General features: G+C 57.7%; 39 protein-coding genes, 1 pseudogene and 1 riboswitch (1 of these 41 only partly in view). Of the genes and pseudogenes, 32 read left to right on the top strand and 8 right to left on the bottom strand.

What is annotated here, in order from left to right:
- Together RCH91_RS15610 and RCH91_RS15605 are read right to left on the bottom strand one after the other, a co-directional pair.
- On the bottom strand, nt 1-353 hold a 353-nt coding region (locus RCH91_RS15610; RefSeq protein ID WP_306535909.1), incomplete at its 3' end, for an enoyl-CoA hydratase-related protein.
- A gap of 140 nt (nt 354-493) precedes the next feature.
- Nucleotides 494-658, bottom strand: a pseudogene (locus RCH91_RS15605) (MOSC domain-containing protein); the annotation flags it as partial.
- Between the two features lie 279 nt (nt 659-937).
- Between RCH91_RS15605 and RCH91_RS15600 the strand changes: the two are divergent.
- Together RCH91_RS15600 and RCH91_RS15595 are read left to right on the top strand one after the other, a co-directional pair.
- The gene (locus RCH91_RS15600; protein WP_306535908.1) at nt 938-1,384 is read left to right on the top strand and encodes a GNAT family N-acetyltransferase; all 447 of its coding nucleotides are present in this window, start codon (nt 938-940) and stop codon (nt 1,382-1,384) included.
- A 92-nt stretch (nt 1,385-1,476) separates the two neighbouring features.
- On the top strand, nt 1,477-1,908 hold the full coding sequence (locus RCH91_RS15595) for an Rrf2 family transcriptional regulator (RefSeq protein ID WP_306535907.1): 432 nt from the start codon (nt 1,477-1,479) through the stop codon (nt 1,906-1,908).
- A 232-nt stretch (nt 1,909-2,140) separates the two neighbouring features.
- On the opposite strand, the gene RCH91_RS15590 is transcribed toward RCH91_RS15595, so the two are convergent.
- The 4 genes from RCH91_RS15590 to RCH91_RS15575 all read right to left on the bottom strand — a co-directional run bounded on the left by RCH91_RS15590 (nt 2,141) and on the right by RCH91_RS15575 (nt 8,926).
- Entirely contained in the window at nt 2,141-3,046 is a 906-nt protein-coding gene (locus RCH91_RS15590; protein ID WP_306535906.1) for a bifunctional enoyl-CoA hydratase/phosphate acetyltransferase, read from the bottom strand.
- A 418-nt stretch (nt 3,047-3,464) separates the two neighbouring features.
- Nucleotides 3,465-5,189 carry a sigma-54-dependent Fis family transcriptional regulator gene (locus RCH91_RS15585; RefSeq protein WP_306535905.1) on the bottom strand — a complete coding sequence of 575 codons (1,725 nt, stop codon included), beginning with the start codon at nt 5,187-5,189 and terminating at the stop codon, nt 3,465-3,467.
- Nucleotides 5,186-7,168 (bottom strand): PAS domain S-box protein, encoded by a 1,983-nt coding sequence (locus tag RCH91_RS15580; protein ID WP_306535904.1) that lies wholly within the window; start codon nt 7,166-7,168, stop codon nt 5,186-5,188. The genes RCH91_RS15585 and RCH91_RS15580 overlap by 4 nt, the downstream gene beginning before the upstream one ends.
- Before the next feature lie 18 nt (nt 7,169-7,186).
- Nucleotides 7,187-8,926 carry a sigma-54-dependent Fis family transcriptional regulator gene (locus tag RCH91_RS15575; RefSeq protein WP_306535903.1) on the bottom strand — a complete coding sequence of 580 codons (1,740 nt, stop codon included), beginning with the start codon at nt 8,924-8,926 and terminating at the stop codon, nt 7,187-7,189.
- A 657-nt stretch (nt 8,927-9,583) separates the two neighbouring features.
- On the opposite strand from RCH91_RS15575, the gene RCH91_RS15570 reads away from it, so the two are divergent.
- The 26 genes from RCH91_RS15570 to mocA all read left to right on the top strand — a co-directional run bounded on the left by RCH91_RS15570 (nt 9,584) and on the right by mocA (nt 33,427).
- Nucleotides 9,584-10,729 (top strand): hypothetical protein, encoded by a 1,146-nt coding sequence (locus tag RCH91_RS15570; protein WP_306535902.1) that lies wholly within the window; start codon nt 9,584-9,586, stop codon nt 10,727-10,729.
- 117 nt (nt 10,730-10,846) lie between these two features.
- Nucleotides 10,847-12,697, top strand: a complete 1,851-nt coding sequence (locus RCH91_RS15565) for an FAD-dependent oxidoreductase (RefSeq protein ID WP_306535901.1) — start codon at nt 10,847-10,849, stop codon at nt 12,695-12,697.
- A gap of 33 nt (nt 12,698-12,730) precedes the next feature.
- Complete coding sequence (locus tag RCH91_RS15560) at nt 12,731-13,474, top strand: cytochrome b N-terminal domain-containing protein (protein WP_306535900.1); 744 nt, start codon at nt 12,731-12,733, stop codon at nt 13,472-13,474.
- 41 nt (nt 13,475-13,515) lie between these two features.
- Nucleotides 13,516-14,037 (top strand): menaquinol oxidoreductase, encoded by a 522-nt coding sequence (locus RCH91_RS15555; RefSeq protein WP_306535899.1) that lies wholly within the window; start codon nt 13,516-13,518, stop codon nt 14,035-14,037.
- A 35-nt stretch (nt 14,038-14,072) separates the two neighbouring features.
- The gene (locus tag RCH91_RS15550; protein ID WP_306535898.1) at nt 14,073-14,591 is read left to right on the top strand and encodes a ubiquinol-cytochrome c reductase iron-sulfur subunit; all 519 of its coding nucleotides are present in this window, start codon (nt 14,073-14,075) and stop codon (nt 14,589-14,591) included.
- 41 nt (nt 14,592-14,632) lie between these two features.
- Complete coding sequence (locus RCH91_RS15545; RefSeq protein WP_306535897.1) at nt 14,633-15,562, top strand: cytochrome c; 930 nt, start codon at nt 14,633-14,635, stop codon at nt 15,560-15,562.
- A gap of 53 nt (nt 15,563-15,615) precedes the next feature.
- The gene (locus tag RCH91_RS15540; RefSeq protein ID WP_306535896.1) at nt 15,616-16,002 is read left to right on the top strand and encodes a cytochrome c; all 387 of its coding nucleotides are present in this window, start codon (nt 15,616-15,618) and stop codon (nt 16,000-16,002) included.
- A complete protein-coding gene (locus RCH91_RS15535; protein WP_306535895.1) occupies nt 15,999-16,418 on the top strand; it encodes a twin-arginine translocation pathway signal protein in 420 nt (139 codons plus the stop codon). Before RCH91_RS15540 ends, RCH91_RS15535 begins: the two co-directional genes overlap by 4 nt.
- Before the next feature lie 15 nt (nt 16,419-16,433).
- Complete coding sequence (locus tag RCH91_RS15530) at nt 16,434-18,029, top strand: FAD-binding oxidoreductase (protein WP_306535894.1); 1,596 nt, start codon at nt 16,434-16,436, stop codon at nt 18,027-18,029.
- Nucleotides 18,030-18,053: 24 nt separating this feature from the next.
- Nucleotides 18,054-19,616 (top strand): FAD-binding oxidoreductase, encoded by a 1,563-nt coding sequence (locus RCH91_RS15525; RefSeq protein WP_306535893.1) that lies wholly within the window; start codon nt 18,054-18,056, stop codon nt 19,614-19,616.
- Between the two features lie 12 nt (nt 19,617-19,628).
- Nucleotides 19,629-20,552: a transporter gene (locus RCH91_RS15520; RefSeq protein WP_306535892.1), complete on the top strand. Its 924-nt coding sequence runs from the start codon at nt 19,629-19,631 to the stop codon at nt 20,550-20,552.
- 40 nt (nt 20,553-20,592) lie between these two features.
- Nucleotides 20,593-21,681: a butyrate kinase gene (gene buk, locus RCH91_RS15515; RefSeq protein ID WP_306535891.1), complete on the top strand. Its 1,089-nt coding sequence runs from the start codon at nt 20,593-20,595 to the stop codon at nt 21,679-21,681.
- A 57-nt stretch (nt 21,682-21,738) separates the two neighbouring features.
- A complete protein-coding gene (locus tag RCH91_RS15510) occupies nt 21,739-22,506 on the top strand; it encodes an SDR family NAD(P)-dependent oxidoreductase (RefSeq protein WP_306535890.1) in 768 nt (255 codons plus the stop codon).
- Between the two features lie 14 nt (nt 22,507-22,520).
- Nucleotides 22,521-22,922, top strand: a complete 402-nt coding sequence (locus RCH91_RS15505; protein WP_306535889.1) for a pyridoxamine 5'-phosphate oxidase family protein — start codon at nt 22,521-22,523, stop codon at nt 22,920-22,922.
- 27 nt (nt 22,923-22,949) lie between these two features.
- A riboswitch (molybdenum cofactor riboswitch) is annotated at nt 22,950-23,068 on the top strand.
- Between the two features lie 19 nt (nt 23,069-23,087).
- Complete coding sequence (locus tag RCH91_RS15500) at nt 23,088-24,818, top strand: aldehyde ferredoxin oxidoreductase C-terminal domain-containing protein (RefSeq protein ID WP_306535888.1); 1,731 nt, start codon at nt 23,088-23,090, stop codon at nt 24,816-24,818.
- Nucleotides 24,819-24,842: 24 nt separating this feature from the next.
- Nucleotides 24,843-25,067, top strand: a complete 225-nt coding sequence (locus tag RCH91_RS15495; RefSeq protein WP_306535887.1) for a MoaD/ThiS family protein — start codon at nt 24,843-24,845, stop codon at nt 25,065-25,067.
- Between the two features lies 1 nt (nt 25,068).
- Nucleotides 25,069-25,914, top strand: a complete 846-nt coding sequence (locus RCH91_RS15490) for a HesA/MoeB/ThiF family protein (protein ID WP_306535886.1) — start codon at nt 25,069-25,071, stop codon at nt 25,912-25,914.
- A 74-nt stretch (nt 25,915-25,988) separates the two neighbouring features.
- Complete coding sequence (gene tatA / locus RCH91_RS15485) at nt 25,989-26,186, top strand: twin-arginine translocase TatA/TatE family subunit (protein WP_306535885.1); 198 nt, start codon at nt 25,989-25,991, stop codon at nt 26,184-26,186.
- Nucleotides 26,187-26,258: 72 nt separating this feature from the next.
- Nucleotides 26,259-26,672, top strand: a complete 414-nt coding sequence (locus RCH91_RS15480) for a MarR family winged helix-turn-helix transcriptional regulator (protein ID WP_306535884.1) — start codon at nt 26,259-26,261, stop codon at nt 26,670-26,672.
- A gap of 51 nt (nt 26,673-26,723) precedes the next feature.
- Entirely contained in the window at nt 26,724-27,593 is an 870-nt protein-coding gene (locus RCH91_RS15475; protein WP_306535883.1) for a xanthine dehydrogenase family protein subunit M, read from the top strand.
- Between the two features lie 11 nt (nt 27,594-27,604).
- Nucleotides 27,605-28,120, top strand: coding sequence for a (2Fe-2S)-binding protein (locus RCH91_RS15470; RefSeq protein ID WP_306535882.1), 516 nt, complete (start codon nt 27,605-27,607; stop codon nt 28,118-28,120).
- A gap of 11 nt (nt 28,121-28,131) precedes the next feature.
- Nucleotides 28,132-30,438, top strand: coding sequence for a 4-hydroxybenzoyl-CoA reductase subunit alpha (gene hcrA, locus RCH91_RS15465; protein WP_306535881.1), 2,307 nt, complete (start codon nt 28,132-28,134; stop codon nt 30,436-30,438).
- A gap of 21 nt (nt 30,439-30,459) precedes the next feature.
- On the top strand, nt 30,460-31,221 hold the full coding sequence (locus tag RCH91_RS15460; protein WP_306535880.1) for an XdhC family protein: 762 nt from the start codon (nt 30,460-30,462) through the stop codon (nt 31,219-31,221).
- Nucleotides 31,222-31,225: 4 nt separating this feature from the next.
- Nucleotides 31,226-32,032, top strand: a complete 807-nt coding sequence (gene yqeB, locus RCH91_RS15455; protein ID WP_306535879.1) for a selenium-dependent molybdenum cofactor biosynthesis protein YqeB — start codon at nt 31,226-31,228, stop codon at nt 32,030-32,032.
- Nucleotides 32,033-32,036: 4 nt separating this feature from the next.
- Complete coding sequence (gene yqeC / locus RCH91_RS15450) at nt 32,037-32,822, top strand: selenium cofactor biosynthesis protein YqeC (RefSeq protein WP_306535878.1); 786 nt, start codon at nt 32,037-32,039, stop codon at nt 32,820-32,822.
- The gene (mocA, locus tag RCH91_RS15445) at nt 32,819-33,427 is read left to right on the top strand and encodes a molybdenum cofactor cytidylyltransferase (protein ID WP_306535877.1); all 609 of its coding nucleotides are present in this window, start codon (nt 32,819-32,821) and stop codon (nt 33,425-33,427) included. The genes yqeC and mocA overlap by 4 nt, the downstream gene beginning before the upstream one ends.
- A 39-nt stretch (nt 33,428-33,466) precedes the next feature.
- Here mocA and RCH91_RS15440 read toward each other — a convergent pair whose 3' ends face one another.
- Nucleotides 33,467-35,365, bottom strand: a complete 1,899-nt coding sequence (locus RCH91_RS15440; protein WP_306535876.1) for a bifunctional acetyl-CoA hydrolase/transferase family protein/GNAT family N-acetyltransferase — start codon at nt 35,363-35,365, stop codon at nt 33,467-33,469.
- Nucleotides 35,366-35,656: 291 nt separating this feature from the next.
- Here RCH91_RS15440 and RCH91_RS15435 point away from each other — a divergent pair, with 291 nt between their 5' ends.
- A complete protein-coding gene (locus RCH91_RS15435; protein WP_306535875.1) occupies nt 35,657-37,228 on the top strand; it encodes a benzoate-CoA ligase family protein in 1,572 nt (523 codons plus the stop codon).
- A 19-nt stretch (nt 37,229-37,247) separates the two neighbouring features.
- On the opposite strand, the gene RCH91_RS15430 is transcribed toward RCH91_RS15435, so the two are convergent.
- Nucleotides 37,248-38,351, bottom strand: a complete 1,104-nt coding sequence (locus RCH91_RS15430) for an MBL fold metallo-hydrolase (RefSeq protein ID WP_306535874.1) — start codon at nt 38,349-38,351, stop codon at nt 37,248-37,250.
- 598 nt (nt 38,352-38,949) lie between these two features.
- Here RCH91_RS15430 and RCH91_RS15425 point away from each other — a divergent pair.
- The 3 genes from RCH91_RS15425 to RCH91_RS15415 all read left to right on the top strand — a co-directional run.
- On the top strand, nt 38,950-39,270 hold the full coding sequence (locus tag RCH91_RS15425) for a DUF485 domain-containing protein (RefSeq protein ID WP_306535873.1): 321 nt from the start codon (nt 38,950-38,952) through the stop codon (nt 39,268-39,270).
- The gene (locus RCH91_RS15420) at nt 39,270-41,225 is read left to right on the top strand and encodes a cation acetate symporter (protein ID WP_306535910.1); all 1,956 of its coding nucleotides are present in this window, start codon (nt 39,270-39,272) and stop codon (nt 41,223-41,225) included. The genes RCH91_RS15425 and RCH91_RS15420 overlap by 1 nt, the downstream gene beginning before the upstream one ends.
- A gap of 166 nt (nt 41,226-41,391) precedes the next feature.
- A protein-coding gene (locus tag RCH91_RS15415) for a sigma 54-interacting transcriptional regulator (protein WP_306535872.1) crosses the window boundary here: on the top strand, nt 41,392-42,506 show its 5' portion. The gene runs 892 nt beyond the window's last position; 1,115 of the gene's 2,007 nt are visible here — the first part of the coding sequence; it begins with the start codon at nt 41,392-41,394; the stop codon falls past the right edge of the window.

The raw sequence follows: 42,506 nt of genomic DNA, 5'->3' as shown, positions 1-42,506 counted from the left end.
TTGCCGGCGTAGTACTCTGCGTATTCCTTGGTGTTGCCGCCGGTACAGAACGCCTTGTCGCCCACGCCGGTGAACACCACGGCGTTCACCTCGCGATCGACGGAGGCCCGCCGGAACGCAAGGATGGTGGCCTTGACCATGTCGGTCGTGTAGGAGTTGTACTGCTTGGGATTGTTGAAAATGATCCAGGCGTTGTAGAGTCCCTCTGCCACTGAGCCGTCACGGCGCTTGGCCGGCCGCTTCTCGTAGCGGACCATGCCGTCGCACAGGCTCTCCACCTCACGGTCGATCAGATTGTGGTCAATCAAATGATTCGGTGCGGTCCTTGTAATTATCTCGTCTGTTCTGGCCATTGTTTTTCCTCCCTGCTTGATATTTTGGTAACAAACCACTATTCAGAACAACGTTACAAATTTTATTTATGTAATCTAGTACTTCAATACCGTTTTACTGTCAAGGAAAAAATTGCCGCCTAGAAAGAAACCATGACTGGTCAAATTACACTATTCTCGACATCAAGTGGATCCCCCGACTTAATCTCGCCGCCTTTCAAGACCCTTGCGAAGATCCACTCCTGTGGCATCACGCAGTCACCGGCTGATAAATAGATGGCACAGCGCGTATGGCATTCCTTCCCTATCTGGGTGACTTCCATCAACAGCAATTTTGTTACGTATGGAATATAACGACCCACACACAACTTGATATAGCTCAATTTTTTCAACAAGTTACAACCGCAATGAATCAGAGCGGATAATTATACAAAAATTAATGTCAGAAATCTGCTTGAATACCTCAACCTATTACGGTATTATGGTACCACTTTCAAACGAATACTTTTGAGCACAGAAAAATCATTTTGGGGGCAGTTTCGCACAAGCCGGGTCATTGGAACACTGATTCGGTCCACCAAATGCGAATGCCGGCAAGGTCACGAATGAACGATCAATTATCCATCCGTAACGCAAAGCCAAGCGATCTTAACGATATAATCGCCTTGGACACAGTCAGTTCGAAGGCGGAAAAGCCTGATTACTGGCGCGGTATTTTTGACCGTTATATAAACGGCGGTAAGACTGATCGGATTTTTCTCGTGGCAGAAGCAAACGGAAAGGTCCTCGGATTCATTGTCGGCGAAGTCCGGGCCTGGGAGTTCGGGTCACCACCTTGCGGCTGGGTGTTTACCTTTGCCGTTTCGCCGACAGCACGCGAGGGTGGCATCGGAAGACGCATGTTCGACGAAATGTCAGCCCGTTTGAAACAGGCCGGGGTCACGATAGTGCGCACCATGGTTGATCGTGATGACAAACTGGCTTTGTCGTTCTTGCGCAGTATGGGCTTACGGACGGGCAAGTATATTGAGCTGGAAAAACCGCTCGAATAACCGACGGGGTTACTCTATGCCCTTAACGACCATAAGCATACGACATCACTACACTAAAAGCCCGTTTAGTCTGACCCTGGAGAGGGGATACCATGAAGCTCAATAAAGCCAGTCTGTTCGCCCTGTTTGCCGTACTGGAACTGGCCAGCGAACCGGAGCGGCAATTATCGACCGGAGAGATTGCGTCCAAATACGGCGTCTCTCCCCACCATCTCGCAAAAATCATGCGCGACCTGGTCCATGAAGGACTGGTGCAGGCCGTGCGCGGCGTCGGCGGCGGCTATAGGTTTTCGGGGAACGTTCAGCGAACGACATTGCTGGACATTATCCAGATGTTCGAAAATATGGAATCCGAGCTTGATGTGCCCAAAAAAGGCCCAGTAGACATCCCGATACTTGCGGAGTTGAAAAGCATTGCCAACGAAATCAACGACCTCACCAAGGCGATTCTGGACACGATCACCCTGGATACCGCTCTGAAAGGCGCGCGCCAGCGAACCGAACACAGCACACAGAACAGCTGAATCCTGCGCTCATCGAACGGAGTTCCTGGGTACCGTCTCGCCAATCAGTCAGCTCCCCACCTCTTCAGTACAGCAGCATTCTCACCTCGCCACACAGCTCTTTTATGGTGACGGTTGAGCCTCGTGCACCCACCTTTTCCCTCAAGGGAGGAGAAAAGGTGGGTGCACGAGGCTCAGCTTACCCATTCTGCTGACGAGCAGAATGCTTCTGCGCCGAGACATCAAACCATCATCAGGATATGTACGCTGCCAGGGCGATGGTAAGCAACATCGTCTCCGCGGAATCGGAGCGTGACGTGAGCACGATCGGCGCCTTGGCACCCATGACCGCGGTGGCGATCCGCTGCTGGGTGTAATAGACCAGACATTTCCGCAACGGGTTCGCCGAAAGCAGGTTTGGCGCCATGATGATATCCGCCTGGCCGGCCACCTCGCCCTTGATTTTCTTGTATCTGGCCGCTTCCTGGGAGATGGCGTTGTCAAAGGCCAGCGGACCCTCAACCAGGCATCCTTCGATCTGGCCCCGCTCCGCCATTTTGCTCAGGGCCGCGGCTTCGATGGTGTCAGGCATGGCCGGGTTCACCACCTCTACGGCTGAAATCACAGCCACCTTCGGCAGCGAGTTGCCCAGCTTGTGGGCCAGATTGACGGCATTTTCGATGATCTGCTTTTTCTCGTCCAAGGTCGGCTGGACGTTGATGGCGCAATCGGTGAGAAAGCGAAAGCCGCCTCCCGGTGCGTCGACGATCTTTTCGTAGATGGTGATCTCGCTGATCACCCTGTTGTCGTTCAAACCCTTCTGCTTGTCCAGGATTGCCCGCATGAAGGTGGCTGTGGGAAGGTTGCCTTTCATGATGGCGTTGGCGCTCCCCACGACCACCAGCCTGACCGCTTCTTCGGCAGCATCCTTCTGATCCGGAATGTTTATTATGTTAACAAGATGGGAATCGAATCCGGCCTCCGCCGACATGGCCTTTATCTTCTCCTCGTCGCCCACGAGGATGAACTCGGCAAGATTTGCCTCAAGGGCCTGCTTGACCAGCTTCATCACCGTCGTTCCCTCCGGGGCGACGATGGCGATTTTTTTCTTCGGCTTTTCCTGTACGGCGGCGATCAGTTCATCGAATGATTTAATCATGTCTACTCTCCTTTTTATCCAAATTTATTTATTCCGGTTGCTTCGCAATCACCCCATGACACCGACGACAGCAGGCGCTCAGCAACAGTATATAATACCGTTTTGCAAGTTCCGCTCCAGCAGCAAGCAAAACCTAAATGCAACCTTGGCGTATAACTTACTGGAATCGTGACTGTTATTTTTTATGAAAATCAGATTTCATTATGAGGCGAGCAAGTTCGGAAACGTAAAGGAGGGTCTGAAACGGCGGCAGACACGATATTGAAGGGAAAAACCTGAGCAGATACGAGGCTATGCGGCAGTTTTATCATATGGTGAAACGGTCGCACAACCTTGTTTTACAATTCAAAGGAAATTGCTGTCCTTCAGATTTTCACATCACTGCAGGCAGCGGCCGGATCACTCCGCCCGCCCGAAATCAGTCATTGTCAGCTTTTCCCGCCGACCCTTCTTCCTGCAACCGCTTCAGTCGATAGGCCAGTTGCGGGCGGGTCAGCCCGAGCAGCCTGGCTGCCGCGGAGAGATTACCCTGCGCTTTACTTACGGCGGTGTTAATCAGCAAGGCCTCGCACTGGTCCAGCGTCATGGCTCCGGTCAACACCTCCTCGCAGAGATCCTTCCCCGGTTCCTGACGGTCGATACCCAAACCTCCGTTGCTGTCGAGACCAAACTCAAGACCTGCGTCGTTGCCTCCGGCCGAAAACATCTGTTCCAGCTCAATGCGGGTGCCGTTGGGAGCCAGAATGACACCCCGCTCCACCATGTTCATGAATTCACGGATGTTGCCCGGCCATGGGTAGGCCAATATGGCCCGCATTGCCTTATCGGTAAAACCATTGAGCTTCTTGCCGTGGATTGCGGAATACTTTTCGATGAACCGGTTGGCAAGCAGAGGAATATCCTCCCTGCGCTCCCTGAGTGGAGGGATGTTTATCTGGAAGGCATTGAGCCGGTAATAGAGATCCGAGCGGAACTTCCCCTCCTTCACCAGTTGTCTCAGGTCGACGTTGGTCGCCGCCACCAGCCTCACATCGACCTTGCGGACCTTGTGATCGCCCAGGCGCTCGATTTCCCCTTCCTGCAGGACCCGCAGCAGCTTCACCTGCGCCGAGAGCGGCAGATCGCCGATCTCATCGAGAAACAGCGTGCCGCCGTGGGCCCGCTCGAAGCGTCCCGGCCGGGCGTTAAGGGCACCGGTAAAAGCCCCCTTTTCCACCCCGAACAGCTCCGATTCCACCAGATCGTGGGGAATGGCGGCACAGTTGATGGCAATGAAAGACTCGTTGTGGCGGACACCCATTTCGTGCAGTGATCGGGCGAACACCTCCTTGCCAACACCGGTTTCACCTAAAAGCAGCACTGTAATCTGGCTGTTTGCCGCCTGCTTGAGCAGTCCGTAGGCGACACGGAAAGCCGGAGAATTTCCAACTATATCCGCGGGGAGCTTTTCCTTCTCGTTTATGGCCGAACGCAACTGCACGACCTGAGTCTGCAAGTCGATGAGCTGGTCAGCAATGGACTCTTGGTTGAAGATGCGTATGTAGTCGGCCGCGTCCTCCCATTCCTCGATTGGCTTGCCGATGATGCGGCAGTTGTTGTCGCCCTTGCCGATACACTCGATTTCTTTGTACAGAATCGGCCGGCCCATCAAGGCCGTCGTATAGCCACAGGCATAGCCGATCTGGCTCCAACAGACCGGTTCGGAATGGGTACCGTACTGGTGTCGGTGCCACTGCCCCTCCCAGGAGTTTTCCCACAGGAACTCACCGTAGTACCTGCCGGCGGCGCGATCGGCTTCCAGTTTGAGAGTAGTAACTTTGACGATACCTTCAAGGGTATGGAGTTGGGTGCCGACCATGAAAGCTTCGTAATCAGTCGCCCCCTGATCCCGCCTGCTGAAGACTTCGGCATCGTTCATGCCCGATGCAAAGCCCAAGCGGATGAGAAGCCCGCGTGCGCGGTCCATGCCAAGGGTGTCTATCAACTCCTTGCGCATCCCTCCTTGGGCATTGGCATGAACCAGGAGCATGCGGTGCTCGTGCAGCCATATCTGACCAGTTTCGGCACAGAAATGTACCAGGGAGCGCAGATCGCTGTTGGTTGCGTCACAGGTAATTTTTCGGATACCGCGGGACTTGGTCATCGTTGTCTCTCTTCATCATCTGATTGCGCAATTTTGGCAATAATCATCGCGACATCGTCAGAGAGAGGCTTGGCGCCGGTAAATATGGTCAGCCTTTGGAAAATCCCGGCCATGATCTCCCTCGGATGACTGCCCCGGTGTTCGGCAATGGCCTCACAGAGCCGCCCGATGCCAAACAGCTCTCCCTCGGCACTTTCCGCTTCCGTTACGCCATCGGTATAGAGGATGAGGATGTCCCCCGCCGCCACCCGGATGTTTTTTTCCTCGAATCCGACCTCTTTTTTGACCCCCATGATCAGTCCATCAGCATCGAGTTCAACGAAAACCCCTTCCTCTAAACGGTACAAAACAGGATGGTTGTGGCCGGCGTTGGCGTAGGAAAGGGTATGGTTATCGATGTCCAGCCGGATATAGAACATGCTGATCTGAAGCTCGGCCCGTGAGAGATCATCGTGGAGCAGGTCATTCACCACTTCAAGAAGCTTTCCGGGCGACCGTCCGGTGGTGACCTTGGCGTTGAGCACACTTCGGGCCATGGTCATCAACAGGGACGAGCCGACACTATGGCCGGTGACATCGGCGATGACCATATCGATGGCGCCTTCTTCCAGAGCGAAGAAATCGTAGTAATCACCCCCCACATGGGTCGCCGGGAGACAGCAGCAAGCCATAAGCATCCCCGGCAGCGCCGAGGGGCATACCGGCAGGAACGACTGCTGGATCTCCTTGGCTATCTCAAGTTCCCGGTTGATCCGGGCATTGTCCAGGAGGGCGGCCGCGGCCTTTTTCTGTTCGGTGATGTCGCGCCCTATGGTTGACACGGCGACGACTCTTCCCTTGACATCCTTGATGGGAGAAAAGGTCAGGGACATGTGAATCAGTTCCCCATCTTTTCTCCTGCGCACGGTTTCAAAATGGTCGATGTGTTCGCCCCGCCTGATCCTTTCGTGGACCTGGCGCACTTCATCGACATATTCCGCCGGGACGAGCAACGTTACCGGTTTGCCGAGCACCTCACCCTCTTTGTAGAGGAATATCTTTTCCGCCCCCCTGTTCCAGCTGGTGATTATGCCTTCAATGGTCTTGCCGATGATTGCATCATCGGAAGACTCCACTATGGCAGCCAGTCGCAGATTCTTGTCCTCGGCCTGTTTCCGCTTTGTGATGTCGGAGAAGCTTCCCCGGATACCAAGGTATTTTCCATTGTCGTCGAATACGGGCTGACAGACATGGTGAATCCAGCGGATATTCCCATCCCGATGAACGATGCGGAATTCGACCTCGCCCAGAACCTTTGCCTCTCTCACATCGTGCCTGTGGACGGCCACAAGCTGCCGGTCATCCGGATGAACGATATCCCAGATCAAACCCGGGTCAGCATTGAATGCTTCGGCTTCATAGCCGCATACCCTTTCGCAGGAAGGTGACGTGTAAATGACCCTTCCTTCCGGGCTCAGCCAGAATTCCCAGTTGAACGTGTTGTCGGCGACGATCCGGTATTTGACCGCTGCCTCCCGCAGTGCCACTTCCGCACTCCTTCGTTCCGTGATATCGCGCCCCTCCGGGACGATAAGGACGACATTCCCCTTCTCATCTTTCACGGGTTTAAGCGAAAAATCTATGTACGTAAGTCTTCCATCATGGGTCGTATGGGTCGTTTCAAAGCGAATGAACTCTCCCTGGGCAGCAGCCTTGATGGCCTTACGCAGCCGTTCCTGCTCTTCGCGAGAGTGTGCCCACCAGGGGGTGTCCCAGAAGGGCTTGCCAATCACTTCCGATTCCTTGCCTCCGATGGAGCGGTATGCGGTTTTATTGATCTTGATGAGAGTTCCATCCGGTTTCAGGAGCCCCATCAACTGAAACGCTTCGTCAAAGACGACACTCAACAGCGCGTAACTCTGGCGAAATGCCTCATCTTCCAGAAGGGACCTGTTATTTCGGAGCTTATTACGCAAATATTCAGCAACTTTGGTTGGCATGATTGGTTCCGTGCCACCTCACTCTGAGGCGTGTGCCAAGGCAACGTCGGAGTGCGCCGCGCTATTCTCCTGCAGGCGCCTGAGCCGATAGGCGAGTTGTGGCCGGGTCAGGCCAAGCGCTCGTGCCGCTGCCGAAAGATTGCCGTTGGCCGTTTTTACGGCCGATTCGATCAAGGTGGCCTCCACTGTGTCCAGTGTCATGTTGCCTTTAATCACAAACTCGTACAGATCCTCCACGGGCTCCCGAGTATCAACGCCCAGACTGCCGTTGCTGTCGAGGCCGAATTCCATGGCCGGGTCGATGCTGCTGGAGGAGAACATCTGTTCCAGCTCAATTCGGGTACCGTTGGGTGCGAGAATGACACCCCGCTCCACCATGTTCAGCAATTCACGGATGTTGCCCGGCCATGGGTAGGCCAATATGGCCCGCATTGCCTTATCGGTAAAGCCATTGAGTTTCTTGCCGTGGATGGCGGAATACTTTTCGATAAACCGGTTGGCAAGCAGGGGAATATCCTCCTTGCGCTCCCTGAGGGGGGGGATGTTTATCTGGAAGGCATTGAGCCGGTAATAGAGATCCGAGCGAAACTTCCCCTCCTTGACCAGCTGCTTCAGATCAACGTTGGTCGCTGCAACCAGCCTCACATCGATCTTTCTGACCTTGTGATCGCCAAGACGCTCGATTTCACCTTCCTGCAGGACCCGCAGAAGCTTGACCTGGGCCGAGAGCGGCAGATCACCGATCTCATCAAGAAACAGCGTGCCCCCATTAGCCCGCTCGAAGCGTCCCGGCCGGGCGCTTAGCGCGCCGGTGAAGGCGCCCTTCTCCACGCCAAACAGCTCCGATTCCACCAGATCGTGGGGAATGGCGGCACAGTTGATGGCGATGAAAGACTCGTTGCAACGACTGCTGCGATTGTGCAAAGCGCGTGCAAATACCTCCTTGCCAGCACCGGTCTCACCTAATAACAGCACCGTTATCTGGCTTTTAGCCGCCTGCTGCAGCATGTCATAGGCAGTCCGGAATGCCTTGGAATTTCCAATGACGTCAGCGGGAAGTTTCTCTTTTTCGCCTATGGCCGAACGCAGCTGAACCACTTGAGTCTGTAGATCGATCAACTGCTCGGCAATCGATTCTTTGACGAAAAAGCGTGAATATTCCGTTGCGTCATCCCAATCTTCCAGAAGTTTCCCTACGATGCGGCAATGGTTCTCACCCATGCCGGCGCACTGTAACTCCTTGTACAAAATGGGCCGCCCCATGAAGGACGAAGCATAGGCACAGGCATACCCTATCTGGCTCCAGCAGACCGGCTCCGAGTAGGTGCCGTAATAGTGCTTATGCCACTCGCTCTCCCAGGAGTTCTCCCAGATGAACTCTGCGTAGAAACTGCCAGCGTCTCGGTCATACTCCAGGGAGACCGTGGATACCTTGGCAATACCTTCCAGCATGTGCAGTTGCGGACCGGCCATGAACGCTTCCACATCTCCATCACTTCCAGCCCTGGTGCGTGCCAGCTCAAAGTCCCGCATCCCGGCTGCGTACCCCATGCGGGTGAGAAGCCCCCGAGCTCGGTCCATGCCGAGAGTGTCGATCAACTCCCTGCGCAACGAAGCCTGGACCTCGGCGTGGATCAAGAGCATCCGATGCTCGTGCAGCCATATCTGGCCGGATTCGGCGCAGAACCTCAAACGAGAGCGCAGATCGGTGTCGCTCGTGTCGCGGACAGGTCTGGGTTTACCGCTATATTTATACATGGGAAACCTGCTAGTTATTATAGTTTTAGCAATACTAAAACTATGTTATATCATTACACGCATGTTGTCCAGATTAATGGTTAACAAGCCCATCGTACCACTTATTATCCCCATCAAACGCTTATCCACAGAGCCTCACACAGAGTTACAGGTTTCTAACTAACGTTGTTTTATTCAGCTCGAATATCCTGAATTTATTTTAATTTAATGAAAATTGTGCCTCATTCCAGGCTCATAGGGATCCTGCTGCATAATATTCGGCCTCAAGCCCCTGTTGGCAATAGCCCAGGCTACGATCTCTCCCGTTCATTTTCACTCACATTTCACCATTTGATCAATATCCTCCTCCCAATCGACTGCACTTCATCAAATAATTAAACGATGGATTCAGCCAATCCAGGCGAAGCAACCGCCCCACAGGAACCCCCACAAATCCGCAAAGCCGGTTCAGTCGTGCCTTTTCGTCATCACCCAATTACCATGCGGATTTTTACAACAGCGTTTGGCATATGCCATGCTAATAAAATTAACAATCTGCGAGACACGCTTACACAGGTACTACATACATTACCGAATGCAATAACCTCGTTTTTTATTTTCGCTAACTCTAGCAGGGCGCTCAGGAGCAAAGAGGATCTGAAAGGACGGGAGTTGACCATGAACGCAATGAATGATGGGCAGCACGGGGTAACCATGGAAGAACTGGCGCAAAACGAATTGGCTGGCGTTGGTGCTTGCACAACTGCCGCGGTCCCGGGCATCGCTCAACTGGGTCTCTACCTTCTGGTTTTCATGGCGATAAGCTGGGCAATGATGTTTTTCATCCCTACAGCGTTCCTCTTTACCGTGATTCTGCCCGCTTCCTTTTATCTCCTCTACAGCCTGGTTGTTTTCTCTCCCCTGGTTTCCGGAGGATGGCCCTTTGCTCCCCCCCTCGGCAGCTGGCGCCCTGGCCAGAGTTACTGGAAGCCCGGGCTGGCGACAACTGCTCTTCTGGTGGTTGTCAGCTTCGCCGGCCCCCTCTTCACCAGCACTATCTACCCCAGGATTCCCCTTTTCCCCGTCGGATTCTGGTGGGGCATCATCCTCTTTACCGTCACCCTCTGGTATTCCATGGTCTGGAACGGCTGGCCCCTCAACCAGAAATGCTCGCCCGCCGTGCGAGGCATCGGGGGGGGATTGATCATTCTTTTAATCACGGCGCTCCTTTGGCAACTGGTCAATCTGAGCGGCACCCCCGTTGCCGGCGCCACCTATGACCCCGCCGGTCCCTTCCAGGCTGAATGGTTCTTTGGTCTCCTGGTCTGGATCATCGTCTGGATACAGGCCTTCTCCAACGTGCTTACTTTTCAGCAATGGCCGTTCTACAAGCTTGGCCAGCCGTGGGGCCAAGTTGCCAATACGGTTATGTGCATTGTGCTTGGCTGGCTCTGCTGGACCATAAGCCTCAAGTTCATGAGCCCGACATTCTCCTTTGCCGCAGTTGCCGGATCCATCATCGGCATGCAGAACTTCCATGGGGCAATCTTCGGCTACTACCCCTTTCTCAAGTACAAGCAGCCCAAACGGGGCATCTGCAACTTCCTCACGGAAATTGCTCTGGCCTTCGTCTGGATTGCCCTGCTTCGGGTACTGATGCAGCCCATTGCCGCCAAGGTGCAAGCAGCAGGACTTCCGTTCGATATCAACGTTGTTTCCGTTCTCTATACCTTGCACTTCATCGCGCTGCTAACGCTTATCCACAACTTCTATTTCCTGCGGGCCCCCCTCCCCCCATCCGGACCACCGCCTGCTCCGGAGTGAGGCGGTGACTTTGGCGACGAGCAGCAGAACTTCTCTGATAGGTGACCATGACCCTTTGTGACAATCATTTCAGCAGGTGCAGTCGAGCAACAGACGCAACTGACAGAGGAGAAGACGATGAAAAACCTCAAAGGCAAATATCAGGTAAAGATCCTGGAGATCGAGGACTATCAGGCATTGATGGCATGTCAAAGCGCCTGCCCCCTGGGAACGGATACCAAGAGGTACGTAAAAGCCATAACCGACGGGGATTACGAGAAGGCCTTCCTCATCGCCAGACAGACCAACCCCCTGGTTTCCGTTTGCAGCAGGGTCTGCACCGCCCCCTGCGAGAAGTCCTGCCGGAAAAAGGATGAGGGGAGCCCGGTGGACATTCGGGCTCTGAAACGATTTGCCTGCGACCGGCATGGTGTGGCGTCACCCCATGCTGTCGCGAAAAGGCTCGATGAGTTGTCGCAACAGGCTGAGTGGGTGGGCGACCGGACGGGCAACCATATTTTGACCATGTCCAGGCAGTTTCGGAAGGTCAAAGAGGCCAGGGAGAGTTCCCGCAAAGCTGCCGCCCGGGTGGCCATCGTGGGTTCAGGTCCGACCGGCCTGTCGGCCGCTCACGATCTTGCCCTGCTCGGCTACCGGGTGACGATCTTTGAGGCTGCTTCCCTGCCGGGTGGGATGCTGCGGACCGGGATTCCGGGCTTTCGGTTGCCAAAGGAAATACTCCAGCAAGAGATCGACGCCATCCTGGAGCTTGGGGTGGAACTGAAGCTGAACAGCCCCATCGGCAGGGACCAGTCCCTGGCCGACCTCCGTGCGCAGGGCTACGAGGCGGTATTTATCACCATCGGCCTTCAGGATCCCTTGAGAATCCTTGATATGGAAGGCACCGACCTCAAGGGGATATACAGCGGCGTCGATTACGTGCGGGACTATGAAAAGATCTCGCTGGGGAAGCGCTGCCTCGTCATCGGAGGGGGCGGGGTGGCAATCGACTGCGCCCAGCATGCCGTGCGCCAGGGGGCCGGGCAGGTGATGATTGCCTGTCTGGAGTCATGGGAGACGATGCCGGCGAGCCTGTCGGAAAAAGAGGATGCCCAGGAAGAGGGCATCGTGTTTCATCCCTCTCTGGGCCCGAGGCGATTTTTGGGGCACGAGGGGCGCGTAACCAGGGTCGAGTTCCTGAAAGTGAGCTCGGTATTCGATGCCGAGGGGAAGTTCAGCCCCACCTTTGTCCCGAACAGCACCACCATCCTTGAAGTCGATTCGGTGATACTGGCGGTGGGACAAGCCTCCACAGCTCCGTCCCTGTCGGGGCTGGAGGGGCTGGAGATGACTCCAAACGGCCTGATTCGCGCGGCAGAAGACATGTCCACCAACCTTCCCGGAGTCTTTGTCGGCGGCGATGTCCGCTGGCGATTCACCAGGAACGCAACGGACGCCATCGCCGACGGACAAAAGGCGGCCCGCGCCATCCATGGCTATCTTGGCGGCAAGACACTGGAAGTGAGGAAGAAAGGATACATGAGAGCACTGGCGCCGGACTTCGAGAATACCCGTTGCGAGACCATCGCGCCGATAAAGATCCCGAAACGGGCAGCCAGCGAAAGAATCAGGACCAAAGAGGAGATCACCCTTGGTTACGACGAAGCCCAGGCGCGCCAGCAGGCCGCCAGGTGCCGGCAGTGCAGCATCCAGGCCGTATTTGACCGATCGCGGTGCCTTCTTTGCGGAACCTGTGCGGAAACCTGTGTGAATGGTGCCCTGAGGCTGGTCCGGGTGGCGGATATCCAGGGTGACGAGAAGGTCGCCAAGCTGACCGATGCGCTTGAGAAGGCGTCGCCCCGTACCCGTGGGATGACTGCGATCATCAAGGACGAGAGCCGTTGCGTCAGCTGCGGGATGTGTGCCCGACGGTGCCCCGGGGGAGCAATAACCATGGCGGAGTTTTACAGTCAAGAGGAATGGGAATAGCAAACTACCTGAGCATGTACGTGGAGACTAATCATGAGTGAAACAGCCTACAGTTTGAAAGAGTCCATCAGACATCTCCCCAGGAACATCAAGGAATCCATTATCCGGCGGGGAGGAGGAACTGCGGAACAGGAACGGGCCGCGGCCGTTTTCGGCAACATGTTCCTGCATGTTCATCCGGTAAGGGTCCATCTCAACTCCCTGCGCGCGGGGTACACCTTCGGCCTGGGACTGATTTCCTTCTATCTTTTTCTCATTCTGATCGCTTCAGGCCTGCTGCTGATGTTCTATTACACCCCTTCCACCGAACTGGCCTACAGAAACATGAAAGACCTCGAGTATGTCGTCTCTTTCGGCGTGGTACTGCGAAATGTTCACCGTTGGTCAGCCCATGCCATGGTCGCCTTTGCCTTCCTGCATATGTGCCGGGTCTTCTATACCGGCTCCTACAAGGCGCCCAGGGAATTCAACTGGGTCATCGGGGTCAGTCTGCTGCTCGTGACGCTCTTCCTGAGCTTTACCGGATACCTGCTCCCCTGGGACCAGCTGGCCTTCTGGGCCGTCACCGTCGGCTCCAACATCGCCGCCTACATGCCGGGGATCGGCGAGAAGGTGCGCTTTCTCCTGCTCGGAGGCAATGAGGTCGGGCAGATGGCGCTCCTGCGGTTCTACGTACTGCACGTTGCCGTCCTTCCCCTGGTCGCCGTCGTCCTGCTGGGAGTCCATTTCTGGAGAATCCGCAAGGACGGCGGCCTCTCACGGCCCTTGAACGACTGAATCCGGGCACATCCGTAAAAGACGAGCAAGGAGGTTCTGACATGAAAGCAGTGAAAAAAGAAGAAATGTTCCCGAAAGACCCCAACAAAACATACTCCCTGATGGCGATTGTCGACGGCGAAACCTTCAACGTGGAGAAAGGACCCGAAGACACGGTGCAGAGCTGGCCGCACCTCATGGTGCGCGAGCTGGCGCTCTTTCTCCTGGTATTAGCCGTGATTCTCGGCGTTTCCCTCATCTTCAACGCCCCGCTGGAAGAGGCGGCCAATCCGCTGCACTCCACCAACCCGGCCAAGGCCCCCTGGTATTTCGTCGGAATCCAGGAACTGGTGAGCTACTCGGCGTTTCTGGGAGGGATTGCCACTCCCGCCCTCATCGTCCTCACCCTCCTGCTCCTCCCCTACCTGGACAGGAATCCGAAGGGGACGGGGGTCTGGTTCTCCCGCGACCGCCGGGTAGCCACCGCTCTGTTCACGGTGTTCGTGGTCGTCATGGTCGTTCTCATCCTCATCGGACAGTTCCTGCGGGGACCCAACTGGCATCTGTACCTGCCGTGGTCATGATCAAGCCCCATTACCCCGTGGAAAGGAGAAAAGATATGAGTTCCCAAAACAGCACCGGCGCAACGATCCTTCCCTTCAAAAATTCAGATGGGCCGGTCGATGAAGACCGTAGAGACTTCGTGAAAAAAATGGGCGTCGCGGCGTTGGCCGTCGGGGTCGGGGGAGGCGCTCTCCAGTGCGTCCGCTATTTGAAGCCCAATGTACTTTACGAGCCGTCCAAGGTCTTCAAGGTCGGTGCCCTGAGCAACTTCCCCATCGGAAGCCGCATCGTCATTGAAGGCCGCGGGATCGAGGTCGTCAGGGAGCGCGACGGCATGCATGCTATCTCCCTGGTCTGCACCCATCTGGGATGCCTGATAAAGCCGGTGGAAAACGACCCTGACGTCGGATACATGTGCCCCTGCCACGGCTCCACCTTTGCCCACAAGGGTGAGGTTCAGGGGGGGCCCGCCCCGACAGATCTCCCCTGGTACGAGATGTTTATGGACCATACGGGAGCCATCGTGGTCGACACCTCGAAGGTGAACCAGAAGCGCACCAAACTCGTAGTCTGACGGCAGGACCCTTACAGATCCGAACCTAGGAGGATAAGCAGATGGAAAAAGCGGTTCTGCGCAAGCTTACAACATTCTGCATCGTCTGCGGCCTGGCCTGCATCGCCCTGCTGGGGATGACGGTGATTCGCGACGGACAGCGGGAATGGAAGGACTATCAGCAGGAATACAAAGAGATGCTGCTGAAGAAAATCAAGCGGGACGCCAACCCGACGTTCTATGACAGGGTTGCGGCCATGGAGCCTGAGATCAGGCAGGTGGTCATCGGCGAGTTCAAGGAGATCGAGCGCTGCACCACCTGCCACCTGGGGATCGACGACCCCCTTTTCGCGGGCGAAAAGCAGCCGTATACGACCCACCCCAACCCGGAGCTGATGAAGCATCATCCGGTGGAAAAGTTCGGCTGCACCATCTGTCACGGCGGCCAGGGACAGGCGACGACCTTTTACGGCTCATCCCACAGCACCATTCCCAACTGGCCGATAACGCTGGTGTCCAAAGGGTTGATGCAGTCCCGCTGCGGCTACTGCCACAAGGACTACGAAGCCATCGGTGCCGACCGGCTCGTCAAGGGGCGCGAACTCTACAAGGAAATGCACTGCGCCGGCTGCCACAAGATCGATGACCAGGGGGGCGGAGTCGGCCCAGACCTGAGTGCCTTCGCCGACAAGGACCCCGGCGGCTTCGACTACAACTACGTCGAAGGGGGACACTCCAAGCAGGCCTGGGTCATCGAGCACTTCAAAGACCCCAAGAAGGTCAGCCCGGGCTCTCCCATGTCTCGCCCCGCCCTGAGCGACGAACAGATCGAATACCTGGCCACCTATGTGCTGAGCCTGACCCGGCGGGAATTTACGCGGCACTACACCGCCAAGGCAAAAGCGGACTTTGTACCTCCGAAGCTGGACGACGTCGTGCCGGAGCCCGATTTGTCCCCCGCAGCCGGAGATGAGGACAATGCCGGGCGGTGATGCGGCCGGACACCCCCGCGACGCTGAAAACCTTACCTACGAGGAGTGAGAGTATGAACCGGAAAATCTTGTTGATAACGGCGGCAACGCTGGCCTTCGGGATGCTCCTGCCGGGCTCCGGGGCGCGGGCGCAGGATGCACCGCCGAAAATGCCCTACGTCTTCGCCATGTACTGCGTGATGTGCCACAAGGAAGGGGTGCAGATCGGCCCCACAGGCATCTTCGACATGATCTCGAAGAGCGGCAACCCGCTGCACGAACAGTACATCCGCAACAACACGCGCTTCGGCTTCAATGCCATGCCTGCCTTCAGGGTATCGGAAGTGAGCCCGAAGGAACTGAACGCCATCGTCACCTACCTGAAGGAAGTGGCGGCATACCGCAAGACTCATCCCGGCTACAAGCCGGTGCCGGTAAAGGAAGGAGGGGGCAAAAAATGATGGAGACCGGAAGAAGGGGATTTTTCAAGCAGGTTTTCACGGCCGTCGCGGCACTGGCAGCGACAGGAACGGCAGTTGCCACCCCCCGCAAGGCAGAGGCAGCCGTGCCGAGTCAGATCAAAGGCCTTTGCCTCTACGTCCCCAGCCTCGGCAAGGCAAGCGATTTCGTCGAAATGATGAACAATAACGCACCCGGCTCATGGACTGTTCACCCCCTCGCCGGGTCCCTCGGCGACAACTATTTCACTACCAGGACTCTCTACGAGGAAGCGCGGCTGAACGCCAACACCCTTGTCGGCGTCGTGGACCCGGCGACCTTTGCCATCGTTCACGAAGCGATCGTCGATTGCGGCGGCTGCTTCCACTACATCACCTACGAAGACCGGAACCGGGTAACGTTTTCCGTTCAGCTGTAACCGAGGAGGTTTGAAATGAGTCGTTTCATCGCACTTCCCAAAGGAGTGACGGAAGCAACATTCGCACTGGCGATCGCGGAATACCGTGCACTCCTGGGCGAGGACCGGGTACGCACCGACCCGGCTTCCCTGCAGTCCTACATGAAGATCATGATCCCGCAGACCGAGGAGCTCCACAAGCCCTCGGCGGCCATTCTCCCCAGAACGGTCAAAGAGATCCAGGCCATCGTGGCCATAGCCAACAAGTACCGCACGCCCCTCTGGACGGTCAGTACCGGGAAAAACATGGGGTACGGCTCCGCCGCCCCGGCCACCCGGGGGCAGATCGTGCTCGATCTGAAGACCATGAAGAAGATTGTCCATGTGGATGAAGAGCTGGGGTACTGCCTGGTGGAGCCGGGGGTGACCTACTACGACCTGCAGCAGTACTTCAAGAAGCACAATATGAACCTCTGGGTCGACGTCCCCGCCCCTTCGGCCATGGCCAGCCCGGTGGGGAACACGGCAGACCGGGGCGTCGGCTACACCCCCTACGGCGAGCACTTCCTCGTCTCCTGTGGCATGGAGGTGGTCCTGGCCAACGGTGATGTAGTGCGCACCGGCACAGGCGGAGTACCGAACTCCACCAGCTGGCAGGCCAGCAAATGGGGATACGGGCCTTACCTGGATGGCATCTTCACCCAGTCCAACTATGGAATCATCACAAAACTCGGCGTCTGGCTCCTGAAGGGCCCGCCGCCGGGGGGGTACATGCCGTTTCTGATGAAATTTCCCAAGGTGGAGATGCTGGGCGATATCGTCAAGACTTTCATGCCCCTGCGCCTGGCCCAGATCATCCCCAACGCCTGCGTCGTGGTCAACGCCGGCTGGGAAGCGGCCGGCTACTTCACCTACGACAAGAACGGCAAGGGGACCAACCGGAGCACCTTCTACAAAGGAAAGGGAAGTCTCCCCCCCAAGGTGTTCCAGGAAATCATGGACAAGTTCAAGATCGGCGCCTGGAACTTCTACGCCGCCCTCTACGGCTCCCCCGAGCAGGTTGCCCTCAACTGGAAATATGTCTCGGGTGCCTTCAAGGCCAAGTTCGGCAACCAGGTCCAGATCATCACCGAGAAGGAAGCAAAGGACGACCCCATCTTCGAGTATCGACGTCAGTTGATGATGGGAGGGAGCACCCTGCAGGAGTTCGGCCTCTACAACTGGCGCGGCGGCGGAGGCTCCATGTGGTTCGCCCCGGTAGCCGCCGCCAGGCCGTCCGAGTGCGACAAGCAGATGCGGATTGCCACCGACATCCTCAACAAGCACGGTTTCGACTATGTCTCCGAGTATATTGTCGGCTGGCGTGAAATGCACCACATCATCGACCTGCTCTACGACCGCACCCAGCCGGAGGAGATGCACCGGGCCTATCAGTGCTTCGACGAACTGCTGAAGGTTTTCACCAAGAACGGGTACGGCACCTATCGCACCAACATCGCCTTCATGGAAAAGGCGGCCAACACCTACGGCCCCGAGATGCGCAAGATCCACCGCACCTTGAAAAAGGCCCTGGACCCCAACAATATCCTGGCCCCCGGCAAATCGGGCATCAACCTGGATATTCCGCTGTAACGACAACGGTAGAGGAGGTATGAGATGAGTCGTTTCCTTGCGCTCCCCAAGGGCGTTACAGAACAAGCCTTCACCAAAGCGATCAATGAGTATCGCTCCCTTCTGGGGGACGGGCGTGTCCGCACCGATCAGGCATCCCTGAAACCCTACCTTGCGACCACCATCGCCCAAAGGGATGCCTTGACCCCCCCTTCCGCGGCGCTCTACCCGACCACCGCCAAAGAGGTCCAGGCCATCGTCGGCATCGCCAACAAGTACAAGACGCCGCTCTGGACGGTATGCAACGGCGAGAACGAAGGGTACGGCTCCTCGGCGCCGGCCACGGCCGGACAGATAGTGCTCGATCTGCGGAACATGAAGAAGATCATCGAGGTTGATCGGGAGTTGGGGTACTGCCTGGTGGAGCCCGGCGTGACCTACGGCGAGCTGCAGGAGTACCTCACCCGCAACAAGATGAACCTGTGGCTCGACGCCCCGGCCCCTTCGGCCAACGTCAGCATCGCCGGAAATATCCTGGAACGCGGCAGCGGCTACACTCCCTACAGCGAGGATTTCCTCTTTTCCTGCGGCATGGAGGTGGTGCTGGCGGACGGAACCCTCCTCAAGACCGGCATGGGCGGGATTCCCAATTCCACCAGCTGGCAGGTGTTCAAGTGGGGATTCGGCCCCTATGTGGACGGTCTTTTCTCCCAGGCGAACAACGGGATCGTCACTAAAGTCGGCGCCTGGCTGATGGGCGCCCCGCCCCCGGGCGGCTACAAGCCTTTCTGCATCAGATTCCCGAAGAACGAAATGTTGGCCGACATCATCAAACCGGTCATGTTCCTGCGCCAGGCCCAGATCGTGCCCAACGCCTGCGCCCTGGTCAACTCCGGCTGGGAAGCGGCCACCCGTTTCGCCACTGACCGGAAGAACAACGGCCGCTTCTTCAACCCGGGAGCGGGAGCCATATCCTCCGGCAAGCTGATCAGCCGCGACGTGGGCGCCTGGAACCTCTACGGGGCCGTCTACGGCTCTCCCGAGCAGGTGGCGCTGAACTGGATGTACGTCTCCGGCACCTTCAAACAGGCCTTCGGCAACAAGATCAGAATTATCACCGAACAGGAGGCCAAGGGTGATCCGGCCTTCGAATACCGGAAACAGCTCATGATGGGGGGGATTACCCATCATAGCCCCCTCGACCGGTGGCGCCCCGGCGGCGGCTCCATGAAGTTCGCCCCCACAGCGGCCGCCCGTCCGGCCGAGTGCGCCCAACAGGCCAGGGTGGCCGCCGAGATCCTCAACCGGCACGGCTTCGACTATCTGAGCGAGTTCAGCTTCTTCTGGTACGACGCGCGTCACGTTGTCGATCTGCGCTTCGACCGCACGAAACCCGAGGAGATGAAACGGGCCCACAACTGCTTCAACGAGCTGATCAGTGTATTCACCAAGCACGGCTGGGCAGTCGGCCGTACCAACACCGCCTTCATGGACAAGGTGGCCGACTCCTACGGTCCGGCGATGCGAAGGCTCAACCGCACCATCAAGAAGGCGCTGGACCCCAACAACATCCTGTCACCGGGCAAATCCGGGATCAATCTGGCTTAAGGAGGCGAAATGATGAAAACGGTAAAAGTCCTGATAGCAAGCATTTGTTTGGCCACTTTTGTCTTTATCCAGTCGGCGGCTTGGGCCTTCAATTCCAGTTCCTTCAACGGCACGGCCGATTTCTATGCGGGAGCCGCTCCCCCGCCGGGACTTCACCTGATCGACTACAACGTCTTCATGGACATTAAAAAGATCGAAAACAAGGGGCAGGGATTGGCTGACGGGAAAGGAACTCTTACAGCCATCGCCTTCCGGCCGATCTATGTATCGGAAAAGGGACTCTTCGGCGGTAACTTCCTGATGCACTCCATCATTCCCCTGCTGACTGTGGAGGCTGACGTTAAGGTGAATACGCCAGGGGGCCCGGTCACCGTGGAAGGGCATGATGGTGGTCTCGGCGATGTTTACTTCGGGGTCGGCATGGCGTGGCACACCCCGACCTGGCACTGGCTGACGGTATTGGACATCATCACCCCAACCGGCAGCTTCGATTCCAAAAAGCCGATCAACGCGGGCAACAATGCCTTTGTCATAGAACCGGTCGTGGCAGTAACGGGTCTTTTCCAGAACGGCATGGAGGTGAGCGCCAAGCTCATGTACTCCTATCACACCAAGAACAGCGATTATAGGGAACCAGGAACGGGTCTCAAGGGGTATCAAACGGGGCAGGCGATACACATGGACTACAACGTGAACTATGCCGTGACGAAAGACCTGAAGCTCGGCGTTACCGGCTGGATCTGGCAAGGGCTCGAAGACGATGAAATCGGCGGCAAGAAGCGTTCCGACACCAAGGATTTCGAGTTTTCCATGGGGCCGGCAGCCCGCTACCAAAGCGGCAAGTTTGCCCTCATCGGCAAGTATGTGCTTCCGGTGTCCGCCGAAAACCGTATCGAAGCCAATCAGCTCTGGATCGACCTGGTTTATTCATTCTAGGAAGTTCACAGGGATCGGCACTCTTCCGGAGGGAAAAACGATGGACGACAAGAAAATACTGATTATCAATCCCGGCTCCACCTCGACAAAAATCGGCGTCTTTACCGAAGGGAGGATGATCATCAATCAGTCGGTAAAGCATGACGACGCGGAACTCAGGAAGTTTCCCACCATCTGGGACCAGTATGATTTCCGCAGGGAGGCAATCTTCCAGGTTCTCGCCGACAACAACCTCTCCATGGGCGAAATGGACGCCATCGCCTGCCGGGGTGGTAACGTCAGGCCCCTTCCCGGCGGCATCTACCGGATCTGCCCGAAAATGATCGAGGACATGAAAAGCGGTATCTATGGCGGCCACCCCATCAATGTGGGGGGACTTGTCGCCTTTGACCTGGGCAACCAGTTCAATATCCCGGTCCTCACCGCCGATCCTCCCATGACCGACGAATTGTGCACCTCGGCCAGGTACAGCGGCATTCCCGAGATCAGCAGGCAGAGCAGCTTCCACGCCCTCAACCAGAAGGCCACCGCCAGGAAGGTGGCCGCCGAACTGGGGAAGAAATACGACGAAATCAACCTGATCGTTGCCCACCTCGGAGGGGGCATATCGGTAGGAGCCCACCGCAGGGGGAAGATCATCGATGTCAATAATGCCCTTGACGGCGACGGCCCCTTCTCTCCGGAGCGGGCCGGATCCCTGCCGGCCGGCGATCTGGTCAAGCTCTGCTTCAGCGGCGAATATGAAAAAAATGAGGTCCTGAAGCTCCTGACCGGAAGGGGTGGCCTGTTCGCCTACCTGGGGACGACCGATGCCGTTGAAATCGAGAAGAGGATCGCCGACGGGGACCAGAAGGCGGCGGAGGTCTATGAAGCGATGATCTACCAGGTGGCCAAGGAGATCGGCGCCTGCGCAGCGGTCCTTGAGGGGGAAGTGGACGTCATCGCCCTCACCGGCAGCCTGGCCTATTCCAAGGTGCTTCTGAAAAGCCTGCAGAAGAAGATCTCCTTCATCGCCCCGGTCCTCCTCAATCCAGGCGAGAACGAGATGGAAGCCCTGGCCGATGCGGCCATGAGATATTTCAGAAACGAAGAGGCCTTGTCCATTTACAGGCAGGACAAGGCAGCATGACCAGTCAATACACTTTGCAGCGGATTTAGCACATTACCCAAAAAGGAGATACTAGCCATGGGAAAACTCACCGGAAAAGTTGCAATCATCACCGGAGCGGCACAGGGAATCGGCGCGGCATACGCCGTGGGCCTTGCCAAGGAAGGGGCAAAGATCGTCATCGCCGATGTCCTTGACGGCGAGAAGGCAGTGGAGGCAGTGAAAAAGGCAGGCAGTGACGCCATTTACATCAAAACCGACGTCAGCAGCCAGGAGCAGTGCGACGCCATGGCCAAGGCCGCGGCTGAAAAGTTCGGCTCCGTCGACATCCTGCTCAACAATGCCGCCATCTTCGGCAGCATCGTGCTGAAACCGTTTACCGAATGTACACCCCAGGAGTTCATGAAGGTCATGGAAATCAACGTCCTCGGCCAGTTCAACTGCATGAAGGCGGTATTCCCCTACATGAAGGCCAAGGGGGGCAAGATCATCAACATCGGCTCCTCCTCCATCAACGAAGGGGTGCCCGGCATGCCCCACTACGTTGCATCCAAGGGTGCGATCATGGCCCTCACCCGCTCCATGGCCCGGGAGCTGGGGGACTACAAGATCAATGTCAACACCATAGCCCCCGGCTTCACCCATTCCGACGGCGGCAACAACTTCGACAAGAACAAGAAGCTGGACCTGCCACCCCTGGAAGAGCTGCAGCTCCAGGCCCGTTGCCTGAAAAGGGAAGCGGTGCCCGAGGACCTCATCGGCCTGGCCCTGTTCCTCTCCTCCGATGACAGCGCCTTCATCACGGGCCAGATGATCGTCCACGACGGCGGGTTGTCGTTCCACTAAGGACGGAGGGTTACATGAAAGAAGTACTCGACATGCTGCCGATCCCCTGCTACGGCAGCCTGGCAACCGTGGATGCCGGGAAACCAAGAGTCAGACCCTTCGCCGTCATGTTTGAGGAGAACGGCAGATTCTATTTTTGTACAGCCAGCAATAAAGATGTTTACCGGCAACTGACCGAATGTCCGTACATCGAATTCACGAGGACCACTGACGATATGCGGTGGCTGAGAATAAGCGGCGAGATCACATTCGACGAGGATATCAGGAGCAAGGAGAAGTGCTTCGCCAACTATCCCATGCTCAAAGGCATCTATCAGACGCCGGACAACCCGATCTTCAAGGTTTTCTATCTGGAGCACGGCAACGCATCCATCGACAGCATGACGGCGGAGCCGCGCAAGGTTTTTGAGTTCTAGCAGGAGCGGCTACAACAGTACCATCAGGCGGGAAAAAGTCTCCGAGCCGTCTTGCCTAAAGGAACTCCCCCATGGCACGAGGCCTGCGGGTCACGCTGGAAACGGCGTGACCTCCCCTTTCGGAAAGGAGACTAGGGGAAATTTCTACTGAAAGGGAGAAGAACCATGAACAAGATCCTTCGTGTCGACATGACCAGCCTCAGCACCACCACTGAGCCGGTTCCCAAAGAATGGGCCTGCCTCGGCGGCCGTGCCCTTACCTCTACCATCGTTGCAAAAGAAGTGAAACCTACCTGCCATCCGCTGGGGGCGGACAACAAGCTGGTCTTTGCCCCCGGCCTGCTGAGCGGCACAACCGCCGCCAACAGCGGGCGCTTTTCCGCCGGTGCCAAAAGTCCCCTGACCGGCACCATCAAGGAGAGCAACGCCGGCGGACTGGCCGCCCAGATGTTCGGCCGCCTCGGTATCAAGGCGCTCATCATCGAGGGGCTGCCTGCGGGAGACAACTGGTACAGCCTGCATGTCAACAAGGATGGGGTGTCCGTAGCGGTTGAGACGGAACTGATCGGCCAGGGAAACTTTGCCGTTGTCGAAGCTCTGGAAAAAAGGCTCGGCAAGAAGACGGGGGTACTCACCATCGGTCCCGCGGGGGAGATGAAGCTGCTTGCCGCCAACATCTCGGTCAAGGATTCGGACAGCAAGCTGCGCAGTCATGGCCGCGGCGGCCTCGGTGCCGTAATGGGGTCGAAGAGGATCAAGTTCATCTCCATCGACGACCGCGACGCCCCCGGCATCAAGCCCGTGGACAAGGAGACGTTCACCGCCGCCGCCCGGGCCTTTGCCAAGGCGATTCTGGAGCATCCCGGAACCGGCCAGGGCCTCCCCACTTTCGGTACGGCCGAGATGGTCAACATCGTCAACGAGGCGGGGGGTCTTCCGACCCGCAACTTCACCTATGGCCGCTATGAGGGCCACGAAAAGATCTCCGGCGAGACCATGCGCGAAACGATCATCGAACGGGGGGGGAAACCGAGGCATGGCTGCCAGCCCGGCTGCATCATTCAATGCTCCCAGGTTTATAACGACAAGAACGGCACGTACGTCACCTCAGGATTCGAATACGAGACCATCGAGACCCTGGGAGCCAATGCCTGCCTGGGGGACCTGGACCAGATCGCCGCCGCCGATTACATCATGGATGACATCGGCATCGATTCCATCGAAACATCGGTGGCCATTGGGGTGGCAATGGAGGCGGGCGTACTGCCGTTTGGCGACGGCGAAGGGGTGTTGCGGATACTTCGGGAAGAGATCGGCCGAGGGACCCCGCTGGGACGAATCATCGGCAACGGTACCGGCAATGTGGGGAAGGCCTATGGGGTGACCCGGGTACCGGTGGTGAAGAACCAGGCGATTCCCGCCTACGATCCCCGCGCCATCAAGGGTATCGGCATCACCTACGCCACCAGCACCATGGGAGCGGACCATACCATGGGCTATGCAGTCGCCACCAATCTCATGGGGGTCGGCGGCGGCATCGTCGATCCGCTGAAGAAGGACGGCCAGGTGGAACTTTCCCGGCACCTGCAGATCGCCACCGTCATGCTCGATTCCCTCGGCCTCTGCCTGTTCATCGGCTTTCCCGCTGCGGACATTCCCACCTGCGTCCCGGCTCTGATGGACATGCTGAACGCCTGCTTCGGTCTCAAGCTTACCCCGGACTGGCTCGGAGAACTGGGGGTCACCACCCTGAAAACGGAACGGGCCTTCAACCTGGCAGCCGGCTTCACCAATAAGGATGATCGTCTCCCCGACTTTTTCAGGGAGCCGCTGGCACCGCACAACGCCGTGTGGGACTTCACCGACGAGGAAATCGACGCGTTCTGGAATTTTTAGCCTGACGACGGAAAGGGGTGCGCCATGAACGTCACGGTAAAACTGTTCGCCACATTCCGCTTCGGACGCTTCGCGGCAGCAACGAGGCACTACCCGCCCAGTACCAGTATCGGCGAAGTGATCCGTGAACTGCAGATACCGGATACGGAGATCAGCATGATCATGGTGAACGGGAGACATGCGGCCCCGGACCAGCAGCTGCGGGATGGGGACAGCCTCGCCTTCTTCCCGCTGGTGGCAGGAGGTTAGGATGGAAGAGCTGCGTCGGTACCTGGCCGGAGAGGCGAAGGACGGCCTCATCTCCTGGGCAACACAGATCGAAGCCGCTGCGCGGTTCCGGGTCTCTCTTGCCCGGGTCGAGGAAACAGCCTTGGACCTGGCCATTCTCCCCGCCCGCTACCAGCGCAACCGCCAGGCCATCAGCGTGGGCCAGCAGCTAAAGCTGTTCAGGGGACGGGTAGCGGTGGTGGGGTGCGGCGGGCTGGGGGGTTACGTTATCGAAGAACTGTCTCGGCTCGGAGTTGGCACCATCATCGCCATCGACCCCGACTTCTTCGAGGAGCACAACCTGAACCGTCAACTCCTCTCCTCCCCCGCCCGACTGGGGCAGGCCAAGGTAGAGGCCGCGGCGGCACGGATAGCGGAAATCAACCCGGCGGTGACGCTGGTTCCGGTGCAGGCGGCCTATGGGACGGAAAACGCCGTGGAGCTTTTCCAGGATGTCGATGTCGTAGTGGATGCCCTGGATTCGGTCCCGACGCGACTGGCACTGGCGGACAGCTGCGACGGATTGGGCCTCCCTCTGGTGCACGGGGCCATAGGAGGCTGGTTCGGCCAAGTCACCACCCAATTTCCCGGGGATCGAACCATCCGACTGCTGTATGACCGCTGGGTGGAAGGCAAGGGATTGGAACAGCAGATGGGCAACCCTTCTTTCACCCCGGCGGTGATAGCCGGCATCCAGACCGCCGAGGTCTGCAAGCTCCTTATGGGAACCGGCGATACGTTGCGTAACCGTCAGCTTTGCATCAATCTTCTCACTATGGAATTTGAAGAGGTCGAGCTGTCGAGCCCTGACTGCGCGATCGGCCAATAAGACGCATCACCGAAAGCAAAAGAATACGATTATTTACTCTCGCCGGTACGGGAGACCAAACAAGGAGACAAAACATGTTCGGATTCGGCATGCCTGAACTCATCGTTATCCTGGTTATCATGCTGGTCGTGGTCGGACCGGCGAAACTTCCCCAACTCGGCTCTGCACTGGGAGGGGCAATACGGAATTTCAGGAAGGGCTCGCAAGAGGCGGCGGCGTTCACGGAGATCGACAAGATGGACGACGAGAGAAATTCCACTTCTCCCAGGTAAATAAAAACCATGTTTTATCATTTGACATCGCCCCGTCTTGCAAGTATCTTGTATGCAAGAGGAATTAAGGGCATGGTCTCCTTCCGGGACAACATAGTATTTATGCTCGCCAAGGCCCACCAGCGGGCACAGGGGGCGCTGAAGGGAAACCTTCAGGAATTCGGCCTCACCCCCATGCAGTGTCTGTTTCTGGAGGTCCTGTGGGAAGAGGAAGGACTTTCCGCCGGCGAGATCGGCCGGCGCATCTCCCTGGATACGGCTACCCTGGCGGGCATTCTCGACCGCATGGCGACCGCCGGCTGGGTGCGGCGCGAGACCGATTCGCAGGACGGCCGGGTGGCGAGGGTCTACCTGACCGACAAGGCCCTGTCGGTCAGGGACCAAATGTCGACGACCATAGAGAAAACCAACGACGAGCTGCTTAATAGCTTTTCGCTGGAGGAGAAGCTTCTCCTGAAGCGCTTTCTCCGGGATTTCAAGGAATAGAAAAAAATTTTCCGCAATTAGTTTGCATACGAGATATTCAGGAGGTAACCCATGTACATGCCCGATTTCGCCTATCATGCTCCCGAGAGCCTGAATGAGGCCTGCTCTCTCCTGGCGGAACTGGGGGAGAAAGCCACGGTTCTGGCGGGCGGCACCGATGTCCTGCACAAAATGAAGGTGGGTAAACTGGCTCCGGAACACCTGGTCTCACTCAAACACCTGGACGACCTGCGTACCATCCGTCATGAACCGGGCCGCGGCATAATCATGGGTGCGCTGACGAGCCACAATGCCATCTACACCTCAAAGCTTCTGCAGGAACGTTACCTGTCGCTCCCCATGGCCGCCCACACCATGGCCTCCAACCAGATCTGCAACATGGGGACCGTGGGGGGAAACATCGTCAACGGTGTTCCTTCCGCCGACCTCCCCCCGATCCTCATCGCCCTCAATGCCTCGATCCGCCTGGTATCCACCAAGGGGGAACGGACCATGCCCCTGGAGGATTTCTTCCACGGTTCGGCCGAGACGGTCATCGCTCCGGGCGAGCTGCTGGCCGACATCACCATACCTGACCAGCCAACCACCGGTAGCACCTATATGAAGTTCGGCCTGCGCCGTTCCGGAGCCCTGGCTGTTGTGGGCGTTGCCGTCGCTGTCACCATGGATGGCGATACCATTCGTGATGCCAGGATCGTCCTGGCTTCCGCTTCGCCGACGGTCATGCGGGCCCGGGAGGCAGAGGACTGCCTGAAAGGGAAAAAGGTATGCGACGAGCTGCTGGAACAGGCCGGAAGCCTTGCTTCCGCCGCCAGCCGCCCGCGGGACAGCATCCGCGGCTCCGCCGAATACCGAAGGAATCTGGTTGGGGTGCTTACGAAACGGGCCCTGCGCAAGGCTATTGACGAAGGCCACGTGTGAGGAGGAAAGAGATGCTGCAAATGATAACCGACAAAGATGGGGTGAAGCGTTACCTGATCACCTTGAATGTGAATGGCGACTCAAAGACCGTCCTGGTAAAGGGGAACGCCATCCTGACCAATGTGCTGCGCGACCAGTTGGATCTCACCGGCACGAAGAAAGGGTGCGAGCTGGGAGACTGCGGTTCATGCACCGTGCTTTTGGACGGCAAGCCTGTGGATTCCTGCCTGATGCTGGCCGTGGAGGCCGACGGCCGGGAGATCACCACCATTGAGGGGGTAGCCGCCAACGGGAAACTGGACGCCATCCAGGAATCCATGATCAACCACGCCGCCGTGCAGTGCGGCTACTGCACCCCCGGCATGGTCCTCTCCGCCAAGGCGCTGTTGACCCGCAACCCCCACCCCACCGAGCCGGAGGTACGGGAAGCCATTGCCGGCAATCTCTGCCGTTGCACCGGCTACGTGCATATCGTTGAAGCTGTCCTGGCCGCCTCCCAGGGGCGGACAGCGCCAGAAGATCATTAAGGAGAAGCCAGATGAGCGATAACCATAAAGTCATCGGCCGCAGCGTCCCCCGCATCGACGGCCCGGAGAAGGTAACCGGAGCGGCAAAATATACGGGGGACCTCAAGTTCCCCAACATGCTCTTCGGCAAGATCCTCACCAGCCCCCATGCCCACGCCCGGATCATCTCCATCGACACCTCCGAGGCGGAGAAGCTGCCGGGGGTGAAAGCAGTCATCACCCACAAGGATGTGCCGGAACTGAAGTATGGCCTGAGCCCGGCCCGCTGGGACGAAAACATCTTCTGCATCGACAAGGTGCGCTTCGTGGGCGACAAGGTGGCGGCAGTGGCCTGCCTGGACGAGGAAACCTGCTACAAGGCCCTGAAGCTCATCAAGGTGGAATACGAAGAACTGCCGGCGGTGCTCGATTTCCGCCATGCCATGGACGAAGGACAGCCCCTGGTCCACGAGGAGTACGAACGGAACATCAATACCGAAATTCACCAGGAGTTCGGCGATGTGGAAAAGGCCCTGGCCGAGGCGCACCATGTGCGCACCGACACCTTTGTGGGGCAGCGCACCTACCAGACCCCCATTGAGCCCCACTCGTCCATCTCCATGTGGGAAGGGGACAAACTGACCATTTATGCCAGCACCCAGTCCCCCCACTACTTCCAGTACTATATCGCCCGGGAATTCGGCATGCCCATGGGGGACGTGCGCATCATCAAGCCCTACCTGGGGGGCGGCTTCGGCGGCAAGCTTGAGCCCACCGGCCTGGAATTCGCCGGCGCAGTGCTGGCGAAGCTGACCGGCCGGCCGGTGCGTACCTTCTACGACCGGGCCGAGATGTTCGCCCACAACCGGGGTCGGCACGCCCAGTACATGGAGATCACCACCGGGGTGGACAAGGACGGGAAGATCCTGGCCGCCAGGGCAAACTTCATCATGGACGGCGGCGCCTACACCAGCCTGGGGATCGCCAGCGCCTACTACGCCGGGGCGCTCCTCCCCATGACCTACGAGTTCGACAACTACCAGTTCGACATGTTCCGGGTCTACACCAACCTCCCCGCCTGCGGCGCCCAGCGGGGACACGGCGCTCCCCAGCCCAAGTACGCCTTCGAGAGCCATCTGGACAACGTGGCCGCCGATCTGGGGATCGACCCCATGGACATCCGCATCCGCAACGCCCGCCGTCCCGATACCGTCACCCCCAACGATTTCCAGGTCAACTCCTGCAAGATGCGCGAGTGCCTGGAGCGGGCCAGGGAGATGTCAGGCTGGGATGAAAAGAAGAAAAACCTCCCCCATGGGCGCGGCATCGGCGTCGCCACCGGCAGCTTTGTCACCGGCGCCGGCTATCCCATCTACCGCACCGACCTCCCCCACGCGGCGGCCTTCATCAAGGTCCACGAGGACGGCACCGCAGCCACCCTCTATACCGGGTCGGTGGACATCGGCCAGGGGTCTGATACCATTCTTTGCCAGATGGCGGCCGAGGCCATGGGATACCGCTATGAGCAGATGAAGATCGTTGCCGCCGACACGGAGATCACGCCGCTGGATTTCGGCGCCTACGCCAGCCGCCAGACCTACATGTCCGGAGCCGCCGTCAAACAGGCGGGGGAGGAAGTCAAGAAGCAACTCCTCGACATGGCGTCGACCATGCTTTCCCTCCCTGCCGATGACCTGGACTGCGAGGACGGTGTGATCTTCTCCAAATCCCGCGCCGATAAGACTGTTACCTTTCAGGAAGTGGCGCGCAGACACTTTGTCCTCAAGGGGCCGCTCCTGGGAAGGGGAGCCTACACGCCGCCAAAACTGGGAGGGAGCTTCAAGGGAGCGGCGGTCGGCACCTCGCCCGCCTACAGTTTCGGCGCCCAGGTGGGAGAAGTTTCCATCGACAAGGAAACGGGTGAAATCACCGTGGTTGGCATCTGGGACGTGCACGATTGCGGCAAGGTCATCAACCCGCGCCTGCTCCACGGCCAGGTCCATGGCGCCCTGTACATGGGGATGGGGGAATCGGTCTGGGAGGAAGTGCTCTTCGACGACAAGGGAAGGATCAAGAACGCCGAACTGGCCAACTACCGCATGCTTACCGCCATGGACATGCCCCCCATCCAGTCGGAGGTTGTGGACAGCTATGAGCCGACCGGACCGTGGGGGGTAAAGGAGGTGGGCGAAGGAGCCACCAACCCCACCCTGGGCATGTTCTCCAATGCCATTTTCGACGCCATGGGGGTACGGGTGAACAGCCTGCCGCTGACCTACGAGAAGGTCTGGCGTGCATTGAAGGAAAAGAGGGAGCGGGAAGAGGCCAAGGCAGCGTAAAAGCAACAACAGGAGTCAGCCATGTGGGACTGGATCGGCAAACTTGACGAGCTGCGGCGCAGCAATCAACTGGCGGTGCTGGTGACGGTGACAAAGAGCAGCGGCTCTACGCCACGCAAGCATGGGGCAAAGATGATCGTCCTTCCCGACGGGACCTTCTACGGCACCGTGGGGGGCGGGACCCCCGAGTATTACGCATTGGAAGATGCCCGCAATTGCTTTGAGACCATGCAGAGCACCACGAGCAGCGTTCCCCTCAAGCAGCGGGGAGAGTTTCCAGCCTGCGGCGGCACCATGGAGTTCCATATGGAAGTGATCAACGACAACCCCGTCCTCTACCTGTTCGGCGCCGGGCATATCGGCCAATCACTCTGCCAGGTCCTTGACGGCACCCCCTTCCGTATTCATCTCGTGGACGAGCGGGAAGAATGGATCAACGCCCCTTCCCTCCCGAGCAGTGTCATCCGCCACCAGTGCCACTACAGCGAATTCATCCGGAAAGCCACCTGGTGCGACAAGCGGACCTTCGTCGCCATCCAGACCTTCAGCGGCACCATGGACCAGCAGGTGCTGGAGGAGGTGCTGCCAAACCCAGCCCGCTACGTGGGAATGATCGGCAGCAAATCCAAATGGGCAAAAGTACGGAGCAATCTGGAGGAAAAGGGGCTGGACCTCTCCGGTGTCCGCTGCCCCATTGGCCACGACAACGGCGGCAACTCGCCGCGGGAAATCGCCATCAGCATCGCCAGCCAGCTTCTTTCCACCTACTATGGGCGCGAGTAACAAAATGAAAGCTCTCAAGGAACGCGTCATCATCATGAAGGGGGCTGGGGAAATGGCTACCGGCGTGGCCTGCAGGCTCTACAAATCGGGTTTCCGGCGCATCCTCATGCTGGAAACGCATTGTCCCCTGGCGGTACGAAGGGAGGTCTCTTTCTGCGAAGCCATCCATGACGACCGCAAGTCGGTGGAAGGGATAGATGCGGTGAGGATCGATGATGGAGCGGGTCTGGCCAAAGCCTGGGAAAAGGGAATGATCGCCCTCCGCGTCGACCCGAAGGGAGATACCGTACGCAGAATGCAGCCCGATATCCTCATCGATGCGACAGTTGCCAAACGCAATCTCGGCATTGCCATCACCGACGCGACGCTCGTGATTGCCCTTGGCCCCGGCTTCACCGCCGGCAGGGACTGCCACCTGGTGGTTGAGACCAACCGCGGTCACAATCTGGGACGGCTTATCACCACAGGGGAGGCAGAGCCCAACACCGGCATTCCCGGCAACATCGGCGGCTTTACCAAGGAGAGGGTTCTGCGTGCGCCGGGCGACGGCCCCTTCACCACCGGGAAAAAAATCGGCGACCCAATAGCCAGGGGTGAGGTTGTCGGCCAAGTCGGCACCGACACGGTCACAGCCCCGATCGATGGCATCCTGCGCGGCCTCATAAGGCCAGGCTCCCCTGTCACGACCGGCCTCAAAATCGGCGACATCGATCCCCGGGGCGATGCCGCCTATTGCCATACCGTTTCCGAGAAGGCCAGAGCCCTTGGGGGATCGGTGCTGGAAGCGATCCTTACCGTCTACAACCAGTGATGCCATGAAAACTTTCGCCGAAATAGTGGGTATCGGACCGGCCGGAGTGATAAGCATCACCGGCGGGGGAGGCAAGACGAGCCTCATGTTTCACCTTGCCAGGCAGTTGGCCTACTCCGGCAAAAGGGTTTTGACGACGACCACCACCAGGATCCTCGTTCCTTCAGCTGAACAGTCGAAGACGCTGCTCATATCACAGGACCCTCAGGTCATCCTCCGCCAGGCCAAAGCCCACAAAGGCGCCGGCATGCATGTTTCGGCGGCATACTCCCATCTGCCCCCTACCGACAAGCTGAAGGGGTTTCCCCCTGAGGCGATCCGCACTTTTGAAGATTCAGGGGAATTCGACTGGATCGTCGTGGAGGCCGACGGCGCGGCCCGAAGGCCGCTGAAGGCACCGGCGGCGCATGAGCCGGTCATTCCCGAGAACACCTCGATTGTCGTCGCACTGGCAGGGTTGGAGGTGCTCGGCAGGCCCCTGGGCGAGGAGATGGTCTTCCGCTCGCAACTGGCAGGGGAATTGATGCAGCTCTCCCCAGGCGAAACCATCACAGTGCCGGCCCTGGCGCGCCTCTTGGCCCACCCCGCTGGCTCCTTCAAGGGGGCTCCTCCCAAAGCACGCCGCTTCATCTTCCTTAACAAGGCAGATTCACCCGAATTGCAGGAAAAAGGAGCCGCCGTCGCCCTCCAGCTCAAGGAGATCTCACCTCCCGTTGCCGAAGCGGTCATCGTAGGACAGCTGCTGCACGAAATCAGCATGCACCGGGTATATCTGGGGAAAGTGCAATGAAGGCTCAGCCCAGGGTGGCCGGCATTGTCCTTGCCGCCGGCAGGAGCACACGGATGGGACAGCCGAAACAGCTCCTCCCCTTCCGCGGCCGGACCATTCTTGAGTGGGTGGTTGATAATGCCCTGGCTTCGACCCTGCACCAGGTGATTGTGGTGCTCGGCCACGAAGCGGAGGCCGTGAAGCCGCTCATGGAGCAAAGGGGAGTTGCCACCGTTGTTAATCCCTCCTATGAAGCGGGGCAGAGTTCGTCACTGAAGGCGGGACTGCGGGCGCTGACCGGGGAGGCTGACGCCGCGCTCTTTCTCCTTGGCGATCAACCCCTCATCACCCCGGAGACCATTGACCTCATCATAACCGCCTTTGGCGATTCCGCCTCCCCCATTGTCATACCCACCTTTGACGGCCGACGCGGCAACCCGGTCCTCTTCAGCCGGGAGATCTTTCCCCGCATCGGGGCACTGAGCGGCGACTGCGGCGCCAGAACCCTCTTTGAGGAATATGGAAGAGATATCCGCAGCGTAAACGTGCATACTCCGACCATCCACATCGACCTGGATACGGGAGAAGATTACCGCCGTCTGCTGAAGGAATTCCCGATGGTATAACATGCGCATTGCCCACCCTTTTGGCAGTCAGCAACTCCTCTACTTTCCCTGGGTTCCACCTCCATTTTTCCCGCCGGTCGCATCCTGGTTGAAACGGAACTCCATATGGTAGGTATCCGTCTCACCGGAATAGGCCAGCGAATGCCCCAACCGCCGGTGATATGCGAGCATTGCCTCATTGGTGGGGAGTATCTCTGAATAAAACCCCTCGATACCCTGACCGACAGCATGGCGCTTCAACTGGCTGAGAAGGTATTGGGCCATCCCCATCCGGCGATAATCTTCGTGGACCACCACTGCCGTCTCCGCCATATTGGTGAGGGGGTTGACCGCGTATCGCGCCACCGCCACGATGGACTCAACATTATCCTCACGCCGGAAAACCGCCAGCGCCATGCGGCTGGAATAGTCCACACAGACCTGTTTTGCCGCCTCGCGATGGGCAAGCTGGATTTTCGGCCCGAAATAGCGGTTGTAAATGGTTTCGGGATTATGGCTGTAGAAAAACTCCTGCAGCAAACGTTCATCCGTTGCCTTCAGGGGGCGGACGAGCATCATGGTCCCGCCGAACGCCCTCACCTCTTCAAACTCCTTCGGGTAGCGATCCAGCGCCTGTTGCCACACCTGCTCATACTCGTAGACATAATGCTTCTGCTTGACGAACTCCAGCAACTCCCGGCGGTAGTCCGGGTGAGCAATGGAGATCAGCGCCAGAGCGCGCTCGCGGATGGTTTTACCATGGAGATAGGCAACACCGTACTCTGACACCACGTAGTGGGCATCGCCGCGACTTGTGACAACGCCGGCGCCATCGTCGATCCGGTGAACGATCCGGCTGAGGCCCCCATCCTTGGCGGTGCTGCGGATTGCTATGATCGGTTTCCCCCCTCGGCTCATGGCCGCGCCGCGCGCGAAATCCACCTGGCCGCCAATGCCGCTGTAGAATTTGTAGCCAATGCTGTCGGCGCAGATCTGCCCGGTCAGGTCCACCTGCAGCGCCGAATTGATGGCCACCACCTTGTCGTTGGCGGAAATTACCCGGGGATCGTTGACGAAATCCGACGGATGAAATTCAACCCCCACATTGCCGTCGACAAAATCATAGAGTGCGCGGGTGCCTATAACAAAGCTGGTGACCGTTTTGCCGGGATGTACGCTTTTCAGGCGATTGGTGATATTTCCCTCCTCGATCAGGGGGAGCAGCGCATCACTGAACATCTCGGTGTGGACGCCGAGATCCCGCTTGTCGGCAATGAACCTGAGGACCGTGCTGGGGATGGTGCCGATTCCCATCTGCAGACAGCAGCCGTTTTCCACCAGCCGCGAGATGTGATAGCCGATCTGCAGTTCCACCTCGTCCGGCTCCTTTGCAACGGATTCGAGAATCGGGCGGTCGGTTTCCACAAGACAATCGAACCTGCTCAGGTGAACATGGCTGTCGCCGCACGTGCGCGGCATGCGGGGATTCACCTCGGCAATCACCAGTCGGGCACGGTCCAGCGCCGCACGCTGGATATCCACATTGACTCCCAGGCTGCAGAATCCGTGACTATCGGGAGGCGACACCTGCAGCAGGGCAGCCTGATTACCCCTCTGCCCGCGGCGGATCAGCGCCGGTATTTCACTCAGGAAGATCGGCGTGTAATCCGCCCTCCCCTCGCAGACCGCCTGACGGACGTCTTCACTGATGAAAAATGAGTTATGGCGGAGATGGCCGGTATTCTGCTCGGTAATGTAATCAGCCGAACCGAAGGCGAGAAGCTGGATGAGTTCGATGTCGTGGAACCTGCCGGCATTTCTGCTCAGAGCAGCAACCAGCTGCAAAGGCGCGGCGCAGCCGGACCCGACAAACACGCGCCAACCGGATTGGATCCGTGCCATCGCCTCGTCCGCCGTTGTCAGCTTCTGTCGGTACAGCTCTCGAAGTTGACCGCTCATCCTCTCCCCGCTTGAGACTTCCCCGTAATTCATACCCTGCGCCCCTCTTCAAGACGAGATGCCTCGTTTACCTCAAATATTTACATCGCACATCAAAACATTACACCGAAAAGACCTGTTTCAGCATATTATAACGCTGTATTTCGTATTGCAATTTGTCTGCTTATATTTTTGCTATCTATTTCAAGATGTTGCAAATCGCACACCAGAAGCTTTACACCGGGCCTTATACTTGCAAAACGTTATTTTACAAATAACGGCACGTCCACTACCCGTTACTGGAGGCCTGCAATGCCCTACAATCTCAACCTGCCCGAAACCTTCAACGCCGCCGATTATTTTATCGACCGCAACGTTCGCGAAGGAAGAGGCGACAAGGTCGCCGTACTCTGCGAGGAACGCTCGTGCACCTACCTCCAGCTGCAGGAAGGGGTAAACCGTTTTGGAAATGCATTGAAAACCCTGGATGTCCGCATGGAGGAGCGCGTCGCCCTGCTGCTTCTGGATACGGAGGTCTATCCCCAGGCATTTTTCGGCGCGATCAAGATCGGTGCCGTACCCATATGCCTGAACACCATGAACCGTTCCCAGGACTTCCAGTTCTACCTTAACGACAGCCGGGCGCGGGTTCTGATTGTCGATGCGCTGCTCCTCGACCAGATTGAGCCCATACGCCGCAACCTGTCATTCCTGGAGCATGTCATCGTCGCCAACGGCAGCGCTCCCGTCGGAGACCTGTGCCTTGCCGACCTGACCGCCGCACAGTCCCCACTGCTGGAAACCGCCCCAACCTGCCGTGACGACGCCTGTTTCTGGCTCTACAGCTCGGGCTCCACCGGCTCCCCCAAGGGAACGGTCCACCTCCAGCACGACATGGTCTATTCGGCCAGGACCTATGGGGCAAAAGTGCTCGACATCAGGGGAAATGACGTATTTTTCTCCGCCGCGAAACTGTTCTTCGCCTACGGACTGGGCAACGGCATCTACTTCCCCTTCTGTGTCGGGGCAACCGCCGTCTATCTTCCGTTGCGGCCGACACCGGCAGATGTTTATAAAACGGTACGGCGCCATCGTCCGACCCTTTTCTTCGGCGTCCCCACTCTCTACGGCCAGATGCTCGAGGAAGAAGGGAGCATGGACGGCGTCAGGCTGTGCGTTTCGGCGGGCGAGGCGTTGCCGCCGGCCTATCTGCACCGCTGGAAAGCCCGCTTCCAGCTCGATATTCTCGACGGGATCGGCTCCACCGAAATGGCCCACATCTTCATTTCCAACAGGCCTGGCGAGGTCGTCGCCGGCAGCTCCGGGAAGGTCGTACCCGGCTACGAGGCGCGTATCGTGGATGAGAACATGCATGATCTTCCGACCGGAGAAATCGGCACGCTGCTGGTCAAGGGGGACAGCGCTGCGGCCTTCTACTGGAACAAGCATGAGAAAACCAGACAGACCATGATGGGGCAATGGATTAATACCGGCGACAAATACGTCTGCGACGAAAAAGGATATTTCCACTGTGCCGGCCGCTCCGACGACATGCTCAAGGTGGGAGGGATCTGGGTATCGCCCAACGAGGTCGAGTCGTGCCTGATCGAGCACCCTGCAATCCTGGAATGCGCCGTAATCGGGGCGACTGACGAGGACAACCTCATCAAGCCGATGGCCTTTGTAGTCCTCAATCCGCAGCATACGGCCTCGGAGGCGATGGAAAATGAATTGAAGGAATTTGTAAAGGCCAATCTGGCGATGTACAAGTACCCGCGCTGGATCCGCTTTATCGACGAACTCCCCAAGACTGCAACCGGCAAGATCAAACGATTCGAACTGCGCGCCATGATCCAGAAACAGGAGATTCAACAGGTGGCATGACCAGAGATAGATTCATCCCTCAGTCCATGCGCTCCTGGCTGCAACGGTAACGGTTGACGCCGTACCCGTCAAGCCTGCACGCCAGCCCCCCGCGAGTAACCAGATAGCGCAGGTGGGCAAGGCATTCTCCCAGCGCCAGTTGTAGATCAAAATCGGAGAGAGGTGAAGGATACAGGGCCTGCACAAGCTCGTACGCGGAAAGCTCCCTGGTGGCACAGGCCTCGAGTATCACCTGAAACCTCTGCTCATGATGGCTACGCAACTCCTCAACGCGTCTCCTCGCACCGAAGAATGGAAGTCCATGACCGGGAAGCACGAGGACGTCGTCGGGGATTTCAGCGAGACGGTCAAGAGAAGCAAACCACCGGCCCAGCGGGTCGTCCTCCGGGTTGGTGACACTGACCGACACGTTGGTGGAGATGGTTGGCAAGAGCTGATCCCCTGAGACCAGGATCTTACGATCCGCTGAATAAAGCAAAGCATGCTCGGGGGAATGCCCCCCACCAACGATAACCCGCCAATCATCGCCGACGGGAAACGCGCACCCTTCCTGCAAACGGACGAACGAAAGCGGCATTGGTGAAATAAAGGAAGAAAAGCGAAACATCACCAGAGTCTGCTGCAGCAGTTCCTGCGGGAATCCGGCCCGCTGGAAAAATTGGGCGTGCTGCCACGGCACTTCTTCCAGATTGTCGGGCCAACCCAGCAAGGTGAAATATTCCTCGTAGGTGATGAATAGCGGAACCCGCCAACGCTCGGTCAGATACCCTGCCAACCCGAGGTGGTCCACATGGTAGTGGGTGCAGCATACGCCAACCACGTTCTCGCCACGTAACGGACCGGAAAACACCTCTTCCCAGATTTCCCTTGCCCCCGGTGCATCAAGGCCGGTATCCACAATCAACCACCCTCCCTCAACCCGCAGCAGGTAGATGTTCACGTGATCGAGAGCATAGGGCATCGGCATGCGAAACCACTTGATTTCCGGGGTGATATCTACCAGCCCCGCTCCTGTCTGGGGGGGATGGTACGGAAATGACAGGGGTGCCGGGCTTGTTGAAGCTTCCGGTCCCTCGACATTGCTTTCTTCTGTCCTGCTTGATGTGGCGTTGGGTCTCAGCACGGGCTCCTCGCTATTTTCGGGCAGTAGCATGGCGGATATATAATTGTATGAAACCGGTACCATAATACTGGGCACGACACAAGTTTCACCTTCTTCTTTGATTGGTTTTATTGCTCTCAAATTCAGACGGTACCCCAGCCGACCCTGAACGCTGCAAGCCCTCCCCAAGATACGCCAGCGATTCCCCCTTCCCTCAATCCGTTACATCAATGCTCAGTTCGTTACACAACAGCGGCATACAAAACATCGTTTTTAATACAACAGCATGGCACCCAGCGAGCAAGAACCCATACAGTAGGCACGTTACGCACCATATCTGAATAAAACTGTCGCAACCAACAATATGGAATCGTGTTTGCAAAACATTATTTTGCCAACTGACCAAATGTAACCGGCAAAGATGACTCCACACGCAGCCTCACGAACCAATTCGACCAGTTCGCAGTCTGGGGACAGGAGGGGTAAAAGCAGATTCACCACGCTGGCAGTCGCTTTGCTATCAACATCATGAGGAGGCAGAAATGAGCAAAATACTGTGTATGCTGACACCAACATTGTTGTCCATGGCGGCGCCGCTACAGACAAGAGGAGTAACACTATGAATGCACACAAATACGACTGGTCGGCAATATCCAGAAACAAGAAGTTTATCCACCTGCACCAGAAGAAAACCCTCTTCCTCGTCAGTCTTTGGGTGGTGGGCGCCCTTCCCTACCTTCTGCTCACCATCGGTGCGGGTTACGCGCCCGAACTCTTCAACAAAAGGGTCTTCGGCAGGATGAACATCGGCTATCTATTCTGCATGTTCCAGTTCTTCATGATGATCGCCATCGGCGCTTACTATACCTATCGAGCCAACAAGGATTTCGATCCGCTCACGAAAGAGCTGTTGGAAGAAATACACGGGGGGAATGCATGATGAAAAGGATACTGCTTCTGTTGTCCCTGGGGGTAGCCCTCTGCTCCACTGCCCACGCAGCCGAGCCGGCTGAAAAAGTGGCTGCATCTGCTCCGGCCACCGCGACCCAGGCACCGGCAACGGCCGCTGCGTCAATGGCTGTTGCCGTTGCGCCCGTCAAGCAATCTCAAGCAGCGCCGACAAAGCAATTGAAAACCAACCGGAAACTGACGATCAGCATGTTCCTGGTAATAATCGCCGCAACGGTAGGGATTCTTTTCTGGGCTGCCGGAAAAACCAAGACGGCCTCCGACTACTACGCGGCCGGAGGGGGGATCAGCGGTCTCCAGAACGGTTGGGCAATTGCCGGGGACACCTTGTCGGCAGCCACTTTTCTCGGCACCACCGGACTCATCTCCCTCTACGGGCTTGACGGATTCATGTACGCGACTGGCCCCACGGTCTGCTTCCTTACCATCCTCCTCATCATCGCCGAACCGTGCCGCAATGCCGGCAAATACACTCTTGGCGACATCCTTTCCTTCCGCTCCCGCTCGAAAATGGTGCGGGGTGCTTCGGCCATTTCCGCGGTCGTCGTATCGTCGTTCTATCTGCTGGTGCAGATGGTTGGTGCCGGCAAACTGATGCAGCTGCTTCTCGGCATCCCTTACCAGATGGCGGTCATCGGCGTCGGCGCAATGATCGTCGTCTATGTCAGTTTCGGCGGCATGAAAGCTACTACCTGGGTGCAGATCATCAAGGCCGCCCTCCTCGTCGCAACGACCTTTATCCTGGCCGGCGTCATACTCTGGAAATCGGGAATGAATCCCGCCAGGCTGCTGGATCAGGTGGCGGCAAGTCCGGCAGTACAGGAGCACGTCCGCACCCTGTTGAAGCACCCGGTCGCTGAGCCCGGCTTCGACTACGGTCAGCGCTTCCTGGAAGTGGGCCTGTTCCTCAAGAACCCCCTTGACCAGATTTCGCTGGGTATCGCCATGCTCCTCGGCGTCGCGGGCCTGCCCCATATCATGATGCGCTTCTTCACCGTCCCCAACGCCAAGCAGGCCCGCAAGAGCGTCGTCATCGCCATGAGCCTCATCGCCACCTTCCTGTGCCTGGTCACCTTCCTGGGGCTTGGTGCTTCTGTCTTCGTTACCCCGCAACAGATCATGTCCATAGACAAGGGTGGAAACATGGCGGCCCTCATGATCGCGCAGCATATCGGCGGCGGTGTCGGCACCATCGGCGGCGACCTCCTCCTGGCCTTTATCTGCGCGGTGGCATTCGCTACCATCATTGCGGTTGTCTCGGGGCTCGTCCTGGCCTCCTCCGCGGCCATCGCCCACGATCTGTACGTCAATATCCTGAAGGATGGCAAGGCTGACCAGCACGAACAGGTAAAGGTCGCCAAACTCGCCTCATTCGCGGTGGGAGCCGTTGCCATTCTATTGGCAATTGCCTGTGAAAAGCAGAACGTCGTCGTCCTTGCGACCCTCGCCTTTGCCGTGGCTGCCTCCAGCAACTTCCCGGTAATCTTGTTCGCTCTCTTCTGGAAACGCTTCAACACTGCCGGCATCACCGCCGGCCTGGTCATCGGAGCAGCGTTTACCATCGGTCTGGTGATGGTATCGCCCAACATGACCTATCCCAAAAAGATCGCTGCAGATGCCCAGAAGATCGTTACTGTCCTGGAGAAAAAGCAGGCCGATGGTGCTGTGTTGACCGAAAAAGAGCAGACAACCCTGGCGAAGGCGCGGACCGATTATGCCCAGAACAAGGATGGGAAGTCCCTGCTCGGCCTGGACGCTCCCCTCTTCCCGTTGAAAAACCCAGGTATCGTCTCGGTTCCGGTGGGCTTCATGGCAGCCATTTTCGGCACCCTGCTGTTCCGGAGCCGGGAGGAGGAAGATCTGTTTTCAGAAATGTACGTCAGACAGAACACCGGCCTCGGCATAGCAGAGGCTGCCGAACATTAACGACGAAAAGGTTAGATGCAAAAATGGCCTGCCTCGAAGGAATTCATCTCCTTCAGGCAGGCCTTATTGTCCCCACCAATATAAAACGCTTTTAGTTTTTTTTCTTATATACCATAATAACCTCGGCATTTCTGCCACAGTGCTCGATTATTGCTGCTAAAACACTATGTTATATTTTGCAAAGGTGCCGTCATTGCCAAGCGATAATAGCCCGCCAGCAGACTTTTTCCGCGAAAAATTCAGCGAACTTGAGCAAATGTTTGCCGATTTGCCTTTCGGCTACTCGGTTCTGGATCGGGACTTGCGCTATATATACGTCAGCGACCAACTGGCGGTGATCGACGGCGTATCCATAGAGCACCATCTGGGGAAATCCGTCAGGGAAGTCCATCCGCAAGTCGCCCTTACCATGGAACCCATTCTTTTCAGGGTCATGAAGGAATCGAGACCCTGCGTGGAACTGGCACTCGACATACCGGGAACCGCCAATTCGACTGCGCCGAACAGCACGTGGCAGGTCCGCTGTTATCCACTCAAGACGGATGACGGCACGGTAGCGGGTGTAAGCTTTGTCGTGCGGGATATTACGGAGCAAAAACAGCGCGAGGCGGCACAGACCGAGCGCCTGCAATTCGAATCACTCCTCTCGACACTTTCCACCACCTTTATTAATGTACCGGTCAGTGAAGTGGATGGCAAAATCGTCCAAGGTCTGCAGAAAATAGTCGACTTTCTCGGCTTCGACCGGAGTACGGTCTGGCGCGTCGATCCCGATTCAGGAGAGATGATCTGCACCCATTCCTACGAGCTCCTCGGGATCAAGCCGCCCCCTGCCGTGCTTCCCTCGGACCTCGTTCCGGTCTGGAATTCCATGGTCAAATCCGGCGAGATATTCAAGGTATCCGACATAGACGAACTGCCGGAAAATTTCTGGCGCGAAAAGGAGTACTGCCGCAAGCTGGGGGGGATTCGATCGATAATGTTCATCCCCTCCAGCGTTGGCGGTGTGGTGGAAGGATTCATCACTTTTGTCTCCTACAGCGTCATCCGGACCTGGCCCGATGAGCTGATTCAGCGCCTGCGCATCCTGTGGGAGATCTTTGCCAATGCCCTGGAGCGAAAGCGCGCTGATCAGAAGATCCAGAAGGCCCTGGCGGAAATCAAGACCCTGAAGGACCGGCTGGAAGCCGAAAACGTCTATCTGCGCGACCAGCTTGACATCGAGTACAGGCCCGACGAAATCATCGGCCAGTCGGGGGCCATCCGCAACGTGTTGCGTCA

The sequence above is a fragment of the Geobacter sp. genome, assembly GCF_030834625.1.
Classification (GTDB): Bacteria; Desulfobacterota; Desulfuromonadia; order Geobacterales; family Geobacteraceae; genus Geobacter.
This window is presented reverse-complemented; position numbering and strand designations above follow the sequence as displayed.

Excerpts from the sequence above, each read along its gene's own strand:
- RCH91_RS15540 (WP_306535896.1), top strand. The coding sequence starts at position 15,616 with ATGAACCGGAAAATCTTGTTGATAACGGCGGCAACGCTGGCCTTCGGG.
- yqeC (WP_306535878.1), top strand. The coding sequence starts at position 32,037 with ATGAAAACTTTCGCCGAAATAGTGGGTATCGGACCGGCCGGAGTGATA.
- hcrA (WP_306535881.1), top strand. The coding sequence starts at position 28,132 with ATGAGCGATAACCATAAAGTCATCGGCCGCAGCGTCCCCCGCATCGAC.
- tatA (WP_306535885.1), top strand. The coding sequence starts at position 25,989 with ATGTTCGGATTCGGCATGCCTGAACTCATCGTTATCCTGGTTATCATG.
- RCH91_RS15520 (WP_306535892.1), top strand. The coding sequence starts at position 19,629 with ATGAAAACGGTAAAAGTCCTGATAGCAAGCATTTGTTTGGCCACTTTT.
- RCH91_RS15595 (WP_306535907.1), top strand. The coding sequence starts at position 1,477 with ATGAAGCTCAATAAAGCCAGTCTGTTCGCCCTGTTTGCCGTACTGGAA.
- RCH91_RS15600 (WP_306535908.1), top strand. The coding sequence starts at position 938 with ATGAACGATCAATTATCCATCCGTAACGCAAAGCCAAGCGATCTTAAC.
- RCH91_RS15420 (WP_306535910.1), top strand. The coding sequence starts at position 39,270 with ATGAAAAGGATACTGCTTCTGTTGTCCCTGGGGGTAGCCCTCTGCTCC.
- RCH91_RS15435 (WP_306535875.1), top strand. The coding sequence starts at position 35,657 with ATGCCCTACAATCTCAACCTGCCCGAAACCTTCAACGCCGCCGATTAT.
- RCH91_RS15470 (WP_306535882.1), top strand. The coding sequence starts at position 27,605 with ATGCTGCAAATGATAACCGACAAAGATGGGGTGAAGCGTTACCTGATC.
- mocA (WP_306535877.1), top strand. The coding sequence starts at position 32,819 with ATGAAGGCTCAGCCCAGGGTGGCCGGCATTGTCCTTGCCGCCGGCAGG.
- RCH91_RS15530 (WP_306535894.1), top strand. The coding sequence starts at position 16,434 with ATGAGTCGTTTCATCGCACTTCCCAAAGGAGTGACGGAAGCAACATTC.
- RCH91_RS15550 (WP_306535898.1), top strand. The coding sequence starts at position 14,073 with ATGAGTTCCCAAAACAGCACCGGCGCAACGATCCTTCCCTTCAAAAAT.
- RCH91_RS15575 (WP_306535903.1), bottom strand. The coding sequence starts at position 8,926 with ATGTATAAATATAGCGGTAAACCCAGACCTGTCCGCGACACGAGCGAC.
- RCH91_RS15475 (WP_306535883.1), top strand. The coding sequence starts at position 26,724 with ATGTACATGCCCGATTTCGCCTATCATGCTCCCGAGAGCCTGAATGAG.
- RCH91_RS15580 (WP_306535904.1), bottom strand. The coding sequence starts at position 7,168 with ATGCCAACCAAAGTTGCTGAATATTTGCGTAATAAGCTCCGAAATAAC.
- buk (WP_306535891.1), top strand. The coding sequence starts at position 20,593 with ATGGACGACAAGAAAATACTGATTATCAATCCCGGCTCCACCTCGACA.
- RCH91_RS15480 (WP_306535884.1), top strand. The coding sequence starts at position 26,259 with ATGGTCTCCTTCCGGGACAACATAGTATTTATGCTCGCCAAGGCCCAC.
- RCH91_RS15510 (WP_306535890.1), top strand. The coding sequence starts at position 21,739 with ATGGGAAAACTCACCGGAAAAGTTGCAATCATCACCGGAGCGGCACAG.
- RCH91_RS15440 (WP_306535876.1), bottom strand. The coding sequence starts at position 35,365 with ATGAGCGGTCAACTTCGAGAGCTGTACCGACAGAAGCTGACAACGGCG.
- RCH91_RS15545 (WP_306535897.1), top strand. The coding sequence starts at position 14,633 with ATGGAAAAAGCGGTTCTGCGCAAGCTTACAACATTCTGCATCGTCTGC.
- RCH91_RS15495 (WP_306535887.1), top strand. The coding sequence starts at position 24,843 with ATGAACGTCACGGTAAAACTGTTCGCCACATTCCGCTTCGGACGCTTC.
- RCH91_RS15585 (WP_306535905.1), bottom strand. The coding sequence starts at position 5,189 with ATGACCAAGTCCCGCGGTATCCGAAAAATTACCTGTGACGCAACCAAC.
- RCH91_RS15505 (WP_306535889.1), top strand. The coding sequence starts at position 22,521 with ATGAAAGAAGTACTCGACATGCTGCCGATCCCCTGCTACGGCAGCCTG.
- RCH91_RS15565 (WP_306535901.1), top strand. The coding sequence starts at position 10,847 with ATGAAAAACCTCAAAGGCAAATATCAGGTAAAGATCCTGGAGATCGAG.
- RCH91_RS15590 (WP_306535906.1), bottom strand. The coding sequence starts at position 3,046 with ATGATTAAATCATTCGATGAACTGATCGCCGCCGTACAGGAAAAGCCG.
- RCH91_RS15500 (WP_306535888.1), top strand. The coding sequence starts at position 23,088 with ATGAACAAGATCCTTCGTGTCGACATGACCAGCCTCAGCACCACCACT.
- RCH91_RS15460 (WP_306535880.1), top strand. The coding sequence starts at position 30,460 with ATGTGGGACTGGATCGGCAAACTTGACGAGCTGCGGCGCAGCAATCAA.
- RCH91_RS15555 (WP_306535899.1), top strand. The coding sequence starts at position 13,516 with ATGAAAGCAGTGAAAAAAGAAGAAATGTTCCCGAAAGACCCCAACAAA.
- RCH91_RS15570 (WP_306535902.1), top strand. The coding sequence starts at position 9,584 with ATGAACGCAATGAATGATGGGCAGCACGGGGTAACCATGGAAGAACTG.
- RCH91_RS15425 (WP_306535873.1), top strand. The coding sequence starts at position 38,950 with ATGAATGCACACAAATACGACTGGTCGGCAATATCCAGAAACAAGAAG.
- RCH91_RS15490 (WP_306535886.1), top strand. The coding sequence starts at position 25,069 with ATGGAAGAGCTGCGTCGGTACCTGGCCGGAGAGGCGAAGGACGGCCTC.
- RCH91_RS15535 (WP_306535895.1), top strand. The coding sequence starts at position 15,999 with ATGATGGAGACCGGAAGAAGGGGATTTTTCAAGCAGGTTTTCACGGCC.
- RCH91_RS15560 (WP_306535900.1), top strand. The coding sequence starts at position 12,731 with ATGAGTGAAACAGCCTACAGTTTGAAAGAGTCCATCAGACATCTCCCC.
- RCH91_RS15525 (WP_306535893.1), top strand. The coding sequence starts at position 18,054 with ATGAGTCGTTTCCTTGCGCTCCCCAAGGGCGTTACAGAACAAGCCTTC.
- yqeB (WP_306535879.1), top strand. The coding sequence starts at position 31,226 with ATGAAAGCTCTCAAGGAACGCGTCATCATCATGAAGGGGGCTGGGGAA.